The following is a 55457-nucleotide window of genomic DNA, read 5'->3' as shown; positions in this document are numbered from 1 at the left end:
GCGGTGCTCCACGCACCAATGCACCAACCGACGGAAGGCGGTGTAGAACGGGCTGTCGAACACCTCGTGCGGATCGTCGGCAATGCCCTGGCTGGCCTGCACCGCGAGCACATGGGGCGGCACCTTGAGCAGCAGCGTGCCCAGGTAGGGCACAAAGTACACCGACACGATCCAGCTGAGCACCAGCGCAATCACCGTGACGGCAAAGATGGCGAACGTGTACTCTCCGGTCATGGATTTGGCGATGCCGATGGGCAAAAACCCGGCCGCCGTGATCAGCGTACCCGTGAGCATGGGCATGGCGGTGAGCTCATAGGCAAACGTGGCGGCGCGCGCCTTGTCGTAGCCCTCTTCGAGCTTGAGCACCATCATCTCGACCGCAATGATGGCATCGTCCACCAGCAGACCGAGCGCAATGATGAGCGAACCCAGCGAAATCTTGTGCAAGCCGATATTCCAGTACCACATGGCCAGGAAAGTCATGGCCAGCACCATGGGGATGGTGATGCCCACCACCAGGCCGGGGCGCGGATCGATGTACCAGCGCTTCCACAGCGGCTGGTTGCCGGGGCGCTTGTGCAGCCCCAGGCTGACGAAGCTCACCACCAGCACGATGACCACGGCCTCGATCAGCACCTTGACGAACTCATTCACGGAGCTGGCCACCGCCTTGGGCTGGTCCTGCACGTTGACCAGCTTCACCCCCGCTGGCAACGTGGCACCAATGCGGTCGGTGGCTGCGTGCAGTGCCTTGCCCAGCGCAATGATGTCCCCGCCCTTGGCCATGGAAACGCCCAGCGCGATCACCTCCTGCCCCTGGTGGCGCACCTTCACGGTGGCCGGGTCCACATAGCCGCGTTGGACTTCGGCAATGTCCGACAGGCGCAGCTGCGCACCCGACGGCCCCCGGATCGGCATGGCACGCAGGTCTTCAATGGCATTGAACTGCCCGCCCACCCGCACCTGCACCTGGTCCTGGGGGGTCTGGAAGGCGCCGGCACTCTCCACCGCGTTTTGCTGCCCCAGCTGGGCCAGCACCTGGCTCATGTCCAGGCCCAGTTGGGCCAGGCGCTTTTGCGAGATCTCGATGAACAGCTTTTCGTCCTGCACGCCAAACAGCTCGACCTTGGCCACATCGGGCACGCGCAGCAGCTGCTGGCGCGCATCGTCGGCAAAGGTTTTCAGTTCGGCATAACTGAAGCCTTCGGATTCGAGCGCATAGATCACGCCATACACATCGCCAAAGTCGTCGTTGAAAAAAGGCCCCTGGATGCCACCCGGCAGGGTGTAGCGCATGTCGCCCACCTTCTTGCGCACGGTGTACCAGACGTTGGCCACCTCGCTGGCCTTGGACGAATCCTTGATCTGAAAGATGATCTGCGACTCGCCGGGCTTGGAATAGCTGCGGATCTTGTCGGCATAGGGCACCTCCTGCAGCGTGCGCTCGATCTTGTCGGTCACCTGCTCGGCCACCTGCTGCGCCGTGGCGCCCGGCCAGTAGGTGCGCACCACCATGGCCCGAAAGGTAAAGGGCGGGTCTTCGTCCTGCCCCAGCTGGAAATAGGCTGCGAAGCCCAGCAGCATCAGCACCACCATGAGGTAGCGGGTGAGCGCCGGGTGGTCGAGCGCCCATTTGGAGAGGTTGAACCCCTCTTGGGGTTGTCGTTGGGTCATGGCCTGCCTTACTTTGCGGAAGAGGCCGCAGCCGCCGCAGAGGCAGCAGGCACCGGAGGAATCGCTACTGAATTCGTAGCTGTTTGCGCTTTAGGCACAGGCGCAACAACCACTTTTGGCCGATAAACCATGACCTTCTGTCCCGGCGAGAGCACATGCACCCCCGTGGCCACCACCTGCATGCCCGGCGCAAGGCCCGACGCCACCACGGCGTCGTTGCCATCGGCCGTGGCAATCTGCACCACCTGCGACCGCACCGTGCTGGTGGCCGGGTCATACACCCACACCGCCGTGGCCTGCCCCTCCTGGCGCAGCGCGCTGGTGGGCAGCTTGATGGCCGCAACGCCCGCGTGGCTCAAGGCCTTGGGCGTGACATACACCGTGGCGCCCAGGGCCGGCACATCGCCGCCTTCCAGCGCCACCTTGACCTGGTAGGTGCGCGTGGCCGCATCGGCGCTGGCCGCCACCTCGCGCACGCGGCCCGTCAGCGGCGCGCCGCCCGACCAGCCGCGCACCGCCACATCCTGGCCGCGCGCGATGCGCGCCACCTTGTCTTCGGGCACCGCAAACACCACATCGCGTGCACCGTCCTGCGCAATGCGCACCACGGGCGTGCCCGCTGCCACCACCTGGCCCGGCTCGGCCTCGATGCCCGTAACCACGCCCGACACATCGGCCACCAGCGTGGTGTAACCGGTCTGATTGCCTTGCGAAGACAGCTGCGCGCGCGCCTGGTCCAGCGTGGCCTGTGCGGCCTTGAGGGTGGCCTCGCGCCGCTCCAGCTCGGCGCCGCTGATGAAGTTCTGCTCCTTCAGGGCCTGGTAGCGCCTGACGTCGGCCGCCGCCAGATCACGCTGCGTGGTCGCCGCTGCCAGTTGCGCGCGCGCGGCATCTGCCGCCAACTGGTAATCGCGTGGATCGAGCTGCGCCAGCACCTGCCCGGCCTTCACCCGCTGGCCCAGTTCGGCCTGGCGCTGCACGATCTTGCCCGCCACCCGAAAGCCCAGGCGCGATTCCACACGCGCGCGCACCTCGCCCGCATATTCCAGGCTGGACTGCAGCGCCCCCACGCCCACCGTGAGCAACTTCACCGCGCGCACGGGCTCCTCGGGCGGCGCCGGCCGGGAACAGGCCGCCAGCGAGGCGGCAGAGACAACAAGAAACAAAAACCGCAGCGAATGCCGCCAGGTGAAAGGTGTGCGCATGGGACATCCGGGGTAAGAACGGCAGGTGCCCCGCACCCATGCGGCGACGATCAAAGCGCCGCCCATGGGCTCCCATGTTTTCAGCGGGACAAGGCAACCAAACCGCAAAATTTTACTGACTGACTGGTTAGTAATCTAGAGGGACGCCCTGGCAATGTCAAGCGACAATCCCGCCTGTGAATCAACGCCCGCACGCTCCTGACCCTGCTACTGCCGCAGCACCACAGCCGACCGCGCCGGTGGTGGCCGCGCCCGTCACGCACTACGAGAACTTCCCGGTGGCCTCGCTGCTGTGCCCGCCCCACCTGCGCCAGCCCATTGCCGCCCTTTACGCCTTTGCCCGCACGGCAGACGACCTGGCCGACGAAGGCGACGCCACGCCCGCCCAGCGCCTGGCCGACCTGACCGCCTACCGGGCCGAACTGGCCCGCGTGGCCGCAGGCCAGCCCCCCGCGGCGCCCTGGGCCGCCGTGTTTGGCCCGCTGCAGGCCGTGCTGCGCCAGCACCAGCTGCCGGTGCCGCTGCTCGACGACCTGCTCAGCGCCTTCATCCAGGACGTGGAAAAAACCCGCGACGCCCAGGGCTACACTGACCGCGCCGAACTGCTCGACTATTGCCGCCGCTCCGCCAACCCCATCGGCCGCCTGCTGCTGCACCTGTATGGCGTGACCGGCGCACAGGCGCTGCAAGAAAGCGACGCCATCTGCACCGCCCTGCAGCTCATCAACTTCTGGCAAGACCTGAGCGTGGACATCCCCCGCGGCCGCCACTACCTACCCCACGCCGACTGCGCCCGCCACGGCGCCGGCCCTGCCGACCTGCAGGCGCTGCGCAGCACCCCCGACAATGCGCGCCTGGTTGCCGACTGCGCCCGCTGGGCCCGCACCAGCATGCAAAGCGGCGCCCCCCTGGTCCACCGCCTGCCCGGCCGCGCGGGCTGGGAGCTGCGCCTGGTGGTGCAAGGCGGCCTGCGCATCCTCGACAAGGTCGATGCCCTGCAAGGCGGCAGCCTGCACACGCGCCCCAAGCTCCACGCCTGGGACTGGTGCCTGATGCTGGGCCGCGCGCTGGCAATGTAAGAAAGATTCATGGGCGGCAAGGCGATCTGACACGGGGGCGTCTCGGTCAAAAGGCTTGAAACCAAAACAGCCGCAATGGCTTACCCCATAAGCATCAAATGCTATGAAATATGAAGCAATCAACCTACCAACCGCCATGGTTGCAGCGCAGGCGGTGCGTGGTGGGCAGGGATTGCGCGCATGCTGCAGCCCTGCCGTCCGATTAGCCTCGCCACCATGACCTCCTCCCCCTTCTCCGTCAGCGTTTTCGACCTCTTCAAGATCGGCATCGGCCCCTCCAGCTCGCACACCGTGGGGCCCATGATTGCCGCGCGGCAATTCGCCTGCTACCTGCAGGCCAGCGTGGGCCTGGCGGCGGTGCACGGCGTCGCGGTGGAATTGTTCGGCTCGCTCTCGGCCACCGGCGTGGGCCACGGCACCGACCGGGCCGTGCTGCTGGGCTTGGCCGGGCACGAGCCCGACCGGATCAATCCCGAGCAGATCGCGCCCGCCATTGCGCAGATCCGCAGCAGCGGCACGCTGGCCCTGCTGGGCACGCACACCGTGCCCTTCATCGAAAAAGAGCACCTGCTGTTTCGCCGCAAAAGCCTGCCGCTGCACCCCAACGGCATGTGCTTTCACGCCGTCAACGCGCAGGGCGAAGAGATCGCAACGCGCGAGTACTACTCGGTGGGCGGCGGTTTCGTGATCGATGCCACCGGCGAGCGCGTGCTCAACCTGGCCGCCGGCGCCGATGCCGATGCCGAGACAGCCGGCCACGGCCGTGGCCTGCCCTACCCGTTCCGCACCGGCGCCGAGCTGCTGGCCCAGTGCCAGGCCACCGGCCTCACCCCCGCCCAGCTCATGGCCGCCAACGAACAGCACTGGCGCAGCGATGGTGAAGTGCGCCGCCAGCTCTTGGCCATCTGGCAGACCATGGCCGGCGCCGTGCAGCGCGGCTGCGCCAGCACCGGCAATCTGCCCGGTCCCCTGCATGTGCGCCGCCGCGCCGCCGAACTGCACAAAAGCCTGAGCAGCCACCCCGAGGCCGCCCTGCGCGACCCGCTCGCCATGCTCGACTGGGTCAACCTGTACGCCATGGCCGTCAACGAGGAAAACGCCGCTGGCGGCCGCGTGGTCACCGCCCCCACCAACGGCGCGGCGGGCGTCATCCCCGCCGTGCTGCACTACTACGTCAACTTTCTGCTGGGTGCCGGCAAGGTCAACGAAGACGGCATCGCCACCTTTTTGCTCACTGCGGGCGCCATCGGCATCATCTACAAGGAGAACGCATCGCTCTCCGGTGCCGAGGTGGGCTGCCAGGGCGAGGTGGGCGTGGCCTGCTCCATGGCCGCCGGCGCCCTGGCCGCCGTGATGGGCGGCACGCCCGAGCAGATCGAGAACGCCGCCGAGATCGGCATGGAGCACAACCTGGGCATGACCTGCGACCCCGTGGGCGGCCTGGTGCAGATCCCCTGCATCGAACGCAACGCCATGGGTGCCATCAAGGCCATCAACGCCGCCCGCATGGCCCTGCGCGGCGACGGCCAGCATGTGGTCTCGCTCGATAAGGTCATCAAGACCATGATGCAGACCGGCGCCGACATGAAGGTGAAATACAAGGAAACCTCGCGCGGCGGGCTGGCCGTGAACGTGGTGGAGTGCTGAGGCGCTTCAAAACCAGTCACTCTCAAATCCATAGCTGCCAGCGCTTACCTATCAACCGCTAAAGACTAAAAATACTGCAAACCCGTGCACCCCGCCAGCCGTGGTGCGCCATGGGACAATTCCGCCCCATGACACCGCAGCAGTACGTTCAGCAAAAAGCCGTGGCCTCGGGCAGCAGCTTTTATTACGCCTTTCTCTTCTTGCCCGCGCCGCGCCGCGCGGCCATCACGGCGTTTTATGCGTTTTGCCGCGAGGTGGACGATGTGGTCGACGAGGTGTCCGACCCCGGCGTGGCCCGCACCAAGCTGGCCTGGTGGCAGGCCGAGGTGGCCAAGGCCTTTGCCGGCCAACCCACCCACCCGGTGATGCTGGCGCTGATGCCGCACACGGCGGTCTATGGCATTGAGCAGCGCCACCTGCAGGCGGTGATCGACGGCTGCCAGATGGACCTGGAGCAGACGCGCTACCTCGACTTTGCCGGCCTTTCGGGCTATTGCCACCTGGTGGCGGGCGTGGTGGGCGAGGTGGCGGCGCGCATCTTTGGCCAGACGGATGCGCGCACCACCGAATATGCCCACCGGCTGGGCCTGGCGTTCCAGCTCACCAACATCATCCGCGACGTGGGCGAGGACGCCATGCTGGGCCGCATCTACCTGCCGGTAAGCGAGCTGCAGCAGTTTGACGTGAAGGCGCACGAGATCTTGAAGCGCCAGTATTCCGACCGCTTCACCGCGCTGATGCGCTTTCAGGCCGAGCGCGCGCACCGCCTGTACGAAGAGGCCTTTGCCCTGCTGCCCGACGCCGACCGCCGCGCCCAAAAGCCCGGCCTGATGATGGCCAGCATCTACCGCACGCTGCTGCGCGAGATCGAACATGAGAACTTCCAGGTGCTGCACCAGCGCATTCGCCTCACGCCGCTGCGCAAGTTCTGGCTGGCGTGGAAGGTGCAGGCGCTCGGGCGCATGTCCTGATGGCGGCACGGGTCGCCGTGATCGGTGCCGGCTGGGCCGGCATGGCCGCCGCCATTGCGCACACGCAGGCGGGCCGCCAGGTCGCCGTTTTTGAAGCAGCGCGCACCGTGGGCGGCCGTGCGCGCGCCGTGCCGGGCACGCTGCCCGATGGCACCGCGGCCATGCTGGACAACGGCCAGCACATCCTGATTGGCGCCTACGCCGAGTGCCTGCGCCTGATGCGGCTGGTGGGGGTGGACCCCGACACTGCGCTGCTGCGCCTGCCGCTCACGCTGCAGTTCCCCGATGGCCAGGGGCTGCAGTTGCCCGATCTGCCGCCGCCGCTGGATGCTTTGGTGGGCATCGCCACCGCCCGGGGCTGGAACTGGCGCGACAAGCTGGCACTGTTGCGCACGGCCTCGGGCTGGCAGCGGCGGGGCTTTCGCTGCGCGCCCGAGGTTACGGTGGCCCAGCTGTGCGCCGGGCTCACGCCGCGCCTGATGGCCGAGTTCATCGATCCGCTGTGCGTGTCGGCCCTCAACACCCTGGCGCACGAAGCCAGCGGCCAGGTGTTTTTGCGCGTGCTGCAGGACAGCCTGTTCAGCGGCCGGGGTGGCTCCAACCTGCTGCTGCCATGCACCGACCTGGGGGTGTTGTTTCCTGAAGCGGCCGGGCGTTGGCTACAGGCCCAGGGCGGCGCGCTGCACACCGGCCACCGGGTGCAGCGCCTGGCGCGCAGTCCCGCAGTTGGTCCCCACGGCGGCGCAGGCTGGCGGGTGGACGACCTGCCGTTTGACGCAGTGGTGCTGGCCACCACCAGCACCGAGGCGGCCCGCCTGGCGCTGACGGCACACAGCACGTTGCCAGGCCCCGAGGCGGCCGCCCTGCACGCCTGGGCCGACAGCGCACAGGCGCTGCGCTTCACCGCCATCTCCACCGTGTATGTCCAGGCGCCGGCGCCAACGCAAGGCCACTTGCTCAGCCGGCCCATGCTGGCGCTGCACCCTGGCGCGGGCCGGCCCGCCCAGTTCGTGTTCGACCGGGGCCAGCTGGGCGGCCTGGCGGGTGTGCTGGCGTTTGTGGTCAGCGCCAGCGCGGGCGACCGCGCCACCCTGGAGCGCGCGGTGCTGCGGCAGGCGCACGAACAGCTGGGACTGCAGGGCCTGGGCATCGTCCAGACGGTGGTTGAAAAACGCGCCACCTTTGCCTGCACCCCCGGCCTGCAGCGGCCCACGCCGGCACTGGCGGACGGCCTGTGCGCCTGCGGCGACTACATCGAAGGCCGCTACCCGGCCACGCTGGAAGGCGCGGTGCTGAGCGGCACGGCAGCAGCAGCCCTGGTCTGAGGGGCGAAGGCGGATGGACTGGGAGGCCACAGCAACCGCCCCCGGGAAACTCCTTAGCCCACCGACAGCAGTTTGACAGCGTGGCAATGCACCATGGCCGCAGCCCATTTTTGACTGGAATTCCTGCCAAGGAGACTGCACCATGCCGCCCCACCCCTCTTCCGCCTTGTGCCCCACCCGCCGCCAGCTGCTGACCGCCAGCGGCACCATGGCCCTGGGTGGCCTGCTGCCCGCGACTTCGTGGGGCCAGGCCGCCTGGCCGAGCAAATCGGTGCGCTTCGTGGTGCCCTTTGCACCAGGTGGCAGCTCGGAAATCGTGGCCCGCTCCACCGCCGCCGAGCTCTCCAAGACGCTGGGCCAGAGTGTGTTCGTGGACAACAAGCCGGGCGCAGCGGGCAACATCGCCATGCAGGAAGTGGCGCGCGCCGAAGACCAGCACACGCTGATCCTGGGCCACATCGGTACCCTGGCGGTGAACCCCTTCATCTTCGACAAGCTGCCCTACGACGCCCACAAGGACTTCAAGCCCGTGAGCCTGCTGGCCAAGGTGCCCAGCCTGTACGTGGTGCACCCCGATGTGCCGGCCCGGAACCTCAGGGAATTCATTGCCTATGCCAAGAAGAACCCGGCCAAGCTCAGCTATGGCTCGGCGGGCAACGGCAGCGCGGGGCACCTGGCGTTTGAATACCTCAAGATGACGGCCGACATGTTCATGCTGCATGTGCCCTACCGCGGCACCGGCCCCATGATGACCGACCTGCTGTCGGGCCGGCTGGACGCCGCGGCCGTGGGCGCCGCCGCCATGCTGCCGTTCATCAAGTCGGGCAAGGTGCGCTGCATCGCCACCGGCTCGGCCCAGCGCCTGCCGCAGCTGCCCGACGTGCCCACCGTGGCCGAACAAGGCTTTCCCGGTTTCGAGATGACGCAGTGGTACGGCATGCTGGCCCCTGCCAGCCTTCCACAGGAGCACATCGACAAGCTCGCCGCCGAAACCATGAAGGCCGTCAAGGCACCGGAATCGCTCAGGCGCCTCCATGGCGACGCGGCCGAAGCCATTGGCGGCACGCCCGCGCAGTTTGCCCAGTTCATCGCAGCCGAGCAGGCGCGCTGGAAAAAGGTGCTGCTGCGCGCCAAGGTCAAGCCCGACTGAGCGGCGCGCCGGGCCCCGCAACTGGGGTCTGGGTCTGGGCCTGCTGCCGGGGAGCGCGTTAGCGATCGCCCCGGGCCACTGGCAGGCCGGGGGATCGCGTTATTTCTCCAGCCACCACTGGATGACCACCTTGGCCAGGAACCCCAGGAAGCCCACGCCCAGCCCCAGGAACAGCACAAAGGTGCCAAACCGGCCGGCCTTGGAAGCCCAGGCCAGTTGCCCGATGATGAAAACCATGTACAGGATGAAAGCCCCCACCCCGTAGGTGAGGAAGAAGCTCGAAATCTGCGCTTCGGTAAATCCAAAAATCACGAGCGCCCCCCTTGGGCAGGACCCTTGTACGATTCGCGCGGCGGCAGGCTGGAGGCGTCCACCAGGTCGCGGTAGGCATGCCAGCTGGCATGGCCCAGCATGGGCATGACGGCAACCATCCCCAGCAGCAGCGAACCCAGTCCCAGCAGCGTGAAACCCAGAATCAGCGCGGCCCACAGCGCCATCGGCACCGGGTTGGCCAGCACGGACTGCCAGCTCGTCAGGATGGCCTGGCGCAGGCTGGCGCGCCGGTCCAGCAGCAAGGGCATGGCCACCACGCTGGACAAGAAGATGGGCGCGGCCATCAGGCTGCCCAGCGCCAGCCACAGCTCGAACAGCCAGCCCTCGCGGGCCAGCACCACATGCAGCAGAAAGTCTCGCGGCGTCTCGATGGGCACGGGCGCCAGCAGGGTGATCAGGGCCGCCGAGGTCACCACCCAGCCGGTGGCGGCCAGCGCCAGCAGCACGCCGAACTGCACCATGCACCAATAGTCGTTGCCCCACTTGTTGACATGGCTGTTCTGCCAGTTGAGCCAGGTTTTCAGCACCACGGCGGCGTTGGCGGGCTCGCTGCGCTCCAGCGCCCGGCTCAGGGCATACAGGCTGGTGGCCAGCACCGGCGCCACCACCAGAAAGCCCGACAGCGCGCCCGCCAGCAGCCAGAAACGGTTGTAGGCCACGGCCATGATGACGGCACCCAGCAGCGTGATGGCCAGGCCGTGGGCAAAGCTGATCCAGCCGGCACGCGCCATGTCGCGCCAGCCCAGGGCCAGCCAGGCCAGCGGTTGCATCAGCCCGATGGTGCGGACGACGGGCAAGCGGGGCGGGGTAAAGCGCATCGGTTCTTCCGGCAAAAGCGGTTTAACGGGGTATCGCCGGGTCGTCCAGCAGACGGCACAGCGCGGTGAGGCTGGCCACGGTGGCATGGGGCGGTGTGTCGTGGGGCCAGTCCTTGCGCGCCGGGTTCAGCCACACGGCCTGCATGCCGGCGGTGACGGCCGCCAGCGCATCGAGCGTGGCGTCGTCGCCCACATGCAGCACCTCGTGGGGCTCGACTCCCAGGGTGCTGGCGGCGGCGTGAAAGATGCGCGGGTCGGGCTTGGGCACGCCAAATTCGTGTGCGCTGATGCTGGCTTGGAAGTAATGCCCGATGCCCACGCGGTGCACATCCGCGTTGCCATTGGACACGGCCACCACCGGGTAGCGTTCGGAAAGAAACGCCAGCGTGGTGTGTGCATCGTCAAACAGCTCCACCCGCTGGCGCTCGGCAAAGAACACCTCGAACGCGGGCTCGGCCAGTGCCGCTTCATCCCCGGCCTGGGTGAGGGCCAGGCGGATGGACTCGCGGCGCAAGGCACTCAGATCGTGCCGCAGGTCGGGGCGCAGGCTCCCCATCTGGTTGCGGATGGCGCGCAGCGCCGCGGTGTCGGAATACAGCGCCGCGGTGGCGGGGGCATGCACGGTCAGCCATTGCAGCAAGACCGCTTCGGCCCGGGTGATGGTGGGCCAGATGGGCCACAGGGTGTCGTCCAGGTCGAGGGTAACGGCCCGGATGCGGGAGATGTCGAGGGAGCAAGCGGACACAGTCGATGCAGGGAAAGCGGGGGGTTACGGGCATTGCCCTGGAAAGTCCAGCCAGAGAATACCCCACGCAGCCACCGAGAGTGAACCGACGAGGGAGCGGGAAATTTTTTGCTGGCGCTCTGCCCATAATAGAAGCAGGCGCAGCTGCCAGCACCTGAACGCACAAATCAACCCGAACGGAGAAAACCATGAACGCCACACTGACCACCGCCCAACGCGACGAACTCAAGGCCCTGCTGCTGGCGGCGCGCCACAGTCTTGAGTCCCAGATGCAGCAAAACCGCGAAAACCTCGCGCCGCCCGTCACCGACCAGGACGGCATCGAGCAAGGCAATGTGGTGCGAGAGGTGGACCAGGCACTCACCAACATCGACGCCGCTGACGTCAAGCGCATCGACCACGCCCTGGAGGCCATGGAAGACGGCAGCTATGGACTGTGCGCCGAATGCGGCTGCGCCATCCCGTTCGATCGCCTCAAGATCGAGCCGCAGACGCAGCACTGCGTGGCCTGCAAGTCGCGCTGGGAACAGGGCAAGGGCCACGCCAAGACGCACGCCTGAACCTGCAGCGCCGGAGCTGCCGCCGGGCCTGCGGCCAAAGCCCATGCCGGCGCACCGGCCCTGCCTTGCGTGAAAATGCGGCATGCCTTTTCAAACCGAACCACCCTTTCACCACGGCCAGGCCGAACGCACCGCCGTGCTGCTGTGCAACCTGGGAACCCCCGACGAGCCCACGGCCCCTGCCGTGCGGCGCTATCTGGCCGATTTCCTGGGTGACCAGCGCGTGGTCGAAATCCCCAAACTGGCCTGGTGGCCCATCCTGCACGGCATCATCCTGCGCACCCGGCCGGCCAGATCCGCCGCCAAATACGCCAGCGTCTGGACCCCCGAAGGCTCGCCCCTGGCGGTGTGGACCGCCAAACAGGCCACCCTGCTGCGCGGCTGGCTGGGTGAGGCCGGGCACAGCGTGCTGGTGCGCCATGCCATGCGCTACGGCACCCCCTCCATCGCCAGCCAGCTCGATGCCCTCAAGGCCGAGGGCGCCACCCGCATCCTGATCCTGCCGCTGTACCCGCAATACTCGGGCACCACCACGGCCAGCGTGTTCGACGCCGTCTATGGCTGGGCCGCCCGCACGCGCAGCGTGCCCGAGCTGCGCTTTGTGAACCGCTACCACGACCACCCCGGCTACATCGACGCGCTCGCCCGCACCATCGAAACCCACTGGAAGCACCACGGCCAGCCCGACCAGCTGGTGATGAGCTTTCATGGCGTGCCCGAGCGCACGCTGCACCTGGGCGACCCCTACCACTGCGAAAGCCTCAAGACCGGCCGCCTGCTGGCCGAACGCCTGGGCCTGCGCAAGGGCCACTACCAGATCACCTTCCAGTCGCGCTTTGGCAAGGCCAAGTGGCTCACGCCCTACACCCAGCCCACCGTCGAGGCCTTGGGCAAGGCAGGCACCCGGCGTGTGGACGTGGTGTGCCCCGGCTTCACCAGCGACTGCCTGGAGACGCTCGAAGAGATCAACATGGAAGTGCGCGAGGCCTTTTTGCACCACGGCGGCCAGGAGTTCCACTACATCCCCTGCCTGAACGACAGCACCCACTGGATCACCGCGCTGAGCCAGGTGGCCCAGCAGCACCTGGCCGGCTGGCCCACCAGCGTGCCCGATGCCGCTGCGCTGGCCGATGCGCGCGCCAAGGCGCTGGCAGGCGGTGCGCCTGCGGGGGCTTGCCCTGTGGCGCATTGACTATTTTTATCATAGCTACCAGCACCTCTCCATCAAGCGCTAGAGACTATTTGAGTCCAATATCCACGGCACCACCGCCATCTCCCATGCCCGCCATCGCCCTTGAACCCCATCAGCTGCGGCTGACCATCGCACCCGAATCGCTGGGCTTTGCCAGCACCGCCGAGCTGCAGGACCTGCCCCTGCCCTGGATCGGGCAGGAGCGCGCCCAGGCCGCCACCCAGTTTGGCTTGGGCCTGCAGCAGCCCGACTACCACCTGTTCGTGCTGGGTGAGGCGGGCAGCGGGCGCACTTCGCTGCTGCGCCAGGCCACGCAGGCCGCGGCGGCCCAGCGTGCCGTGCCACCGGACCTGTGCTATCTGCACAATTTCGACGCGCCCGAGCGCCCCCGCGCCCTGCGCCTGCCCGCGGGCCAGGGCCGCCAGCTGCGCGTGGCCCTGCTGGAGATGGCCAGGATGCTGCAGACCGACATCCCCAAGCGCCTGGCCAGCCCCGATTGCAAGGCCGAGGCCGAAGCCCTCCACAAAGCCTGGCAAAAGGAAGAAGCCAGTGCCTTTGCCACGCTCGATGCTTTCGCCGAGGCCCGCCACTTCCGGCTTTCGCGCGAAGGGGGCCAGCTGGTCTTCACCCTCACGGGCGACAAGGGCCACCCGCTGACCGAAAACGAGGCCCTGGCCCTGCCACGCGAACGCCGCGCCGAAATCGATGCCGCCGAGCAGGCCCTGCGCGCCGAGATTGCCCGCTTCCTGGACACCATGCGCCCGCTGGAGCGCGCCCGCGACGAGGCTTTGGCCACCTTGCGCCGCCAGGCCATCGAGCCGTTGCTCGAACATGCGGTGCAGGACATCCGCCAGGGCCTCAAAAAGCAGATCAAGGACGCCGCCAAGCTGGGCCAGTGGCTCGACCAGGTGGAGCGCGAGGTGCTGGCGCGGCTGGCGCTGTTCGAAGCCGGCGATGCCGACGACGATGCCGAGGACGAGCGCAAGGCGCATCTGGCCGAGCTGCTGGCCCGCTGCCAGGTGAACCTGGCGGTCGATAACGATGGCCGCGACGGCGCACCCGTGATCGTGGAGGACAACCCCCAGATACGCAGCCTGTTTGGCGCCATCGACCTGCAGACCGACACCGATCCGCCGCACGCTGATTTTTCCTGCATCCGCGCGGGCAGCCTGCTCAAGGCCCATGGCGGCTTCATCGTGCTGCACCTGCGCGACCTGGTGGAAGATGAAGGCCTGTGGCCCCGGCTGCGCCGGTTTCTGCGCAGCAGCCGCCTGCAGATCGACGAGGGCAGCGCCGCGGCGCACGGCCCCACGGCGCCGATTGCGCTGCAGCCCGAAGCGGTGGACGTGGATGTGAAGATCGTGCTGATCGGCTCGGTCGAGGAGTACTACGCCCTGCAAGAGGCCGACCCCGACACCGCGCGCCGTTTTCGCGTGAAGGTGGACTTTGCCGAGCGCTTTGCCGCCAGCCCCGCCACGCGCCACGCCACGGCCATCTTTGTGGCCCACAGCTGCAAGAAGCGCGGCTTGCCCCACTTTGCCCCCGATGCCGTGGCGCGCCTGCTCGAACAGACCCACCGCGAGGCCGACGACCAGAGCCGCCAGAGTGCGCTGTTTGCCAACACCGACGCCCTGGTGATCGAGAGCGCCGCCCTGTGCCAGGCACGCGGCGGCACGCTGGTGCAAGCCCCTGATGTGGACGCCGCGCTGCAGGCCCATGCCCTGCGCCACAACTACCCCGAAGAGCAGCTGCACGAGTCCATCACCGAGGGCGAGCGCCTGATCACGCTGCACGGCACCGTGGTGGGCCAGGTCAACGCCATGACGCAGATCGATCTGGGCGATTACCGCTTTGGTTTTCCGGTGCGCATCACGGCACGCACTTTTGCCGGGCACGAGGGCCTGCTCAACATCGAGCGCGAAGTCGATATGTCGGGCCCCATCCACGACAAGGGCGTGCTGATCCTGCACAGCTACCTGACCGCGCTGTTCAGCCATGTGGCGCCGCTGGCGCTCAACGCGTCCATCGTGTTCGAGCAGGAATACAGCGGCGTCGAGGGCGACTCGGCCTCATGCGCCGAGCTGTATGCGCTGCTGTCCAGCCTGTCTGGCCTGCCGCTGCGCCAGGGCATTGCCGTGACCGGCGCCCTCAACCAGCACGGCGAAGTGCTGCCCGTGGGCGGCATCAACGAAAAGATCGAGGGCTGGTTCCACGCCTGCGCAGCGGCCGGGCTCGATGGCACCCAGGGCGTGCTGATCCCCGCCCGCAACCTGCGCCACCTGATGCTGAGCCGCGCCATCGTGGATGCGGTGGAGCGCGGCCTGTTCCATGTCCATACCGTGGGCCATGTGAGCGAAGGCATTGCGCTGCTGACGGGCGAGGCCTCGGGCATGGTGCCGGGCGTGCCCCCAGAACGGGCCGCCGACGTGGAGGGCACCGTGCTCAGCCGGGCCGAACAAACCCTGCGCGCGTTCCGGCGTGCCTGCCAGAGCGCAGGGCACACCAGGCGGGGCCGGGTGAAGCGCGGCGCCATGCCCGGGCAGGGCCACTGAGCCACCACTCCGTTGGCACGAGAACGGGCCAGGGCCTGCCGGTCAAAACCGCCCCCCGCCGGAGCCTGTCGGCAGCACAGACCTTGAGGTTCGTGGATTCAGGCGCCCGACAAGAACCCGTCCACCAGGGCGAAGTGCGCCGGCACATTCAGCGCCGGCGCATGCCCGCAGCCGGGCACCTCCACCACGCGCACCAGGCCCCTGGCCCCCGGGCCACGCGTGAGCATTTCGGCGGTGGTCTCGGGAAGCACCAGGTCCGAATCGGCACCGCGCAGGCACAGCACCGGAATGTCGAGCGCATCGTAGTGTTCCCAGATCAGGTAGTCGTTGGCGTGGTGCGTGAACTGCTGCACCATGGCCGGGTCGTAGTGCGGCGTCACGCGGCCGTCGGGCAGGCGGCGCGTGCTGCTTTCGGTCAGCAGCCGCCATTGCGCGTCGCTGAGCCAGCCATAGGGCTGGTACACCTGCCGAAAAAATGCCTCCAGTTCCATCACGGTGTCAAACGCGGGCGGCTGGCCTGCGTAGGCCTTGATGCGCTCCAGCGCCGCATCGGCCAGGCGCGGCGCGTTGTCGTTGAGCAGCAGGCGGGTGATGCGGTCCTTGAGCTGCGGCTCGAACAGCCCCGACGCGCACACCGTGCCAATGGCCCCGCCCATGGAGGTGCCGATCCAGTGCGCCTGGCGAATGCCCAGCTGGTCGAACAGGTCGGCGGCAAGGCGAGCATAGAACGACAGGCGGTATTCGTCCTGCGGCGCACGCGCCCACTGGCTCAGTCCCCGGCCGATGGTATCGGGGCAGACCACCCGGTAGCGCGGCGCCAGGTGCCGCGCCAGTGCGTCCATGTCGCGCCCCGTGCGCGCCAGGCCATGCCATGCGATCACGGCGGGTGCGTCTGGCGCCCCCCATTCGGTGGCGTGGATTTCGTAACCGGCACAACGCAGGTAGCGCGAAGAGAACAGCATGGTGGTCAGCCTGGAGAAAAAACAGCAGGGCCGCGCGCCTACTTCATCTGACGGCCGTGGATGCCGATCACCGGGGACTCGACATAGCGCGAACCCACCCGGTGGGTGGGCGAATGGCGGATGCCCAGGCCGTGCGCGTTCTTCTGGCCGGCCCGCTGGACCAGCTCGGTGGGATCCACCGCCGAGATGTTGTACAGCTGCGCGCCTCCGCCTTGTTCGCGATAGCGCTGGATGAAGGCTGCAGCCGGCTTGTGGATGGCGATCATGGTCACGATGCTTCGGATTTCGTTGCGCAAGTAGTCGCGTGGCCGGTCAGGGGAAAAACCCGCCATGCCCCGTGCGGGTCGTGAAAATGCGTTCACGCTCCAGGGGCATGGCGGATGGCCTCGCAGGCGCTCAGTTGGGCACGCTCAGCGATGTGCCGGCAAACCCGATCTGGTTCGCCGCCACGGGCGCCGCCACAAAGGGTGGCACGTTGCTGGCCGTGATGGCCGGCGCTGCACCGGGAGTGCCACCGCGCGGCGTGGTGTGCACCACCTGGCTGGCGGGCAAGGCGGTGCCGGACTTCAGGTGCGCATACATCGCGTCCATGGCCTGGTTGAAGTAAGGGTGCAGCGGCACGAAGCGCGTATCAAACCCGGAAAACGGCAGGAAGGCGTCGAAATGCTGGCCGTTCGTCACCTCGATGTAGCGCAGCTTGCTGTCGGCACCTTCCACCACCTTGTTGTAGGCGGCATAGGCACGCGCGTTGTGGTTGACCGGCACCAGGGCGTCGCTGCGGCCGCTGACGATGATGGTGGGCTTGCCGCGCAGGTTGCCGTTGAGCACCACCTCGGCGATGCCGGCGCGCACGGCGTCGCTCTGCGCCTTGGTGGGCGTGGTGGCGGCCGTGAGCGCCGTGCCGCTGACCGGGTCGGTGCCCGTGACCAGCGCGCGCTGGCACAGGGCGTTATCCAGGCCGAAATCGGCCACGCCGGTCGAGGGCGAAATGGCGAATTGCCAGGCCTTGGCGCCGCCCACCGAGTCGTTGTAGACCACGGTGGCCGGTGTGCCATTGGCGGTGCCATTGGCCGTGGCAAAGCTCTGCGCCAGTGCCGTGGATGACACGGCCACCGGCACGCCCGTGGCGACATTCACGGCCGCAAAGCTGGTATTGCAGACATTGGCCTCGACAGGGAAGCGCCCGTAGCTCACCGGGTACATGGCCGACAGGATGGGGCCATTGCCCAGCGCATAGTGGGCGTTGTGCATGGGGTCGTTGTCGGGCGTCCAGCCAAAGGCACGCAGTTTGTTGAGCGCGTCCAGCGAACGGGTTGCCGTGTCGGCGCCACTGACCAGCCCCTTGGCCGCCAGACCGTCACAGCGTGCCGTGGCCCGCGCCGTCATGCCCACCAGCGGGATGTAGTTGAAGATGGACACCTCACTCATGGCCGCACCGGCCGCCAGCGCTGCGCAGGGCTGGTAGATGTTGCCGTAGGTCGTGTAATCGGCCAGCGTCTTGCCATAACCGGTCACGGCGGCACCGCCAAACTGGATGCCATAACCGCTGGCGGTGGGCATTTCGGTCACGGGCTCGGAAGCCACCACGCCGTCGATCAACCCCCCGCTGTCTTGCTCGGCCGCGCCCAGCGAGGCCGCACCGCCGTTGGATGCCGAGCCGGCGATCACGATCGTGTTCTCGGGCGTGAACGGCACCGGATTGTCGACCGTGCCATAGCGATCGTTCAGCACAAACAGCGCATAGCGGCCCGCCGCCAGCGTGTCGTTGCCCCAGTCTTTTTCCGGATTCTGCTGCGAGTGCACCTGCTTGAGGGCCAAGCGGTTCGGGAACAGGGCGTTGTAGGCGGTCCGGGCCGCATCGGTGATGTTGGCGGCAAAGAAATTGAGGGCGCCGGCCGCCGTGCGGGTGGCGCGCGTGCCATCGATCTTGTGCACGGTGTCGTCCATCAGGTTGTACAGGCCCACGCCCTTGCCGGCATCGGTCAACGCCACGGCACAACCCTTTTTGAGGCCCCATTCGCCGGCCGTGCCAATGGCGCCATACACCCCGCGCGAGCCCGACGATGCGCCCAGCACCACGCAGGGGCTGGCCTGGTTGAAGCTGTCGGGCACCTGCACCGCGATCACCGTGCGCTTGCGGCCCGAGCCGTCGTCGAGCACTGCCACGTATTCGCGGCCCGGAATCAGGCCTTCACTGGTGGTGACGGCACCGGCCGCGGTGACGTTGGGGCCGTACAGCGTGCCGTAGCCACCCCCCACCGAGGGGTCGAGGATGCCGCGGTAGTTGGAATACAGCGCATTGCGGCGCAGCTCGGCCGCCGTGGGATTGGCGGGATCGGCATAGGCCGGCGTGGCCCCGCCCAGGCCGGTCTTGCCGATACCGCCAGTCAGCAGATCCTGCGTGGCGGCGGTGGCGCCCGTGCCCACCGTGGTGGCCGGATAGACCGTGGCACTGACCTGCGTCACGCCCGTGGGGAGGTTGTTGGTCGGTGTGGATGATCCGCCACCGCACGCGGCCAGAACGGCCCCCGCCAACGCGGTCATGGCCACTTTCAGGGCGCGTTTGTCCTGCAGATGCACTTTCATGTTGTCTCCTTTTTACTGCCACAGAAAAGCGCGCTCAGGCCTGGGCGCGCAGGGATCGCAGGCGTCCCACAACGCCTGCGGGAAAGTAATAGACAGAAAGAACAAACAGCACGCCCAGCCACAGCAGCCAGCGGTCGGGCGAGAGCAGCGCCGACAACCAGGGCAGGCTGGCAGTGGCCTCGCTGCCTACACGCAGCAGATCCTGCAGGTAGCTTTGCGCAACCAGAAACAGCACGGCACCGATGACCGCGCCGTAGATGGTGCCCATGCCGCCGATCACCACGATGAGCAGGCAGTCCATCATGATTTCGAAGCTGAGCGAGGTGTCCGGCCCGTTGTAGCGCAGCCAGAGCGCCAGCATGGCACCAGCCAGGGTGGCAAACAGGGCCGACAGCACGCTCGACGTGGTGCGGTACACCACCACGCGGTAGCCAATGGCCTCGGCACGGAACTCGTTTTCGCGGATGGCCTGCAGCACGCGGCCGAAGGGTGAGTTGACGATGCGCAGCAGCGCCAGCACCAGGGCCACCGCCGTGACGAACAGCAGGTAGTAGCAGATCAGCCGCCCGTCGATGGTGACGCCCAGGAAGGGTTCCTCGAACGGCTCGAAGCTTGGCGAAAGGATCTCGGGCACCTTGAACGTCAGTCCATCCTCGCCACCCGTGATGTCCGAGAGCTGCGAGGCCAGTGTCTGGAACGCCGCCGCCACCGCCAGCGTGATCATGGCGAAGAAAATGGCGCGTACGCGCAGCGAGAACAGCCCCACGGCCAAGGACAGCAGCAGCGACAGCAGCAGCGCGCCGCCAATGCCCACGCCCAGCGCCGTCCACGTAGGCCCCAAACGCGTGGTGGCCACCGCGATGCCGTAGGCCCCGATGCCAAAGAACATGGTGTGCGCAAAACTCACGATGCCGGTGTAGCCCAGCAGCAGGTCGAAGCTGGCCACCAGCACCACGAAGACCAGCACCTTGGCGGCAACATTGAGCGCCTTGACACCCGGAAACAGGAAGGGCGCAAACGCCAGCCCCAGAAAAATGGCCACGAGCATGGCCGCCAGCAGCTGGCTGCGCGGGTAGTCGCCGGAGAGAAGTCGGTTCAGCATGTGTGGCGTTCCTCTTCAACGGTTGGCGACGGGATAAACACCCTGCGGGCGCCACAGCAGGATGGCCACCATCAGCGCGATGTTGGAGAACAGCGCCACCTTGGGCACCAGGAAGCCGGTGTAGTTGGCCATGAGTCCCACCAGCAGCGCGCCAATCAGCGCGCCGCCCGTGCTGCCCAGACCGCCGATGATGATGACGATGAAGATCAGCACATTGACCTGCGCGCCCATCTGCGGCACCACGCTTTGCTGGTACAGCCCCCACATCACGCCGCCCAGGCCGGCCAGCGCCGAACCCACCACGAACACGCCCACGAACAGGCGGCGGATGCGGTAGCCCAGCGCCTCGACCATCTCGCGGTCCTGCACGCCGGCGCGGATCAGCAAGCCCACCTTGGTGCGCGCCAGCACCCAGGCCAGCACGCCAAACACCAGCAGGCCCACAACCACGGCAATCAGGCGGTATTTTTCAATGGCGGCGTCACCGATCAGCAGCGCGCCACGCATGCCCTCGGGCAGCGGCAGGGGGATCTGCGCGGGACCCCAGATGACCTTGATGAGCTCTTCTCCAATGATCATGCCGCCCATGGTGATGAGGATCTGCTTGAGGTGCTGGCCGTACACGGGCCGCACGATGAAGCGCTCGAACGCCAGGCCCACGGCGCCGGCCACCGCCATGGCCACCAGCATGGCCGGCAGCACCGCCACGAGGTTGCGCCAGAGTTCGGCCGAGCCCGTCCAGTCGCCCATGGCACCCAGCACGCTGGTGGCCACGAAGGCGCCCAGCGCGATGAACACGCCATGGCCGAAGTTGAGCACGTCCATCAGGCCAAACACCAGTGTCAGGCCCGAGGCGATGATGAAGATGATCATGCCCATGGCCAGCCCCGCCACGGTGAGCGTGAGCCAGGTGCTGGGCGAGCCGATGAAGGGCAGCACCAGCAGGGCCAGCAGCGGCACCAGCGCCAGCGGCTTCCAGTCCAGCGGCCTGTTCATGCGCGGTCTCCCCTGGACATATCCGATGCTTCTTTTTTGACGGTTGATAGCACCTTGCCATCAATCGCTGCGGGCTGTTTTGGCGTGTAATTCACAGCGACAACCCCAGCAGCGTGCGCTGCAGCGCCTCGTCCTCGGCCAGCGCGGCCATGCTGCCCGCGTGCACCACCCGGCCGTTGTCCATCACCGCCACGGTGTCGCCCAGGCGTTGGGCGAAGTGGATGTTCTGTTCGACCAGCAAAAGGGTCACGCCGCTCTTCTTGAGCTGGTCGAAGGCCTCGATCATGTTGTGGATGATGGCCGGTGCCAGCCCCTTGCTGGGCTCGTCGATGATCAGCAGATCGCGCGGCTCGACCATGGCGCGCGCCACGGCCACCATCTGCTTTTGCCCGCCGCTGAGCTTGCCTGCCGGGTGGTTCCAGAACTTCTCCACGGCCGGGAAGAGCCGGAAGATCCACTGCAGGCGCGCCTGGTCCATCTGCGCGGCGTTGCCGGCCTTGCGCGCGGCCAGCAGCATGTTCTCCTTGACCGTGAGGTCGGCGAAGATGCCCATGTTCTCGGGCACATAGGCGATGTTCAGGTGCGCGATCTGCGGTGTGTGCATGCGCGTGATGTCGCGCCCGTCGAAAGCGATCTGGCCCTGCGAGGCCTGCCACAGGCCCATGATGGTGCGCAGCGTGGTGGTCTTGCCCGCGCCATTGCGGCCCAGCAGCATGGTGAGCTGGCCCCGGGGTACGGCCAGATCGACGCCGTGCAGGATGTGGTACGCGCCGATGTGGGTGTGCACGCCCCGCAGTTCGAGAAGGTTGGCCCTGCTCATGCGGCCTCCCTGTCGGCATTCTTGGTGATGCCCAGATACGCCTCTTGCACCACCGGCGAGGCAATCACTTCTGCGGGCGGGCCGTCGGCCACCAGCGTGCCGTTGGTCAGCACGATGATGCGGTCGGCCAGCTCGCGCACCACGTCCATCTTGTGCTCCACCAGCAGGATGGTCTTGGTCTTGTCCTGCTTCAGCGCGCGGATCAGGTTCAGGATGACGGGCGCCTCGTCGTGCCCCATGCCGGCCGTGGGCTCATCGAACATGTAGACCTGCGGCTCCAGTGCCATGAGCAGCGCCACTTCGAGCTTGCGCTGGTCACCGTGCGGCAGGCTGGCCACGGGGGTATCGCGCCGCTCCAGCATCGCCACGGACTGCAGGATGGCTTCAGCCCGCGCGGTGAGCTGGCGGTGGTCGCTCCAGATGCTCCAGAGATTCAGGCCCCGGCGGTGCTTGCCGGCCTGCGTGGCCTGCACGGCCAGGCGCACGTTCTCCAGCACGCTCAGGCCCGGGAACAGGTTGGTGAGCTGGAACGCCCGGCCGAGCCCCGCACGCGTGCGCGCCGAAGGCGCCAGGCCCGACAGATCCTGCCCGCCCAGCGTCACCCTGCCGCTGGTGGCCCGCAGCTGCCCCGAGATGAGGTTGAAGTACGTGGTCTTGCCTGCCCCGTTGGGGCCCACGATGGCGGTGAGCGTGCCCGGCTCGAACGCGCAGGTCACGGCGTTCACCGCCACATGGCCACCGAAGCGGATGGTCAGGTCATGGGTCGCCAGCATCGATGGTCGAGGCTCCACAGGAATTTAAAGAAAAGCAGCCCCGGCGCCTGACGAGAAAGCGCTTCAAGCGATCAAAGCAGGCGTATCAGGCCCGCCAGTGCGCGGCGGATCCTGGCCGTCAGCGCTTGTTCCGGATCGGAACCTGCATCTCTTCCGGCTTGATCTCGCGCACCAGTTCGGGCACGCCCCAGGCGAAGGCCGGGTCCACCTTGATCTTGAAGTGGTACATGCTCTGCAGCGCCTGGTGGTCTTCCTTGCGGAAGGTCATCTTGCCCTTGGGCGTATCGAAGCTCATGCCTTCCATGGTCTTGATGAGCTTGTTGGTGGTGGTGTCGCCCCCCGTGGCCTTGAGCGCCGTGACCAAGGCCATGGCCGAACTGAAGCCGCCGGCCGTGAAGAAATCGGGCGGGGCCTTGAACTGCTTGTAGTGCGCCGATACCAGCGCTTCATTGACCGGGTTCTTGGGGATGCCAAAGTAGTAGTAGGTGGCGCCTTCCATGCCCGGGAAGTTCTTGAAGCTGGCCATGGCCGGCAGGATGTTGCCGCCCGTGGCGATCTCGATGCCGTAGCGCTTGAGATCCATGTCGGCGATCTTGAACGGGTTGCCCGCGCCGGCCCAGACGATCCAGATGATCTTGCGGCCCGGCTGGTCCTTGAGCTTGTCGATCAGGCGCTGGGCGCCGGCGGTGAAATCGGTGGTGCTGGTGGGCAGGTATTCCTCGTGCACCAGCTTGGCGTTCTTGAGGGCGTCCTTGAAGGCTTTCACGCCGTCGCGGCCGAAGGCGTAGTCCTGCGCCAGCGTGGCGATGGTCACGCCCGGCTTGTCGATGGCCACGGCGTTCGAGATGGCGTCCTGGCTGCTATTGCGGCCGGTGCGAAAGATGTACTTGTTCCACTTGTCGCCGGTGATGGCATCGGCCACGGCGGGCTCGACCAGCAGGATCTTCTTGTATTCCTCGGCCACGGGCAGCAACGCCAGCGCCACGCCGGAGGACGTGGGCCCCACGGCGATGTCGGCCTTGTCATCCGAGTAGGCCGATGCCAGCAGGCTCTTGCCCAGGTCGGGCTTGCCCTGGTCGTCCTTCTCGATCACCACGATCTTCTTGCCGTTGATGGCCATGCTGCCGCCGGTGGCATAGTTCAGGCCCAGCAGCAGGCCGGTCTGCGTCTGCTTGCCATAGGCTTCCAGCGGACCCGTCTTGCTGTAGACATGGGCGATGCGGATCTCGCCCGACTGGCTGAACACCGGTGCCGAAAGAGTGGCGGCCAAGGCGGCCAGCGCGACCAGGATGCGTCGTTGCATGGGGACTGTCTCCTTTGGGTTTGCCTGAACACTGCACAGATCGTGCCAATCATCAAGGCGTTGATTTATAGGAACAAATGATGCACACACCATGAAAATGCCTGAATTTCAGACGCAGTGAATGCCTGAAATTCAGACATTTGGCTGTTTTTTATTCAGGGTTTTCCAGACGTGCATAGAGCGTGGCCCGCGATATACCCAGCTGCCTGGCCGTGGCCTGCTTGTTGCCGCCATGGGCCTTGAGCGCCGCGGCAATGGCGCGCCGCTCCAGCTCGGCCACCTGTTCGGCCAGCGGGCGCAGGCAGCACTCGTCGCCCAGTGCCCCGGGGTCGGCCACGGCAGCCGGCACGGGTGCCGCCGGTTCCACCCCTGCTTCGCGCAAGATGCGTTCGAGCTGGTAGGCATCGATGGACTGCGAATCGCTGCGCATGGCGGCCTGCTCCAGCACATTGCGCAGCTCGCGGATGTTGCCGCGCCAGGGCTGGCCCGCCAGCAATGCCATGGCGTCGGGCTGCAACTCGGGCGGCGCCGTGCCGTTGCGCAGCGCCAGGTCTTCGCCCAGCACCTCCACCAGCGCAGGGATGTCGCCGCGCCGCTCGCGCAGCGGCGGCACGCGCACCGGCAGCACATGCAGCCGGTAAAAAAGGTCTTCGCGAAAACGGCTGTCGCGCACCAGGGCGCCCAGATCCCGCGAGGTGGCAGCCACCACGCGCACATTGAACGGCACCAGCTTGTTCGAGCCCAGCGGTTCGATCTCGCCCTCCTGCAGCGCGCGCAGCAGCTTGGCCTGCAGGTTTTGCGGCATGTCGCCGATTTCATCGAGAAACAGCGTGCCACCGTCGGCCAGCTTGAACTTGCCATCGCGCCCCTTGCGGTCGGCGCCGGTGTAGGCGCCGGGCGCCACGCCGAAGAACTCGGCTTCGAGCAGCGTGTCGGGCACGGCGGCGATGTTGACGCTGACAAACGGGCCGCTGGCGCGGCTCGACGCCGCATGGATGGCATGGGCCAGCAGTTCCTTGCCCGTGCCGGTTTCACCCAGCAGCAGCACGGGGCTGGACGACTGCGCGGCACGGCGCGCCTGGCGTTTGACCTCGGCCGCCGCGGGGCTCGACCCGATGAAGCTGGCAAAGGTGTACTTGGCGCGCCGCTCGCCATCGCCCGACACGGCCAGCGAGCGGCTGCGCTGGCTGGCCAGCTCGCGCCGCGCGTCATCGAGATCGCGCTGCAACAAGGCAAACTTGCCGATCAGGGGTTGCAGCGTGGTCTCGGGATGGTCGAACAGCACGATGCCGATGGCACCAATCACGCGCTCGGCCTCGTCGCGCAAGGGAATGCGGCTGACCACAAAAGTGCCCGCCTTGTTGGTGAGCAGGTCGATCAGCACCGGCTGGCCGGTTTCGAGCACGCGGCGCATCTGCGTGTTGGGAATCACCTCCTCCACGGCGCGGCCCACGAACTGGTCCACCGACGAAAAGCCCAGGTCGGGCAGGAAGCGCTGGTAACCCTCGTTCACCCACACGACGCGCCCGCTGCGGTCCACCAGGAACATGCCCTGGCTGACGCTGGAGAAAAGCTGGAACATGGAGCGCGCCGCCAGTTCCAGAATGCCCTGGGCATCCAGCGGCAGGGGCGAAGCATCGGAGTGCAATGGCATAGGCCGATGGTACCCGGCGCATCACGGGCGTGGCATCGATCGGCGGTCCGCAAAAAAACCTTCCCCAGCGGCATCGCTTGTTCGCGAGCGTTCCGCACGAGGCAAAACGCCTGGCAGGGCCAGGCGCTTCAGTGGCTGGGAATGGACTGCCGGTCAGTCATCCAGCTGCCGCAGCCGTGCCAGCTTGCGCTGCGCCAGGTGCTTGAAAAGACGCGGCAGCACCAGCACCGCCAGCACGATGATGAGCAGCGTGAGCGACATCGGGCGCTGCACGAAGATGAGCCAGCTGCCCTCGCCAATCGACACCGCATTGCGCATCTGTGCCTCGGCCAGTGGCCCGAGGATCATGCCCACCACGACCGGCGCCGTAGGGAAGTCAAACCGCCGCATCAGCACCCCGAGCATGCCGATGCCATACAGCAGGAACAGATCGAAGGTGCTCTGGCGCATGCCGTAGGCCCCCACCGTGGCAAAGATCAGGATGCCGGCATACAGCTGCGGCTTCGGAATCTTCAGCAGCTTGACCCACAGGCCCACCATGGGCAGGTTGAGCACCAGCAGCATCACGTTGCCGATGTACAGCGACGCGATCAGCGCCCACACCAGCGTGGCCGAGGTGGTGAACAGCTGCGGGCCGGGGTTGATGCCGTAGTTCTGGAACGCGCCCAGCAGCACCGCCGTGGTGTTGGAGGTGGGAATGCCCAGCGTGAGCAGCGGAATCATGGCCGCCGTCACGGTGGCATTGTTGGCGGCCTCGGGGCCGGCCACGCCCTCGATGGCGCCCACGGTGCCGAACTCGCTCTTGTCGCCGCCCTTGGCCAGCTTCTTTTCGGTGGCGTAGCTCAGAAAGGTCGGGATCTCGGTGCCGCCCGCCGGGATGCAGCCAAACGGCGTGCCAATCAGCGTGCCGCGCAGCCAGGCGGGAATGGAGCGCTTCCAGTCGCGCCCGGTCATGTGCACGCGGCTCATGGTGTTGCGCGTCTCTTGCACGCGGCCCTCGTACATCGCCGCATACAGCACCTCGGCCACCGCGAACAGGCCCACGGCGACGAGCACGATGTCGATGCCGTCCAGCAGTTCGGGCTTGCCAGCGGTGTAGCGCGCCGCGCCCGAGATCTGGTCCATGCCGACGCAGCCGGCGGCCAGCCCGACGAACAGTGCGGTGATGCCGCGCACCGTGCTCTTGCCCAGCACCGCGCTCACGGTGGTGAAGGCCAGCACCATCAGCATGAAGTATTCGGGCGGGCCCAGCTTGACGGCAAAGTCGGCCACGTAGGGCGCGAACAGGGTCACGACCACGGTGGCAATGGTGCCCGCCACGAACGAGCCGATGGCCGATGTGGCCAGCGCCGCCCCGGCCCGGCCACTCTTGGCCATCTTGTTGCCTTCCATCGCCGTGACCATGCTGGCGGTCTCGCCCGGCGTGTTCAGCAGGATGGAGGTGGTGGAGCCGCCATACATCGCGCCGTAATAGATGCCGGCAAAGAAGATCATCGAGGCCGTGACCTCGACCTTGGCCGTGATCGGCAGCAGCATCGCCACCGCCACCGCGGGGCCGATGCCGGGCAGCACGCCGACGGCGGTGCCCAAAGCGCATCCCACCAGGGCCCACAGCAGGTTGGCGGGCGTGGCGGCGGTGGCAAAGCCCGCCATCAGTGCATCAAAGATTTCCATCACAACCACCCGGTTTGCGTGAGCCCTGGCAGGTTGATGGCCAGGAACTGCGTGAATGACCAATAGACAGGCGCCGAGATCAGCACGCCCGTCAACCCGTCCACCGCCCAGGTGCGCGCGGTGCCTGCGTTTTGCCCCGCAGCCCGGCGCAGCCCCTGCACGGCCAGCAGATAGCACAGCGTGCAGCTCAGAATGAAGCCCACCGTGGTGATGAGGGCAGCGTTCAGCAGCAGGCCGGTCGAAACCCACACCAATGCCGGCTTGTCCGCACGCGCGGCGCCGTTAGGCTCCTCCACGGCGCGGAACCCGCCGGTGCGGGCCTCCCACAGCAGCACGCAGCCGCACAGCGCCAGCACGGCCGCCACCAGCCACGGCAAAAAGTTGGGGCCCACGCCGCCATAGCCCGCGTTGGATGGAATATCCAGGGCGCCCAGCGCCAGTGCGAGGGCCGTCAGCAGCACGCCGGCGCCAACCACGGTCTGCATGCGCATGGCCGGCAGGTTGCTGGCAATGCCGGGCGTTGTGCCCGGATCAGAAGAAAGGGGAGTTGTCGGATCAGACATGCTGGGTTTTTCTCAAGCCCTCGAACACAGGTCCAAGGTACGCGCATCACGGCGCGCACCGCAATGGACACGCGCAAAAAAACCGTGCACCGCCTCCGGTGGCGGTCGCACGGTGCCGGGGCCGTGCTCAGACCATTCCGGCCTTGACCATGGTGGCGCGCAGACTGGCGAACTCATTGTCCACAAAGTTCGCGAACGCGTCGCCCGCCATCCAGGCCGGGGTCCAATCGTTCTTTTCCAGCGATTCGGCCCAACTCTTGCTCTTGACGGCCTTGGCCACCATCTCCGTCAGCGCCTTGCGCTGTTCGGCCGTGATGCCGGGGGCGGCATACACGCCGCGCCAGTTGCCAATCTCGACGTTGATGCCCTGCTCCTTGAGGGTGGGCACGGTCGAGTTCTTGAGGCGCTGGCCCGAGGTCACGGCAATGGGCGTCATCTTCTTGGTGGCGATGTACTCGGCCATCTCGCTGTAGCCGCCACCGCCAATCGTCACGTTGCCGCCCAGGATGGCCGCGATCGCCTCGCCGCCTCCCCGGAAGGCCACGTAGTTGATCCGGGCCGGGTCCACACCCACCTCACGCGCAATCATCGCGGCAGCGATGTGCTCGGTGGAACCGCGCGAGCCGCCACCCCACTTCACACTGCCGGGATCTTTCTTGAGCTGGGCGATCACCTCGGCCATGCTCTTGTAAGGCGAATTGGCGGGCAACACGAACACGTTGTATTCGCTGGTCAGGCGCGCAATGGGCGTGGCCTGCGACAGGCTCACTGGCGGTTTGCCGGTGATGATGCCGCCCAGCATCACGGCGCCCATCACCATCAGCGCGTTCGGGTCGCCCTTGCTGGAGTTGACGAACTGCGCCAGACCGATGGCGCCTGCGGCGCCGCCCTTGTTGTCATAGGTGACCGACGATGCCGCCCCCGATTCCAGCAATGCCTTGCCCAGGGCGCGCCCGGTGGAGTCCCAGCCACCGCCCGGGTTGGCAGGCAGCATCATCTTGACAGCGCTGGCGGCATGGGCCGACAGGGGCAAGGCTCCGGCAGCGGCCAGCGCAGCCAGGGATTTGAGAAAGGTGTCGCGACGCATCGATGTCTCCTTGTAGGGTTGGCGAACCGCCCGATGATGCGCGCGCAGCCTGTCAAACGGCTGTCCGCACACTCAGGGAAAACACCCATGCCGCAACCGCCTGTGGTCGGTGCTATGGTGCCGCGCATGCAATTGCTTCTCGTCGAAGACGACCCCACCATGCAGATCACGCTGCAGCGCGCATTGACACGCCGGGGCATGGAGGTCACTGCCGCGGGCGACGGCGCTGTGGCACTCAAACAGTGGGTGGCCCGGCCACCCGATGCGGTGGTGCTCGATCTCACCCTGCCCGGCCTGGATGGCTTGCAGGTGCTGCAGCAGGCCCGCGCGCGCGGGCTGCGCACACCGGTGCTGATCCTGACCGCACGCGGCACCGTGGGTGACCGGGTGCTGGGCCTGAACGCCGGCGCCGACGACTACCTGCCCAAACCCTTCGATCTGGACGAGCTGGAGGCCCGGCTGCGCGCCCTGCTGCGGCGCAGCACGGACGCCGCGCCTTCCGCGGGCCATTTCGTGCAGATCGGAGCGATCCGCTACGACAAGGACAGCGGCGCGCTGTACCGCAACGGCTCCGTCATGGAGCTCACGCCCCGCGAACTGGCACTGATGCATGCCCTGCTGGCACAGCCGGGCCATGCCGTCACCAAGGAACGTCTTTATGAACTGGTGTTTCCCGGGCAGCTGGACGTGCAGTACGAGGCCATCGAGGTGGTGGTGTATCGACTGCGCAAGAAACTGGCCGACACGGGTCTGACCCTCATGACGCTGCGCGGGCTGGGCTACCTGCTCAGGGCCGATACGTGACAAGGACGGCTGCCTGGCGTGCGCCGTCGCTGCGCAGGCGGTTGCTGCTGGGCATCCTGCTGCCCGTGGTGGCGTTCATCGGCTTCAACACGCTCAGCCTGTACCGGCAGACACTGACCTCCCTGAACACGGCCTACGACCGCACCTTGCTGGCATCGGCCAAGACCATCAGCGAACAGCTGGATGTGTCGGGCTACGACGATGCGGCGCAATTGCGCGCCATCGTGCCCTATGCCGCCCTGGAGGCCTTCGAGGCCGACAACCAGAGCCACATGTTCTACCGCATCTCCACCCTGCAGGGAGAAATGGTCTCGGGGTTTGCCGAACTTCCAGCATGGCAGGGGCGCATTCCGGATCGCCCTCCGTATGCGGCGCTGGTGGACTTTTATGACGACCAATTCCGCGGCGAACGCGTGCGCGTGGCCGTGCTGCTGCAACCCGTGGCCAGCGCCAGCGGCCGCGGCATGGCGGTCATCCAGGTGGCAGAGACCCTGGAAGTGCGGGAAACCCTGGCGCTGCAGATCCTGTGGAACACGCTGGCCCGGCAAGCGCTGCTGATTGCCGTGATCGCGCTCACCGTGGTCATCGTCGTGCAGCGGGCCACCCGCCCGGTGCGCCAGCTCAGCCAGCAATTGCAAGCGCGGCCCGATGGCGACCTCAGTCCGATTGCAGCCAGCTCTGCGCCCCGAGAACTGCAACCCCTGATCGACAGCACCAACCAGGTCATGCAACGGCTGCAGCATCTGCTGCGCCACCAGAAACGGTTTGTGCGCGACACCTCTCACCAGCTGCGCACACCGCTGGCCGTGCTCAAGACACAGGTGCAGTCCGCACTGCGCGGCGATGTGCCCCCGCACCAGGCCCTGCGGGAAATCAGCGACACCGTGGACCGCGCCACGCAACTGGCCAACCAGATGCTCGCCCTCGCCAAGGTCGAACAGTTGCGCCAGCAAAGCACGCCGCCACCGACCCGGTTTGATGACCTCCTGCGCGCGGTGGCACTGGATCTGTCACCCTTGATCGCGCAGCGCGACCTCGACTTTGGCATCCAGACCGAACCCGCAACGGTTAGGGCCCACGAGTGGATGCTGCGCGAACTGGCCCGCAATCTGCTGCACAACGCCATTCGCCATGCCCCGCAAGGCAGCGAGCTGGCGGTGGACCTGCGCTGCAACGATCACCAGGTGGTGCTCACCATCCGCGACCATGGCAGCGGCATCGACGATGAACTGGCCGCCCGCCTTTTCCAGCCCTTCTCGGCGGGCGACGTGCGCACCGGCAGCGGCCTGGGTCTGGCCATCTGCCATGAAATTGTGCAGGCGCTGGGCGGCAGCATTGCGCTGACCAACCGCATGGAATCGGGTCTTGTGGCGGGGCTGGATGCCGTCGTTCACCTGCCGCTGACCCCGCCCGCCACGGCCCTACCGACAGCCACCGCGTCACAATCCTCGCCATGAGTGCCCTCGAAACGATGCGACTGGACAAATGGCTGTGGTGTGCGCGGTTTTACAAAACCCGCAGCCTGGCCACCGAAGAAATCGGCAAAGGCCGCGTCACCGTCAACGGCCAACCGGCCAAGGCCGCCCGCGACCTGCGCTGCGGCGACACCGTCGCCTTGCGCCAGGGCGTGGTGGCACGCACAGTGCTCGTGCGGGGATTGAGTGGCGCACGCGGCCCCGCCCCTGTCGCACAACGGCTGTATGAGGAAACCGCCGACAGCATCGCCGCCCGTGAAAAAGCGGCCGAACAGCGCCGGCTGGCCCCCGAACCCGCCGCAACGCTGCAGGAAGGTCGCCCGACCAAAAGGGACCGGCGCAACATGGACCGCGCCCAGGACTGGGGCGACCGCTGGAGCGCATCCATCGACGAATGACGCCACCTGAGCGCTGCCTCTGCAAGCGCCGCGTGGCCGATGACCACCTCACACGCCAGATGCAAAAAACAAAAAAGCCCTGACATGCAGGGCTTTGTTGCTTGGCGGAAACGGAGGGATTCGAACCCTCGATGAGGCTCTACACCCCATACTCCCTTAGCAGGGGAGCACCTTCGGCCACTCGGTCACGTTTCCAATCCCGCTATTATGCCCCATTTTCGAGGCATTTCTGGCGGGTTCAGGCGGCTGGCTGATCCAGTTCGAAGGCCTTGTGCAAGGTGCGCACGGCCAGTTCCATGTATTTCTCGTCGATGACCACCGAGGTCTTGATCTCGGAAGTGGAAATCATCTGGATGTTGATGCCCTCTTCGCTCAGGGTGCGGAACATCTTGCTGGCCACGCCCACGTGGCTGCGCATGCCGATACCGACAATGCTCACCTTGCAGATCTTGGTGTCGCCCACCACTTCCTGCGCGCCGAGTTCGGGCAGCACTTGGTCCTTGAGCAGTTCGACCGTGCGGGCGTAGTCGTTGCGGTTGACGGTGAAGCTGAAGTCGGTCTTGCCGTCCTTGCTGACGTTCTGGATGATCACGTCCACTTCGATATTGGCGTCGGCTACTGCGCCCAGGATCTGGTAGGCGATGCCTGGCTTGTCGGGCACGCCCAGCACCGAGATCTTGGCTTCGTCGCGGTTGAAAGCGATGCCGGATACGACGGCTTGTTCCATTTTTTCGTCTTCCTCAAAAGTGATCAGCGTGCCGGACTTGGCTTCTTCGTTGATGTCGATGTCCCAGGGGGTGAAGCTGGAGAGCACGCGCATGGGCACCTTGTATTTGCCCGCGAACTCGACCGAGCGGATCTGCAACACCTTGGAGCCCAGGCTGGCCATTTCCAGCATTTCCTCGAAGCTCACCGTGTGCAGGCGACGTGCCTCGGGCACGACACGCGGGTCGGTGGTGTAGACGCCATCCACATCGGTGTAGATCAAGCACTCGTCGGCCTTCATGGCGGCCGCCACGGCCACGGCCGAGGTGTCCGAGCCACCACGGCCCAGCGTGGTGATGTTGCCTTCGTCGTCGATGCCCTGGAAACCGGTCACGATGACGACCTTGCCATTGTTCAGATCGGCGCGCACGCGCTGGTCGTCAATGGATTCGATGCGCGCCTTGGTGTAGCTGCTGTCGGTGCGGATGGGGACTTGCCATCCGGCATAGCTGACCGAGCCCATGCCTTCGGCCTGCAGCGCAATGGCCAGCAATGCAGACGAGGCCTGCTCGCCGGTGGCCGCCAGCATGTCGAGTTCGCGGTGGTACGCAGGGGTGGCGCGTGGGGGAGCCAGCTCTTTGGCCAGGGCGAGCAGGCGGTTGGTTTCGCCGCTCATGGCGCTGGGAACCACCACCATCTGGTGGCCGGCGCGCGCCCATTTGGCCACGCGCTTGGCGACGTTGCGAATGCGCTCCGGAGAGCCCATCGAGGTGCCGCCGTATTTGTGAACGATCAATGCCATGGGATATTGGGGGTGATGAAACTGGAGCCGCAGCGCGGGTTAAACACTGTTTTGGTGCGCCGCCGTTTTTCGTGCCGTTGTTAGACCAAAACCTCGGGATTGTACCAATCGAGCCGCGGCCCCGAGCGCACCACGAACCCCCGCCCCACCTTGATGTGAATGCGGTGGCCGCGCGTGGTGCAGGCCGCCAGCTGGTCCAGCAGCTCCCCCAGCTGCGCGGCGGAGGGGGTGGTGGCATGCGCCACGCGCAGCCAGTGGCGCAGGACGTTGGCCTGGCGCGCGCGGCTGAGCCCCTGCAATGGCCGAATCTCCGGGGGCGATCCCGTGAGGGCCAGGTCCTGCTGCGCCAGCTCGTCCAGCAACTCGGCGGCCTGGGCGGCATGGGACGCAGAGCGCGCAAACGTGTCGCGAAAGGCCGGAAAAGCCGCGTCCAGAGCGGGCAGCAGCTGCGCCCGGATGCGGTTGCGCGTGAAGCGCTCGTCGGTGTTGGTGGGGTCTTCCACCCAATCCTGCCCCTGCGCACGCAACCAGTCACGCACCTGCGCCCCCGCCACGCGCAGCAGGGGCCGGTGCCAGCGAACGCCGCCCCGCTCCCAGTCAGCGGGCATGGCGGCCAGCCCCGCCACGCCGGCGCCGCGCGACAAGGCCAGCAGCAGCGTCTCGGCCTGGTCATCCGCATGCTGGGCCAATGCTATTGAATGAATGGCATTTTTCGCTTTACTGGCGTGCGCCACAGCCTCAAAAGCCTTGTATCTTTCCCGGCGCGCAGCATCTTCGGGGCTTTCGCCCGGTGCGTGGCGTGCGTCGATGCGCTGCACGGTCAGCGGAACCTGCAGGCGCTTGCACAATGCGCGGCAATGCTGCTCGAAATCATCGGCTGCGGCCTGCAGGCCGTGGTGCACATGAATGGCCTGTACCTGCCCCGGCCATTTCTGTGCGCAGGCAAGCAGCAGCGCCGTCGAGTCGGCACCACCACTCAGCCCCACAGCCAATGGCAATGCGGGCGAAAAGGCCGCCATGGCGGCGTCAAACGGCAGCGTCACTGCGCGCCCTCCTTCACCCGTGGCGCAAAAGCGTCCGCACCAATGCAAAGGCCCCTTGCGGGGCCATGGCACGGGTGCGAGGTGAAGGCTACAGCCTTCTCCACCACGGATTCAGCGGCTGTCGGCCTTGGTGTCGGTGAAACGGCCATAGCTTTGCAGCCGGTCATAACGGCGGTCGAGCAGATCCTTGGTCTTGAGATCGGCCACCTGGCGGAAGGCATCGCCCAACGCACGCTTGAGGAAAGCCGCCATCTGCTTGGGATCGCGGTGGGCGCCCCCCACGGGCTCGCTCACGATCTTGTCCACCAGGCCCAGCGCCTTGAGGCGGTGCGCTGTGATGCCCAGGGCGTCGGCCGCTTCCTGCGCCTTGTCGCTGGTCTTCCAGAGGATGGAGGCGCAGCCCTCGGGGCTGATCACGGAATAGATCGCATATTGCAGCATCACCACCTGGTCGCCCACGCTGATGGCCAGCGCGCCGCCAGAGCCGCCTTCGCCGATGATGGTGGTGATGATGGGCACTTCGAGCTGCGCCATCTCGAAGATGTTGCGGCCGATGGCCTCGGACTGGCCGCGCTCCTCGGCATCGATGCCGGGGTAGGCGCCGGGGGTATCCACAAACGTGAACACGGGCAGCTTGAACTTTTCGGCCGTCTTCATGAGGCGCAGGGCTTTGCGGTAGCCCTCGGGCTTGCTCATGCCAAAGTTGCGCATGGCGCGCTCCTTGGTGTCGCGCCCCTTCTGGTGGCCCAGCACCATGCAGGCGTGGCCATTGAAACGCGCCAGGCCGCCCACGATGGACAGGTCGTCCGCGTAGTGGCGGTCGCCGTGCAGCTCGACGAAGTCGGTGAAGATGTCGCGCACATAGTCGAGCGTGTAAGGGCGCTCGGGGTGGCGGGCGATCTTGGTGATCTGCCAGGGGGTCAGCTCGCTGTAGATGTCCTTGGTGAGCTGCTGGCTCTTCTTGCTGAGCTGATCGATTTCTTCCGAGATATCGACCGCGCTTTCCGTCTGCACGTAGCGCAGTTCTTCAATTTTGGACTCCAGCTCGGCAATGGGCTGCTCGAAATCCAGAAAGGTCTTTTTCGCCAACGTTTTTCTCCTTGGGTCGCGCCCTGGGTGCCTCTGGTGCGAGGCCCGTGTTGCACAACCGGTTCATGACTGATGAAACGGGCCTCAATAGGCCACGGGCAACGGGTCGAGCGATCGCCAAATATACCAAGTCGCCACGCTGCACCATGGCTTCCAGGCCTCGGCCACCTCGCGGGCATCGCTGCGGCTGACAGGATCACCCGAAAAATAGTTCTGGCTGATGCCATTGATCAAGCCCACGTCGTCCAGGGGCAGGACGTTGGGCCGCATCAGATAAAAGATCAGAAACATCTCGGCCGTCCAGCGGCCGATGCCGCGGATGGCCACCAGCTCGGCGATGATGGCCTCGTCGTCCATCGCCGCCCAGTCCTTGACATGCAGCTTGCCACCCTCGAAGTGCAGGGCCAGGTCCACCAGATAGTCGACCTTGCGGGCCGACAGGCCGGCGGCCCGCATGTCGTCGATCTTGAGCTTGAGCACATGGCCGGGCTTCATGCTGCGCGGCAGTGCGGAAAAACGCTCCCACACGGTTTGCGCCGCCTTCACCGAAATCTGCTGCCCGACGATGGAACGCGCCAGCGTGGTGAACGCATCACCCCGCGTCTGCAGGGCCGCGTCGCCAAACTGGGGGATCAGGCGCTTCATCACCCGGTCTTTCTTCATCAGGTGCTTGCAGGCCTCGGCCCAGTAATCGGGCGTGGCCAGCGCCGGGCCAGACGAAGCGAGCACCTCGGTTGCTGCATTTTTAGAAGCTACCACTGCTCGCCCCGTATGCCCTGGGGGCGTATTTCATATTCAAAAAGATCACTGTGCGGCTTCCCAGGTCGTTCCAGCGGCCGAATCCTTGAGCACGATGCCCTGGGCCAGCAGGGCGTTGCGGATGCGATCAGCCTCCGCAAAATCCTTGCCCGCCTTGGCGGCAGCACGGGCGGCGATCTGCGCCTGGATGGCGGCCTCGTCAAAGCCCGCCCCAGCCTGCAGGAAGGCCTGCGGATCGCCTTGCAGCAACCCCAGGCAGCCTGCCAGCGCCTTGAGCAATCCTGCCAGTTCGGGCGAACGGGTCTTGTTGACCTCGCTGGCCAAGTCGAACAATACGGCAATCGCCTCGGGTGTGCCGAAGTCTTCGTCCATGGCCGCCTTGAAACGTGCGGCATGGGGCTCGTTCCAGTCGATGGACACCTGGGACGGGGCCACCAGGCTCAGCGCCGTGTACAGCCGCTTGAGGGACTGGCGCGCGTCGTCGAGGTGGGCGTCGCTGTAGTTGAGCGCACTGCGGTAATGGGCACGCACGATGAAGAAGCGCACCGTTTCGGCGTCGTAGCTCTGGAGCACATCGCGGATGGTGAAGAAGTTGCCCAGCGACTTGCTCATCTTCTCGTTGTCCACGCGCACGAAGCCGTTGTGCACCCAGAACCTGGCCAGCGGCTTGCCGGTGGCGCCTTCGCTCTGGGCGATCTCGTTCTCATGGTGCGGGAACTGCAGGTCGGCCCCGCCACCATGGATGTCGAAGGTCTCGCCCAGCGTGGCGCAGCTCATGGCCGAGCATTCGATGTGCCAGCCAGGGCGGCCCGTGCCGAAGGCGCTGTCCCACTTGGCCTCGGGCGGTTCGCCCTCCTTGGCGGACTTCCAGAGCACGAAGTCGAGCGGGTCCTCCTTGCCCTCCTGCACGGCCACGCGCTCGCCCGCGCGCAGCTCGTCGAGCGATTTGCCCGAGAGCTTGCCGTAGCCCGCAAACTTGCGCACCGCGTAGTTCACGTCGCCGTTGCTGGCGCGGTAGGCCAGGCCCTTGCCTTCGAGCTGGCCGATCAGCGACAGCATCTGGGGCACATATTCGGTGGCGCGCGGCTCCAGGGCCGGCGGCTCGATGCCCAGGGCGCCGATGTCCTGGTGCATGGCGACGATCATCTCGTCGGTGAGCTGGCGGATGGTGATGCCGCGCTCCAGCGCGCGCCGGATGATCTTGTCGTCGATGTCGGTGATGTTGCGCACATAGGTGACGCGGTAGCCGCTGCTTTTCAGCCAGCGCTGCACCACGTCGAACGCCATCATCATGCGGGCGTGGCCGATATGGCACAGGTCGTAAATGGTCATGCCGCACACATACATGCGCACATGGCCGGGTTCGAGCGGGGAAAAATCCTCCAATGCACGCGACAGCGTGTTGTAGATGCGCAAGCTCATGGGGTTTCTGTAACGGGAGACTGAATGGGAGACAGGTGAAGCCGGTTCACCCGGTAGCGAAAGGTACGGGCCCCGCAAGGGGATGCGCCCAGCCCTGGGCGCCCGGCAAAATCACCAGCGGCAACAGCGCACCGCCATGGCAACCCCCTCAGCTACAATCCGCCGAAGTATAAGCCCCGGCCGGCACCGGACGGTGCCCATCTCCTCCCTACCCGCCATGAAGCAAGTCCGCAGCACCCTTTCCCGACTTTTGCGCCTGCTGGCCCTGACCGCATGGCTGGGCGCAGGCATGGCCCATGCCAGCGACTACATCGAGATCACCCAGTTGCTCAAGACCGGCAAGGCCGCCGAAGCCCTGGGCAAGGCAGACCAGCGCCTGACGGCCGCCCCGCGCGATCCGCAGCTGCGCTTTCTGCGCGGCGTGGCGCAGACCGACCTCGGCCAGACCGATGCGGCCATCACCACCTTCACCCAGCTCACTCAGGAATACCCCGAGCTGCCCGAGCCCTACAACAACCTGGCGGTGATCTACGCCAGCCAGAACCAGCTGGACAAGGCCCGCACGGCGCTGGAGATGGCGGTGCGCAACAACCCCTCGTACGCGGCGGCGCACGAGAACCTGGGCGACATCTACGCCCGGCTGGCCTACCAGGCCTACGCCAAGGCGCAGCAGATGGAGGCCAACAACCCCACCGTCAAATTGAAGCAGGCCCAGCTGCGCGAGCTGTTCCAGCCCGCCGCTGCCCGCGCTGCGGCCAGGCCCGCGGCTTCACGCCCCTGACAACCGTTCGCGGGCAGGGGCTTGTGGCCATGCCACCGGCCCCGCTGGCGGGCCGGTGGTAACTTCAGCGCCATATTTTTCATCGCCGCAGCGGCCAGGCCCCCATGCTCTGCGGCTCTGATTCACTCAAGGAGTTCTGTATGATTTCCAAAAGAAAATCGACCATTGCGCTCACTGGCATTGTCTTATCAGCTATTTTTTCAATAGCAAACCCAGCGCAGGCACAAGACGCTCCCAAGGTCAAGCTGGCCGCCTCCCTGGGCGACATCGTGCTGCAGCTCGATCCCGCCAAGGCGCCCAAAACGGTCGAGAACTTCCTGGCGTATGTGAAGGACAAGCATTACGACGGCACGGTGTTCCACCGCGTCATCGACGGCTTCATGATCCAGGGCGGCGGCTTCACGGCCGACATGGTGCAAAAGCCCACCAAGGCCCCCATTGCGCTCGAAGCGGCCAACGGCCTCAAGAACGACACCTACACCATCGCCATGGCGCGCACCGCCAACCCCAATTCGGCCACCGCGCAGTTCTTCATCAACGTGAAGGCCAACGCCATGCTCAACGCCCCCCAGCCTGACGGCCATGGCTATGCCGTGTTCGGCAAGGTAGTGGAGGGCACGGCCGTGGTGGACAAGATCAAGGCCGTGGCCACTGGCAACAAGGGGGGCTACCAGAACGTGCCCACCACCCCCGTCACCATCCACTCCGCCACCGTGGTGAAGTAATTTTTTTGAAGAAAGCACTGCAATGAGCAATCCACAAGTTGAACTCCACGTCACCATCAACGTGGCTGAAACGGCCACCCAAGGCGTGATCACCATCGAACTGGACGCCGCGAAGGCCCCCAAGTCGGCCGAGAACTTCCTGAGCTACGTGAACAGCGGTTTCTACAACGGCACCGTGTTCCACCGCGTGATCAAGAACTTCATGGTCCAGGGCGGCGGCATGACGGCCGACATGAAGCAAAAGGAAACCCAGGCCCCGATCGAGAACGAAGCCCAGAACGGCCTGAAGAATGACAAATACACCGTGGCCATGGCGCGCACGGGCGACCCGCACTCGGCCACGGCACAGTTCTTCATCAACACGGTGGACAATGCCTTCCTGAACCACAGCTCTCCCACCCCCCAGGGCTGGGGCTATGCCGTGTTCGGCAAGGTCGTGAAGGGCCAGGACGTCGTGGACGCCATCAAGGCCGTCCGCACCACGCGCAAGGGCTTCCACGACGACGTGCCTTTTGACGCTGTGGTCATCGACAAGGCTGTGGCTATCTAAGTCCACGGCCTTGCTTTGGTCTTGACTGCCGACCAGTTGACGACCGTGCCCCGGTTCGAGGAGTTTGCCGCTCCCCCGCACTGGCGCACGGTCGATTTCATTTCCGACCTGCACCTGCAGGCCAGCGAGCCCGCCACCGTGGCCGCCTGGCAGCACTACCTGCAGACCACCCCGGCCGACGCCCTCTTCATCCTGGGTGACCTGTTCGAGGTATGGGTGGGCGACGATGCCCTCCTGGAGCCCGGCAGCTTCGAGGACCAAGGCTGCGCGGCCCTGCAGGCCGCAGCGCAGCGCCTGCCCGTGTACTTTATGCACGGCAACCGCGACTTTCTGGCGGGGCCGGCGTTTCTTGCGCATTGCGGCATCACCGGCCTGGCCGACCCCACCGTGCTGGTTTTCGACAACCAGCGCTTCGTGCTCAGCCATGGCGACCTGCTGTGCCTGGACGATGTCGATTACCAGCGCTTTCGGGTGCAGGCGCGCAGTGCCCAGTGGCAAGCGCAATTTCTGGCCCAGCCCCTGGCCACGCGCCGTGCGCAGGCACGCGGCATCCGCCAGGAAAGCGAGGCGCGCAAGCAATCGGGCGCCATCTACGCCGATGTGGACGGCCCCGCCGCCATCGAATGGCTCACAGCCGCCCAGGCGCACACCCTGATCCACGGCCACACCCACAAACCGGCGAACCACGCCCTGGCACCGGGCCTGCAGCGGGTGGTGCTGAGCGACTGGGACGCCGCCGCACAGCCCCCGCGCCTGGAAACACTGCGTTTGTCCAACGCGGGCCTGGAACGCGTGGCTTTGGCCCCCAGGTGCGAGTGATCCTGAATTGCGCGGGGCTCGACCTCCTGCAGCCCGATCGCCATGCCCCCCTTTCTTGACCGGCTCTGGAGCCGCGTTCGCGCCACCGTGGCGCCCGTGCCTGACATCTCGGCCGCGCTGTGGCTGCAAACCCTGCAGCGCTATCCGTTTCTGGCGGCCCTGCCGCTGCACGACCAGGCCAAGTTGCGCGCGCTCAGCGCCCTCTTTTTGCACCACAAGCAGTTCCATGGCGCCCATGGTCTGGTGGTGACCGATGCCATGGCCATCGACATCGCCGCGCAGGCCTGCCTGCCACTGCTGCACTGGGGCGATGCCGCCGCAGCCCTGGGCTGGTACGACGACTTCGTGGGCATCGTGGTGCACCCGGGCGAAGCGGTGGCGCGCCGCCAGACGGTGGACGATGCCGGCGTGGTGCACGAGCACACCGAAGTGCTGCTGGGCGAGGCCATGGAACGCGGCCCCATCATGCTCAGCTGGCAGCATGTGGCCGATGCCAGCCACAACACCGCACGCGGCACCAACGTGGTGGTGCACGAATTCGTGCACAAGCTCGACATGCGCAGCGGTGCCCCCAACGGCTGCCCGCCCCTGCCGGCGGGCTTCATGGGCACCCGCACGGCCCGTGCTGCCCACGAGGCCTGGTGGGCGGCATGGGAGCCAGCCTATGCGGATTTTCGCGAGCGCGTGATCATGGCCCACCGCTTTGGCGCCATGCAGCCCTGGCTCGATGCCTATGGCGCCACGGCACCAGCCGAGTTTTTTGCGGTGGCGTGCGAGGCGTATTTTGTGAACCGGGCGCAGTTTGCGCAGGAATTTCCGGCGCTGATGCCGGTCTTGGATGCGTTCTTCCGGCCGGGGCTGTCATTGCCAGAATGACCCAGCCCGGCCTGATATTCGCAAGAAATAACGGTTTCGCGCTTTACCAGAAAGCACCAAAAGCTATCAATGAAATAGCAAAAAATACCTCAATAGGGCACGGGCGTGGTCGAGAGCGACTCCAGCCACGCCACCGTGGCAGCCAGCTCGGACGGGCGGATCTCGTGCGCGCCCGGAAACTCGCGGTAGGTCACCGACACGGGCAGCGTTGCCATGTGGTGCGCAATGGCCTGGGCGTTGGCGAGTGGAATCACGTTGTCGTGCGTGCCGTGGCTCAGCCACAGCTTCTTGCCGTGCAATGCCTCGTGCGAAGCCTGCAGCGGCACCACCTCGGCCAGCAGGCGGCTGTGCCAGACCATGGCGGCATGCAGCAGCTCGGGCCGCGTCAGCAGCAGCGACAAGGCCATGATGCCGCCCTGGCTGAAGCCCCCTACCACCACGCGCTCGGGCGCAATGCCCAGCTGGGCCGATGCCGCCTCGACGGTCTGCGCCACCAGGGCACGGCTGTGGGCCTCTTGCGCCTCGTTGATACTGCGGGCACCACTGGGCTCCACCGAGAAATCAAACCAGGCGTGCGAGCCCGGGCCCATGCGGTGGGGTGCGCGCAGGCTCAGCACATGAAAGCGCTCGGGAATCTGCGAAGCCAGGCGGAACAGATCCTGCTCGTTGCTGCCCACGCCATGCATCAGCACCAGCAACCAGGGCTTGGGAATACCCGCAGTGGCAGGGCGCTGCAAAAAGGTGAGCGGTAGATCAAGCATAGTCATGCGCCAGAGGCGGTTTTAGTTAAAAAAATAGGGTGGATGGGCACGGTCATGCCACGGGCTGCAGCGCAAAGGCATCCATCGCCAGCATGCTGTACATCACTTCGCGGCTGAGATAGTTTGCGCGCCAGTCGTCGCCCGCGGCACCCAGTGCAAAGAATAGCGGCAGAAAGTGATCCTCCGTGGGGTGGGCGCGCTCGGCGTGCGGCGCCAGGCTGCGGTAGTTGAGCAAGGCCTTGAGGTCGCCCCGCTCCAGGGCCGATTCGATCCAGCGGCTGAACTCGATCACATAAGGCGCAGGCTCGCGCGCCCCGCCAAAAAATTCACCCAGGTTGTGTGTCATGCTGCCCGAACCCAGCACCAGCACGCCCTGGCTGCGCAGGCCGCGCAGCGCAGCGCCCATGGCATAGACCTCGGCGGGGCCTGCGCTCACGGGCAGCGCCACCTGCACCACGGGCAGGTCGGCCTCCGGGAACAGGTGCATCAGCGGCACCCAGGCGCCGTGGTCAAACGGGCGCTGCGCATCACCCTGGGCAGGCACGCCGGCCGCCTGCAGCAGGGCCAGCACCTCTTGCGCCAGAGCAGGTGCGCCGGGCGCGGGGTATTGCAACTGGTACAGCGCGGGCGGAAAGCCGCCAAAGTCGTGCCAGGTGGCAGGCTGCGGGCCCGTCATGACCTGCGGGGTCCGGGCCATCCAGTGCGGCGACATGACGACCACCCCGCGCAAGGCGGGAAACTGCGCACGCAACTCCTGCCCCCAGCGGGTGAGCGCAGGGCCGGTTTCGCCCGCATCCAGGGCAAACAGGGGCGCGCCATGCGACACAAAAAGCGCCGGAACGAGGGTGGTGCTGGAAACGTGACTAGCGGTGGATGCAGAAGTGGACATGGCAGTCTTTCAGTGAATACCCAGAATGTAGGAGCTATCAAACAACGATTCAATCCCTCTGCACTCAGACACATTGTTCCAGGATTCTTTCCAATAGCACTGCCACACCGTTCAGTCCCGCACCTTCCCGCGCAATGCCTTGGTTTCACCGCGCTGGGTTTTGGATTCCAATCGCCGCTGTTTGGAGCCATAGGTGGGTTTGGTGGCGCGGCGCGTGCGGGGTGGCTGCGCCACCGATTGCACCAGCGCGTTCAACCGCGCCAGCGCGTCGGCCCGGTTTTGCTCCTGGCTGCGGTATTGCTGGGCCTTGATGACGACCACACCGTCCTGCGTGATGCGGCTGTCGCGCAGGGCCAGCAGGCGCTCTTTCACCTCTTCAGGCAGCGAGGAGGCACCCACATCAAAGCGCAGGTGCACTGCGCTCGAAACCTTGTTGACGTTCTGGCCGCCGGCGCCCTGGGCGCGCATGGCCGTGAATTCCACCTCGGCTTCGGCCACCTGCAGCAAGGCGGCGCTCATGGAACACCGTGCGGCATCGCGCAGGCTTTCAGGCCAGCGCCGCCAGCAGCGCCGCATCAAACGCTTCGGGCTGCTCGAACTGCACCCAGTGACCGGCATTGGGCACCAGGTGCATGCCCCGAAAATCAGGGGCAGTCGCGGCAAAGGCGTCTTCGAGCTGGTGGATCCAGCTTTTGTACAGCGCATCGTGCTCGCCATAAATGGCATGCACCGGGCAAGCCACCTGCGGCAGCGAGCGCGCCAGGATGTCGGTGTGCGCCAGGCGGCGGCGGGGCATGCGATCGCGCAGCACGTTGGCCACATGGGTCTGCAGGGCCAGGCCGTCGATGAGGCGCGTGTCATGCAGCATCAGCGCGGCCAGGTTGTAGCGGTGGATGGCCAGCTGCTCGTCCAGATCGGTCAGGTGGCGCCAGGCTTTCAGCTCGAACTGCCGGTGGGGCACCACGCCCATGGCCGGCGCCCCCACCAGCACCAGCCGTTCGGCCAGCTCGGGGTGGGCGGCCAGCAGCAGGCCGGCCGTCAAGCCGCCAAACGAGAACCCCACCAGATCACAGGGTGCGTTGCCCAGCAAAGTGTGCAACCCTGCGCGCAACGGCGCCACCAGCGCATCGGCATCGCCGCCCGACAGCGGCGCGGCGGACTCACCAAAACCGGGCAGATCGGGCACCCATAGCTGGCGCCCGGCGGCCACCAGGGCATCGATGTTGCGCACCCAATGCGTCCAGCTGCCGCTGCCGCCATGCAGCAGCACCAGCGGGTGCGCCCCCGGGCGGGCTTCGCCCCAGACATGCCAGAGGATGTCGCCCTCGCCGCAGGGTGTGGTGTGGCGCTCGGCTTGCGCAGCCAGGCGCTGCACCTCGGAGGGAAGATACAAATCGTTCATGCGAAAAACCCGCTCCCTCACAGACCGGCCAGGCCGTCAATGGCCAGGCCATAGCCCTTGACGCCAAAACCGCACATCACCGCCTTGGCGGCAGCGGCAATGCAGGAGTGGTGGCGGAAGCTCTCGCGGGCGTGCACGTTGCTGATGTGCAGCTCGATCAGTGCAACGCCCGTGCCCTTGATGGCATCGAGCAGCGCCACGCTGGTGTGGGTGTAGGCCCCGGCATTGAGCACCACGCCCGCCAATTCGCTCGCGGCGTGCAGGCGGCCCGCCTCGTGGATCCAGTCCACCAGCGCGCCCTCGTGGTTGCTTTGGTGAAAGCGCAGCGCAAACCCGTGGCGAGCACAGGCAGTGGCGCACAGTTGCTCTACATCGGCCAGCGTCTGGGCGCCATACACGGCAGGTTCGCGCGTGCCCAGCAGGTTCAGATTGGGGCCATTCAGGACAAAAACGGTTTTCACAGGCATGCACTCCGGGCGATCCGCCTGCCACACCGGCAGGCCAGACGCCGGATTATGCGGTGCCCAACCAGGTGGTCGCAGTCAGCAGTGACCGTACCGCTGAAGCCGGATCAGCGATCCCAGCGGTCGCCCCAACCACCACGGTTGCGGTGCCCATGGCGGTGTCCGCGATCACGGTAGTAATAGCCCGGTGGCTGCGCATAGTAGGCCGGAGGGGCGTAATACACGGGCCGCGGCGGTGCGTAATAGACCGGAGGCGGTGGCTGGTAGTAAATGGGCCTTGGCGCCACGTACACCGGCGCGGGGGCCACGTAAACGGGATAGCCGCCATTGCTGACGCCCAACGCCACGCCTGGCGAATTCACGCCCACCGACCAATACACGTCGCGCGCCTGGGCGGTGCCAGCGCCCGCAAGCAGGGCCAGCGCCACACCGGCAGCAGCGGCCATGGCATAGATAGAACGGGTTTTCGTCATGGAAATCTCCTTGGGGAACAGAGGCCACCAACCCATTGGACAGGCCTCACTGGTACACAACGCACCACACCCCCCAAAGGATGTCATGAAACGCGCCCGATATTGTTTCTGGACGTACACCCCCCATCTGCGCCCACGCATCGCAGCCACAAGCCGCACCCTAAAATGACCGCATGAGCACCCCCACCCCTGCCAGCACCACGCCCGCAACCAACACCGCCGCCACCGAAGCCACCCGCCCCAGCAACTTTCTGCGCCAGATCATCGAGCACGATCTGGAAAAAGGCACCTACGCCACCCGCCGCTGGGCCGGCAACCCCGGCGACGCCGCCCACCACGCGGCCGGCCAGCCCGACCCCGCCAAGATCCGCACCCGCTTCCCGCCCGAGCCCAACGGCTACCTGCACGTAGGCCACGCCAAAAGCATCTGCATCAACTTCGGCCTGGCGCGCGACTACGGCGGTGTGTGCCACCTGCGCTTTGACGACACCAACCCCGAAAAAGAAGACACCGAATACGTCAACAGCATCATCGATGCGGTGAAATGGCTCGGTTTTGACTGGAGCCAGCCCGGCAACGACAAGCCCTACCAGGCCAGCGACTACTTCGACTTCATGTACCGCGCCGCCGAGTATTTGATCGAGGCAGGCCACGCCTATGTGGACGAGCAAACCGCCGAGCAGATGCGCGTGAACCGCGGCGACTTCGGCAAGCCCGGCGTGGACAGCCCCTTCCGCAGCCGCACCCCGGCCGAGAACCTGCGCATCTTCCGCGAGATGCGCGACGGCAAGCACGAGGATGGCAGCATGGTGCTGCGCGCCAAGATCGACATGGCCAGCCCCAACATCAACATGCGCGACCCGGCCATCTACCGCATCCGCCGCGCCACGCACCACAACACGGGCGACACCTGGTGCATCTACCCCATGTACACCTACGCGCACCCCATCGAGGACGCGCTGGAGCAGATCACCCACAGCCTGTGCACGCTGGAGTTTGAAGACCAGCGCCCGTTTTATGACTGGCTGCTGGAGCGCCTGACAGAAACGTCGAAACTCCCCGACGGGCGGGTCGTGGGCGGTCTGCTCACCGCCCCGCCCCCCCGCCAGTACGAATTTGCGCGCCTGAACCTCACCTACGTCATCACCAGCAAGCGCAAGCTCGCCCAACTGGTGTACGACCACAAGGTCAGCGGCTGGGACGACCCGCGCATGCCAACAATAGTCGGCCTGCGCCGCCGTGGCTACACGCCCGCCGCCATCCAAACCTTTGCCGAACGCATCGGCGTGACCAAATCCGACAGCTGGATCGACTACAGCACCCTCGAAGGCTGCCTGCGCGAAGACCTGGAGCTGAAAGCCCACCGTGGCATGGCCGTGCTCAACCCCGTCAAGCTGGTGCTGACCAACTGGGACGAAGTCATGGGCGCCGGCCACCTGGAGCCCTGCAGCCTGCCCGCCCTGCCCCACCCCCCAGAGGGAACAGAGTCGCCCCTGCGCCACTTCACCATCGGCAAGGAAGTTTGGATCGAACGCGAAGATTTTGAAGAAGTGCCCCCCAAGGGCTACAAGCGGTTATTCCCTGGCAACAAGGTGCGCCTGAAGGGCGGCTACGTCATCGAATGCACCGGCTGCACCAAAGACTCTGACGGCAACATCACCGAAGTGCTGGCCACCGTGGTGCCCGACACCAAGAGCGGCACCCCCGGCGCCGACAGCGTGAAGGTCAAAGCCGCCATCACCTGGGTGGGCGTGGCCGACGGCGTGAACGCCGAAGTGCGCATGTACGACCGCCTGTTCCTGGATGCCCACCCCGACGCGGGCGGCAAAGACTTCATCGAAAGCCTGAACCCGAACAGCCTGAAGGTGGTGACCGCCATCGTGGAGCCATCATTGGCCAACGCCAAGCCGGACGACAAGTTTCAGTTTGAACGCCACGGGTACTTTGTGGCGGACCGGGTGGACCACCGGGCGGAGAAGCCGGTGTTTAACTTGGCGGTGGGGTTGAAGGATTCTTGGGGGAAATGATTTACCCCTGAATGGAGAAAAGGCCAGCAAACCTCGTTGGTTTGCTGGCCTTTTCTTTTGGGCTGTTGGCCGCTTACGACCCATTGCAGTCTTTTGGCTGTCTTTTATGAAAAGCAAAAAAAGCTTATCGTTAGTTCGTACCGTTCTTCCTCGCTGAGGTGGATATTCCAAACCACACCCATCCAAAAATTTTCAGGGCAATCAGACCAATAAGAGGTAATACTAGGAGGGCCGTTGTGAACCAAACGAAACTTACGGCTTCCGTTTCGTTTTTCTGCTTTTCAAGAAGTTTAGTTGTTGACGTCGATCTATCCGGATCATAAATGTTATGCTCTTGACCTTTTTCCCTTGCCCGTTCTAACCAGAACTCAGCATCTTTTTGATAGTAGTCAGCTCTTTTGTATGCATCCCATGCCTCATAGGCTGTCCAGCAGGCCATTGGTAAAGCAATTACCAGCCACAGTCGAAGAAAACGTGCTTTCCAAGTTCGGTTGAGCATAATAGGTAATCTCTGTATTTACGTCGGCCAACGACGTGTGCTAATCGTTGGACTACACTTGATCGAAAGAAGCTTCTGCAGCAACCACTGAGAAGTAGTTCGCAGAAGCGAGAAATAGTCATTAATGCTGATGGACCAGTGTCGGGAGCTATCAGTTCCGCAGTGAAGCATGGCGGATTCAAAAGTGAAGTGCAACACCCTGGGTTTCAATGAACGAGGGTGGAGTGCTGCGGGCTGTTGATCAGCAACTCGCGGTATACGGCCAGTGGTGATCGTACCCCCAGTCCTTTTCTGGGGCGGTTGTTGATTTCATCGGCAATCGCATCGAGCTGCTCCTGGCTGTAGATGCTCAGGTCCGTCCCCTTGGGCAGGTACTGGCGCACCAGGCCATTCATGTTTTCGTTGGAGCCCCGCTGCCAGGGGCTGTGTGGATCGCAGAAGTACACCGCTATGCCCGTCTGCTCGCTGAGCTTCTTGTGCATGGCCATCTCCCTGCCCTGGTCGTACGTCATGCTCAGACGCATCGGTTGGGCAATGCCCAGCAACTTGTCCGTGAAGCCCTGCAAGACGTTGGCAGCACTGGCCGGCTTGAGTTCAGGGAGCTTGACCAGCATGACCAGCCGGCTGGTGCGCTCCACCAACGTCCCCACTGCACTGGCATTGCCTTCGCCCTTGATCAGGTCACCTTCCCAGTGCCCGGGGAACTGACGGTCTTCGATCTCTGGGGGGCGCACATGGATGCTCAGCATGTCCGGGATCTGGCCTCGGCGGTCTTTGCCTTTGCTTCGCGGCAGCCGCTTGTTGTGGGCGTGGCGCAGGGTGGCGATCAGCTCCTTGCGCAACTCGCCCACGGGCATGGCATAAATGCAGTTGTAGATGGTCTCGTGTGACACGCGGTACTCATGGCCGGGGGGATACAAGCGTGCCAGTGTCAGGGCAATCTGCTCGGGTGACCAGCGAAGCCGCAGCAGATGGACAACCAGAGCCCACAGGATCGAATCGGGGTGCAGTTTGACCGCAGGCCTGGCGCCGCACCTGCGCTGCAGGCTCAGGCACTGGGCTTGGGCGCTGCCATAGCCAGATGAAGAGGCGTTGCGCTTCAGTTCCCGGCTGATGGTGGCGGGCGAGCGTTGCAATTGCCGTGCAATCGCACGTACGCCGTGGTTCTGTTGCTTCAGGCTGGCGATGGTGGTGCGGTCTTCAGGCTGGAGCTGGCGGTACTGCGAAGGGGCGGCGTGCATCTGCTGACCTTACTGGTTGGCAGGTGTTGCACTTCACTTTTGAATCCGCCCATCCTTAGTCATTCACCAACCTCCGCCCATATCGGAGATCCAGGACCGGTGCCCCCTGGAAACTGCCAGCCCATTACCGCCACTGAATCGATGACGTCGCAACTAATCGTCACGACGTGATTCTGAACTTTCTTGAGCCAAGCAACGTCGATGGGCGTATCGAATTTTTCCATCTTGTTATTAAAGTAGCTCAGCGGTGACTTTCCTGAAGGTTCGGGTGCCTGCCAGAGGCCGTGACAAAGAGCATTACGTATGTCTGCCGCCTGCTTAATGTTGTCGACGAGATCGCTGACGTTCTTGACGTCTGCATCATGATGATCTCTGACAACCTGGCCATAAATCTTAGCCAATCGGTGCAGGGTTTCGATCATTGCATTTTCAAGAACTGAGGGCCATTTTTCCAGCACTTTTTGCGCCTCCACTTCGGAGTACTTTGTCGTAGCGGTAAACGCGAAAATAGCTTTCGCCAGCGTGTCTTCAAGGAATCCAAACGTGGCTATTGTCCGGCCAAGCTGCTCCCAAAAATCCGCGGTGTGCAGGTGCGTTGGGAACAGCGGATGAATCGCCTCTCGATCAATGATAGCTGGGGTCATTCGAAGAATCTTAATGTAGTGCAGCGTTTTTCTCGCAGCTTGGCGTGAATGGCAGCGTCAAGACCTGAATTGTTAAGACTGCTTCTGGCCGTAAACAGACTTCGATCGATTCCCAATAAGCCCCCCTGTGGCCTACAGCACGCCGTCGTTCATGACAGGGCCCGGGGTCCGCATGGCATTGGGCGGCGGGCACCGGGCTTTTGAGATACAAACATTGCTATGCCACTGACCCAGCCCCTGACGCCTACCTTCACCCCCACCTTCGCCCATGTGCCGCCCGGCCCGCTGGCGGGCCCCTTGCAGTTGTTGCCCGTCAACGCCGGTGTGGTGGCGGTGCATACGGCCGATGGCGCGCATGTGGGCTCGCTCAAGCTGGTCGGCGGGGTCTGGAAGTTCAAGGCCATGGGCTACGACGCTGCCGGCGGCATGGAGCCCGGCCACGGCCCGCTGACGGACCAGCACAACATGCAGTTCGCCACGCCCGATGCCGCCGAGGTGAGCGCCCGGCTGCTGGCAACGCTGGGGAGCGCGCCGTAAGAGCGACTCCAGGCCCCCGGCTCGATCCCAGGGGAACGCAGCACAACAGATCGTCTGCGCCGCAGCCCGGTTCATTGGGGGCCATGGTGACCAGCGTGAGCCTCCGCTCTACGCCGGATGGGCCGGCGTTGTGAGTGCGCTGAGCACTTCGGGCTGATCGGTCCTTGCGCCTCACTATATTTTTCGTAGCTGCTGGCGCTGACTCCACTTGCCGTAGCACCATTTTTTGCCTACAACCACACCATGCGCCGCCGCAAGCCCCACCACCACGTCTACGTGGTCGAACTCTCCAAAGACGTGCTGCTGGAACCCCGCTTTCGCAAGAACAACCCCGGCTACATCGACGGCAAGCCCTGCGTGTATGTGGGCATGACGGGCCTGGACCCGGATGTGCGGTTTGACACGCACAAGGCGGGCATCCAGGCCAACCGGTTTGTCACGCCATACGGCCTGCGGCTGCTGCCCGATCTGTACGCTGGCTTCAACCCCATGGGCTACGAAGAGGCGGCGGACCGGGAGATCGAGATCGGCATCGATCTGCGCTCGGCGGGGTTGGGGGTGTGGCAGGCGCAAGAGGCTGGCCCCCATTGCACAGGCGACAGAAAGTACAATAAAACTCCTGTTTTCATAGCTGCTGGCGCTTATAAATCAGACGCTAGAAGCCATATTCATCAGAGCTTCCTTCAATACCTCCATGAACTTCGCAGACCGCCTGAAACAACTCCCCTCCGCCAGCCACCTCGCCGCCCTGCACTTGCAGGGTACCGACGGACAGGTGCTGGCCACCATCGAGAACAAGCCGGGCCAGACCGGCTCGCTGGTGGTGTATGCCGCGCTGGCGGCGCTGTATGGCGGCAGCATCACGCCTGCGGCGGCCGGCCTGGGATTGGAGTGGTATGCAGAGCATGTGGCGGATGCGCGGGCGTTTCCGGGCAAGCACCCCAATATCGACCGGCTGCTGGCCTGGGCCGAGGGCAGCGAGAGCTACCGCGCCCAGCCCGTCGCTGCGTAATGGTTCAGCGACGGAGGTTGCTGTTTCGTTGCACGGCGTCTGAGGCCACGGGCCACTCTTCGTAAAAAAGAGGCAGGTGGGTGCCGTCCGTGCCCATGGGTTGCAACTTCGGCGCGCGCAGCGGGGGCAACACCCGCTGCCGCATGGCGCGGGCGTGGCGTGGCGGGGCTGGCAGGCCGGGCCATGCATCCACACCCCATTGGACGGGCCTTCAAACGCTCTCTTTTTGATAGCTTATGGCGCATACTCCTGCTGCGCCAAACACCCGTTTGTCACCAAATTGGGTTACCCTCGCCGCCTTATCCTCCAAGGAAACCGCCATGAAAAAACTCAATGTCACCATCCAGCTTGAAATGTCCGTGCCGGACGACTGGGAACTGGTGGGCACGTCCGAAGGCACGCCGGTGCTCAAGCTGCCCAATGGCGTGTTCATGGACGTGGCCATCGAGCCGCTGTTTGCCAGCAACCCCGAGGAAACCTGGAGCAGCACCGATGACGACGATGTGCTCAACGACATCCTGGACATGGTGGAGAGCGAGGCGGTGACTTACGAGTTTGTGACGCACTGAGCCCCTGCCACCAAGGGGTCTGCGCAAGGCGGGCTGCCGCACAGGCATAGGTGCGCCGCACCAGTGCCGTTTTTTGCTTCACCGACTGTACGGAGATGCCATGCTGATTTGCAACCGTGCCAAACGGCTCGACCTGCATGCCGGCTATGAGCAAAAACAAACTGCGTATGCCAGCTTGTTGGAGAAACTGAAACCAGCTACCGCAGCCGACAAGACTGCGTTGACCAAGGGATGGGAACACGCCCTGGAAAGCGGGCCGCAGGCGATGGCGGCATTCCATGCCGCACGCCAAGAAAGCATTGAGCGCAACCGAAAGTAAAGACAAGGGAGCGGAGCCATGTTCAAACCAGCCATTCTTCTCACGGCCGTGATGCTGTCTGCCACCCCGGCCTGGGCCATCAACAAGTGCACAGGACCGGATGGCAAGGTGGTGTTTCAGGATGCGCCTTGTGCCGATGGCAAGGGCGAGAAGCTCAACATTCGATCAACGTCCGCACCTGCGGCCAGTGTCGGTGCCACCGGGGATGCACAAGCCCGCCTTGAAAAAATGAAACGCGACAACGAGATGGCCGAGGCCATTCGTACGCGCAAGCCACTGGTGGGAATGACGTTGGCTCAGCTTCAGGAGGCGATGGGACTGGCAACCAAAGTCAACGCCAATAACTACAACGGCACCCAGTCTGAGCAGGTGATCTATGAGCGCCCGCAGGAAACCTGGTTGGTGTACACGCGCAATGGTGTGGTTGATTCGATCCAGTACAGGCCAGGCTCGCCAATTGGTGCAGCGCCAGCCCGTGCCACTGGCCGTTGCCCAACACAGCACGAGATCAACAACGCGATCACATCCGCATCCAGCATGACGGTGTCCGATGCTGAGCGGGCCGAGCGTTGGAAGACGATTCGGGTGATGCAAGCCTGCGGGAAGTGAAACTTCGTTTTCAACATTGAGGGGGCCTTAAATGACGGCCTTGCTAGTGGCGGTGTGGGTGGGTGCCATGGGCGCAGTCCACCGTGGACCGCTACTCGGAAGACGGCAACCGCCGCTTGCTGAACCGCTACGGCGACATCCTCACCAGCCTGAACCACCAGGCCGACACCACCAGTGCGCGCGTTGGCTTCGGCCAGCCCTACGCGGCATTCCACGAGTGGGGCACCAAGCACATGCCACGGCGCAGGTTGCTGTTTGCTGTTTGCTGTTTGCTGTTTGCTGTTTGCTGTTTGCTGTTTGCTGTTTGCTGTTTGCCGATCCTGGACGATGAGGCGGCGGTGCTGGACATCCTTGGCGTATGGTTGAACGACCTGGGGAACTAGCTGCGGCAAAATGCAAAAAGCGCCCAAAACGGCGCTTTTTCTACTTTGGCGCTGGTTTTCATGTTCGGAAAGAGATTTTCAAGACCCCATCCCACTCAATCCCGCGATAGCCCCGAAAATCCCGATTTATCGCGCCGCCCACTCTCTCTTTATCTCAACTCCCCTCAACCAATATCTGCCACCGCCGTGTCCGCTCCTGTCTTTCACCCCACCATCCCCCACCTGCTCACCCGCCGCGCTGCCCTGCTGGGCGCGGGCGGCCTGCTTGCGCTGCCCGCCCTGGGCCGCGATGCCAGGCCGCAGCCCACGCCCCCCAGCGTGTGGCCACAGGCGCTGCAGGTGCCCGGTGGCGTGGCGCGCCTGTCGCTGGGTCCGGCGGCCACGCGGCCGGTGGCGCAGGTGCGCCAGGGCGATGCCGATGTGCCGGTGCTGGTGGTGGGCGATGCCATCGAGTGGACGGCCCTGGTGGGCATACCACTGGCGGCAGCGCCGGGTGATGCGCACATCAGCGTCGTGCAGACCGATGGCGGCAATGCGCGGAAGGTGCGGCAGGTGCCCTACACCGTGGCGCCCAAGCGGTACCAGGAGCAGCACCTCAAGGTACCACCGCGCACGGTGGACCTGTCGCCCCAGGACCAGGCCCGCTACGAGCGCGAGCGCGACCACCAGGCGCAGGTGATGGCGACCTGGAGTGCGCCGGCGGACGGCAATCTGCCCTCGCTGCGCATGCAGGTGCCGGTGCCGGGGCGGCGGTCCAGTTCGTTCGGGCTGCGGCGCGTGTTCAACGGCCAGCCGCGCAATCCGCACAGCGGCATGGACATTGCCGCCGCCACAGGCACACCCGTCGTGGCGCCGCTGCCCGCGCGGGTGATTGATGTGGGCGATTATTTCTTCAACGGCGGTACGGTGTGGCTGGACCACGGCCAGGGCCTGCTCAGCATGTACTGCCACCTGAGCAGCATGGACGCACGTGTGGGCGATGTGCTGCAGGCGGGCGCGGCGTTTTGCAAGGTGGGCGCCACCGGCCGCGTGACCGGCCCGCACCTGCACTGGGGCGTGATGCTCAACCGCACCATGGTGGACCCATCACTGTTTTTATAGGTGGCCCCCTGTGTCACCTGCGGCGCCTTCGCCGCGGGGCGGCCCTTGGCTTGGCGTCCCTCGCCCAGGCCCCGTCCGTTTCACGGTGATGGGTGGCGCGCAGCGCCTCGACGGGCTACTTCAAGTAATTCATGAAGCCGGTGATGATCACCGCGTTGAAGAAGTCGATGAACAGCGAGCCCACCAGCGGGATCACAAAAAACGCCTTCACCGACGGGCCATTGACTGCGGTGAACGCCTGCATGTTGGCCATGGCATTGGGTGTGGCGCCCATGCCAAAGCCGCAGTGGCCAGCGGCGATGACGGCAGCGTCGTAGTCGCCCCCCGCCACGCGGAAGGTGACGCAATAGGCGTACGCAAACATCAGCACGGTCTGCGCCAGCAGGATCACCAGCAGTGGCCCGGCCACCTCGGCCAGCTCCCACAGCTTCATCGACATGAGCGCCATGGCCAGAAAGAACGCCAGCGAGACATTGCCCACCACCTCGAACTGGCGCAGTGGCAGTTCTGCGTCGCGCCAGTCGATGATGTTGCGCACCACGGCGGCCACCAGCATGGGCCCCAGGTACGAGGGCAGCGTGATGCCCATGCCCTTGAGCCAGTTGACCAGCAACGTACCCGCGCCGATGCACACGGTGATCAGGATGCTGGCGTACATCACCGTATCGCCGGTGGGGGCGGAGGCGGGTGTTGGCAGGATGGACACCGTCGGTGTTGCGCCCGCGGTGGATCCGGTGGGGTGCAGACCATTGCGGCGCATGAGCAGGGTGCCCAGCGGGCCACCAATCACACAGCCAGATACCAGGCCATAGGTGGCTGCCGCAATGGCGGCAGGCAGCGCGCCAGCGGCGCCGGCCTGCTCCAGCAGCGGGCCAAACGCGGCGGACGTGCCATGCCCGCCCGTGAGTGAGATGGACCCCGCCGCCACACCAAGCAGCGGATGCACGCCCAGCGCTGCAGCCAGCCCGGCGCCCAGCAGGTTCTGCAGCACCACCAGCCCTACCGCTGCCGCAAGAAACAGCGCCACACCCACGCCACCTTTTTTGAGCAGCTCAAAGCTGGCTGAAAAGCCGATGGTGGTGAAAAACACCAGCAGCAAAAACGCGCGCATGTTGTCGTAAAACTCGAAGGCGAACAGGCCTGTCTCGTGCCCGATCAACGCAATGACCGAGAACACCAGCCCGCCGATGATGGGGCCGGGGATGAAGTAGCGCGAGAGCACGTCCACGCGCTTTTTGACGAACTCGCCGACCACCAGCAACACTGCGGCGATGCCGATGGTCTGGGCGATATCGAGCTGAATGGTGATCATGGCGGTGCCTCCTGGATTCCTTGATGGGGGGTCAGGCAACACTTGCCCAGATGGTTTTGCTACTGATTAAATAGCAAATGGCGCAAACAACAGTAGCGCCACCCGGCGATTTTACCCTTCAAGAATCAGCCCTTCCATCCGACCAGACGCTGACGAATCCACCCGCCTGCGGCTTGCGGGCCTAGTGGCGCCAGCA

Annotated in this window: 55 protein-coding genes, 1 tRNA gene and 2 pseudogenes (1 of these 58 cut by a window edge); 25 read left to right on the top strand and 33 right to left on the bottom strand. The window is 65.5% G+C overall.

Annotation, left to right across the window (positions count from 1 at the left end; all coding sequences use genetic code 11):
• Together AC1Q5S_RS12070 and AC1Q5S_RS12065 are read right to left on the bottom strand one after the other, a co-directional pair.
• Positions 1–1674 carry the 5' portion of an efflux RND transporter permease subunit gene (locus AC1Q5S_RS12070; protein WP_303833604.1) on the bottom strand. 1500 nt of this gene lie to the left of the window's left edge, so only the first 1674 of its 3174 coding nucleotides appear in the window; it begins with the start codon at positions 1672–1674; its stop codon lies off the left edge, out of view.
• A gap of 8 nt (positions 1675–1682) precedes the next feature.
• Complete coding sequence (locus tag AC1Q5S_RS12065; protein WP_303833603.1) at positions 1683–2879, bottom strand: efflux RND transporter periplasmic adaptor subunit; 1197 nt, start codon at positions 2877–2879, stop codon at positions 1683–1685.
• Between the two features lie 176 nt (positions 2880–3055).
• Between AC1Q5S_RS12065 and hpnC the strand changes: the two genes are divergently transcribed.
• The 5 genes from hpnC to AC1Q5S_RS12040 all read left to right on the top strand — a co-directional run bounded on the left by hpnC (position 3056) and on the right by AC1Q5S_RS12040 (position 9051).
• Positions 3056–3958: a squalene synthase HpnC gene (hpnC, locus tag AC1Q5S_RS12060; RefSeq protein ID WP_422202768.1), complete on the top strand. Its 903-nt coding sequence runs from the start codon at positions 3056–3058 to the stop codon at positions 3956–3958.
• Positions 3959–4174: 216 nt separating this feature from the next.
• Positions 4175–5605, top strand: coding sequence for an L-serine ammonia-lyase (locus AC1Q5S_RS12055; RefSeq protein WP_492238939.1), 1431 nt, complete (start codon positions 4175–4177; stop codon positions 5603–5605).
• A gap of 128 nt (positions 5606–5733) precedes the next feature.
• Positions 5734–6576 carry a presqualene diphosphate synthase HpnD gene (gene hpnD, locus AC1Q5S_RS12050; RefSeq protein ID WP_422203347.1) on the top strand — a complete coding sequence of 281 codons (843 nt, stop codon included), beginning with the start codon at positions 5734–5736 and terminating at the stop codon, positions 6574–6576.
• Entirely contained in the window at positions 6576–7901 is a 1326-nt protein-coding gene (hpnE, locus tag AC1Q5S_RS12045; protein WP_422203345.1) for a hydroxysqualene dehydroxylase HpnE, read from the top strand. Before hpnD ends, hpnE begins: the two co-directional genes overlap by 1 nt.
• 142 nt (positions 7902–8043) lie before the next feature.
• Complete coding sequence (locus AC1Q5S_RS12040; protein WP_422203343.1) at positions 8044–9051, top strand: Bug family tripartite tricarboxylate transporter substrate binding protein; 1008 nt, start codon at positions 8044–8046, stop codon at positions 9049–9051.
• A gap of 99 nt (positions 9052–9150) precedes the next feature.
• On the opposite strand, the gene AC1Q5S_RS12035 is transcribed toward AC1Q5S_RS12040, so the two are convergent.
• Genes AC1Q5S_RS12035 through AC1Q5S_RS12025 form a run of 3 tightly spaced genes read right to left on the bottom strand, consistent with a single transcriptional unit; the run spans position 9151 to position 10947 of the window.
• On the bottom strand, positions 9151–9363 hold the full coding sequence (locus tag AC1Q5S_RS12035) for a DUF2788 domain-containing protein (protein WP_026435941.1): 213 nt from the start codon (positions 9361–9363) through the stop codon (positions 9151–9153).
• Positions 9360–10202: a DUF2189 domain-containing protein gene (locus AC1Q5S_RS12030; RefSeq protein ID WP_422203340.1), complete on the bottom strand. Its 843-nt coding sequence runs from the start codon at positions 10200–10202 to the stop codon at positions 9360–9362. The genes AC1Q5S_RS12035 and AC1Q5S_RS12030 overlap by 4 nt, the downstream gene beginning before the upstream one ends.
• A gap of 22 nt (positions 10203–10224) precedes the next feature.
• Entirely contained in the window at positions 10225–10947 is a 723-nt protein-coding gene (locus AC1Q5S_RS12025) for an HAD family hydrolase (RefSeq protein WP_422203338.1), read from the bottom strand.
• Between the two features lie 188 nt (positions 10948–11135).
• Between AC1Q5S_RS12025 and AC1Q5S_RS12020 the strand changes: the two genes are divergently transcribed.
• The 3 genes from AC1Q5S_RS12020 to AC1Q5S_RS12010 all read left to right on the top strand — a co-directional run bounded on the left by AC1Q5S_RS12020 (position 11136) and on the right by AC1Q5S_RS12010 (position 15251).
• Positions 11136–11507, top strand: coding sequence for a TraR/DksA family transcriptional regulator (locus tag AC1Q5S_RS12020; RefSeq protein ID WP_303833597.1), 372 nt, complete (start codon positions 11136–11138; stop codon positions 11505–11507).
• An 82-nt stretch (positions 11508–11589) separates the two neighbouring features.
• Positions 11590–12699 carry a ferrochelatase gene (gene hemH, locus AC1Q5S_RS12015; protein ID WP_422203336.1) on the top strand — a complete coding sequence of 370 codons (1110 nt, stop codon included), beginning with the start codon at positions 11590–11592 and terminating at the stop codon, positions 12697–12699.
• A gap of 86 nt (positions 12700–12785) precedes the next feature.
• A complete protein-coding gene (locus tag AC1Q5S_RS12010) occupies positions 12786–15251 on the top strand; it encodes a Lon protease family protein (protein ID WP_422203334.1) in 2466 nt (821 codons plus the stop codon).
• 98 nt (positions 15252–15349) lie between these two features.
• On the opposite strand, the gene AC1Q5S_RS12005 is transcribed toward AC1Q5S_RS12010, so the two are convergent.
• The 12 genes and pseudogenes from AC1Q5S_RS12005 to AC1Q5S_RS11950 all read right to left on the bottom strand — a co-directional run bounded on the left by AC1Q5S_RS12005 (position 15350) and on the right by AC1Q5S_RS11950 (position 28771).
• Positions 15350–16213, bottom strand: coding sequence for an alpha/beta fold hydrolase (locus AC1Q5S_RS12005; RefSeq protein ID WP_422203332.1), 864 nt, complete (start codon positions 16211–16213; stop codon positions 15350–15352).
• A 119-nt stretch (positions 16214–16332) separates the two neighbouring features.
• A pseudogene (locus tag AC1Q5S_RS12000) lies at positions 16333–16485 on the bottom strand (ABC transporter substrate-binding protein); the annotation flags it as partial.
• A gap of 124 nt (positions 16486–16609) precedes the next feature.
• Positions 16610–18799, bottom strand: a complete 2190-nt coding sequence (locus AC1Q5S_RS11995) for a 3-hydroxybutyrate oligomer hydrolase family protein (RefSeq protein ID WP_422203330.1) — start codon at positions 18797–18799, stop codon at positions 16610–16612.
• A gap of 34 nt (positions 18800–18833) precedes the next feature.
• The gene (locus AC1Q5S_RS11990; RefSeq protein ID WP_303833592.1) at positions 18834–19901 is read right to left on the bottom strand and encodes a branched-chain amino acid ABC transporter permease; all 1068 of its coding nucleotides are present in this window, start codon (positions 19899–19901) and stop codon (positions 18834–18836) included.
• Between the two features lie 15 nt (positions 19902–19916).
• The gene (locus tag AC1Q5S_RS11985; protein WP_303833591.1) at positions 19917–20897 is read right to left on the bottom strand and encodes a branched-chain amino acid ABC transporter permease; all 981 of its coding nucleotides are present in this window, start codon (positions 20895–20897) and stop codon (positions 19917–19919) included.
• Positions 20898–20988: 91 nt separating this feature from the next.
• Positions 20989–21717: an ABC transporter ATP-binding protein gene (locus AC1Q5S_RS11980; RefSeq protein ID WP_303833590.1), complete on the bottom strand. Its 729-nt coding sequence runs from the start codon at positions 21715–21717 to the stop codon at positions 20989–20991.
• Positions 21714–22490, bottom strand: a complete 777-nt coding sequence (locus AC1Q5S_RS11975) for an ABC transporter ATP-binding protein (protein WP_422203327.1) — start codon at positions 22488–22490, stop codon at positions 21714–21716. The genes AC1Q5S_RS11980 and AC1Q5S_RS11975 overlap by 4 nt, the downstream gene beginning before the upstream one ends.
• Positions 22491–22608: 118 nt before the next feature.
• A complete protein-coding gene (locus AC1Q5S_RS11970) occupies positions 22609–23793 on the bottom strand; it encodes a substrate-binding domain-containing protein (RefSeq protein WP_422203325.1) in 1185 nt (394 codons plus the stop codon).
• 151 nt (positions 23794–23944) lie between these two features.
• The gene (locus AC1Q5S_RS11965) at positions 23945–25447 is read right to left on the bottom strand and encodes a sigma-54 interaction domain-containing protein (RefSeq protein WP_303836517.1); all 1503 of its coding nucleotides are present in this window, start codon (positions 25445–25447) and stop codon (positions 23945–23947) included.
• 153 nt (positions 25448–25600) lie between these two features.
• A complete protein-coding gene (locus tag AC1Q5S_RS11960; RefSeq protein WP_303836515.1) occupies positions 25601–27121 on the bottom strand; it encodes a tripartite tricarboxylate transporter permease in 1521 nt (506 codons plus the stop codon).
• Complete coding sequence (locus AC1Q5S_RS11955) at positions 27121–27684, bottom strand: tripartite tricarboxylate transporter TctB family protein (RefSeq protein ID WP_422203322.1); 564 nt, start codon at positions 27682–27684, stop codon at positions 27121–27123. The genes AC1Q5S_RS11960 and AC1Q5S_RS11955 overlap by 1 nt, the downstream gene beginning before the upstream one ends.
• Before the next feature lie 127 nt (positions 27685–27811).
• On the bottom strand, positions 27812–28771 hold the full coding sequence (locus tag AC1Q5S_RS11950) for a Bug family tripartite tricarboxylate transporter substrate binding protein (protein ID WP_303836511.1): 960 nt from the start codon (positions 28769–28771) through the stop codon (positions 27812–27814).
• 126 nt (positions 28772–28897) lie between these two features.
• On the opposite strand from AC1Q5S_RS11950, the gene AC1Q5S_RS11945 reads away from it, so the two are divergent.
• From AC1Q5S_RS11945 to AC1Q5S_RS11935, 3 genes are read left to right on the top strand one after another with little or no spacing between them, the layout of a single operon-like run.
• Complete coding sequence (locus AC1Q5S_RS11945; protein WP_303836509.1) at positions 28898–29575, top strand: response regulator transcription factor; 678 nt, start codon at positions 28898–28900, stop codon at positions 29573–29575.
• A complete protein-coding gene (locus AC1Q5S_RS11940) occupies positions 29572–31032 on the top strand; it encodes a sensor histidine kinase (RefSeq protein WP_422203319.1) in 1461 nt (486 codons plus the stop codon). Before AC1Q5S_RS11945 ends, AC1Q5S_RS11940 begins: the two co-directional genes overlap by 4 nt.
• Positions 31029–31448, top strand: a complete 420-nt coding sequence (locus AC1Q5S_RS11935) for an RNA-binding S4 domain-containing protein (RefSeq protein WP_303836505.1) — start codon at positions 31029–31031, stop codon at positions 31446–31448. Before AC1Q5S_RS11940 ends, AC1Q5S_RS11935 begins: the two co-directional genes overlap by 4 nt.
• A gap of 102 nt (positions 31449–31550) precedes the next feature.
• Here the strand turns inward: AC1Q5S_RS11935 and AC1Q5S_RS11930 are convergent.
• The 6 genes from AC1Q5S_RS11930 to cysS form a co-directional block, all read right to left on the bottom strand.
• A tRNA-Ser gene (locus tag AC1Q5S_RS11930) sits at positions 31551–31643 on the bottom strand.
• Between the two features lie 43 nt (positions 31644–31686).
• Positions 31687–32955 (bottom strand): aspartate kinase, encoded by a 1269-nt coding sequence (locus AC1Q5S_RS11925; protein ID WP_303836503.1) that lies wholly within the window; start codon positions 32953–32955, stop codon positions 31687–31689.
• Positions 32956–33035: 80 nt separating this feature from the next.
• Positions 33036–33998, bottom strand: coding sequence for a tRNA lysidine(34) synthetase TilS (tilS, locus tag AC1Q5S_RS11920; protein WP_422203316.1), 963 nt, complete (start codon positions 33996–33998; stop codon positions 33036–33038).
• A gap of 111 nt (positions 33999–34109) precedes the next feature.
• The gene (locus AC1Q5S_RS11915) at positions 34110–35087 is read right to left on the bottom strand and encodes an acetyl-CoA carboxylase carboxyltransferase subunit alpha (RefSeq protein WP_303836498.1); all 978 of its coding nucleotides are present in this window, start codon (positions 35085–35087) and stop codon (positions 34110–34112) included.
• Between the two features lie 84 nt (positions 35088–35171).
• Positions 35172–35816 carry a DNA-3-methyladenine glycosylase family protein gene (locus AC1Q5S_RS11910; RefSeq protein WP_303836496.1) on the bottom strand — a complete coding sequence of 215 codons (645 nt, stop codon included), beginning with the start codon at positions 35814–35816 and terminating at the stop codon, positions 35172–35174.
• Between the two features lie 75 nt (positions 35817–35891).
• The gene (gene cysS, locus AC1Q5S_RS11905; protein WP_422203313.1) at positions 35892–37268 is read right to left on the bottom strand and encodes a cysteine--tRNA ligase; all 1377 of its coding nucleotides are present in this window, start codon (positions 37266–37268) and stop codon (positions 35892–35894) included.
• A gap of 217 nt (positions 37269–37485) precedes the next feature.
• Between cysS and AC1Q5S_RS11900 the strand changes: the two genes are divergently transcribed.
• From AC1Q5S_RS11900 to AC1Q5S_RS11880, 5 genes are all read left to right on the top strand, one after another.
• Positions 37486–38049 carry a tetratricopeptide repeat protein gene (locus AC1Q5S_RS11900; RefSeq protein WP_303836492.1) on the top strand — a complete coding sequence of 188 codons (564 nt, stop codon included), beginning with the start codon at positions 37486–37488 and terminating at the stop codon, positions 38047–38049.
• Positions 38050–38189: 140 nt separating this feature from the next.
• A complete protein-coding gene (locus AC1Q5S_RS11895; RefSeq protein WP_492238931.1) occupies positions 38190–38774 on the top strand; it encodes a peptidylprolyl isomerase in 585 nt (194 codons plus the stop codon).
• A gap of 22 nt (positions 38775–38796) precedes the next feature.
• Positions 38797–39324 (top strand): peptidylprolyl isomerase, encoded by a 528-nt coding sequence (locus tag AC1Q5S_RS11890; RefSeq protein WP_303836488.1) that lies wholly within the window; start codon positions 38797–38799, stop codon positions 39322–39324.
• Positions 39325–39360: 36 nt separating this feature from the next.
• On the top strand, positions 39361–40143 hold the full coding sequence (locus AC1Q5S_RS11885; protein WP_303836521.1) for a UDP-2,3-diacylglucosamine diphosphatase: 783 nt from the start codon (positions 39361–39363) through the stop codon (positions 40141–40143).
• A gap of 42 nt (positions 40144–40185) precedes the next feature.
• Positions 40186–41019, top strand: coding sequence for a M90 family metallopeptidase (locus tag AC1Q5S_RS11880; RefSeq protein ID WP_492238929.1), 834 nt, complete (start codon positions 40186–40188; stop codon positions 41017–41019).
• 89 nt (positions 41020–41108) lie between these two features.
• Here the strand turns inward: AC1Q5S_RS11880 and AC1Q5S_RS11875 are convergent, their stop codons facing one another.
• From AC1Q5S_RS11875 to AC1Q5S_RS11850, 6 genes are all read right to left on the bottom strand, one after another.
• A complete protein-coding gene (locus AC1Q5S_RS11875; RefSeq protein WP_422203351.1) occupies positions 41109–41780 on the bottom strand; it encodes an alpha/beta hydrolase in 672 nt (223 codons plus the stop codon).
• A 52-nt stretch (positions 41781–41832) separates the two neighbouring features.
• Positions 41833–42669 (bottom strand): DODA-type extradiol aromatic ring-opening family dioxygenase, encoded by an 837-nt coding sequence (locus AC1Q5S_RS11870; protein WP_422203307.1) that lies wholly within the window; start codon positions 42667–42669, stop codon positions 41833–41835.
• A gap of 111 nt (positions 42670–42780) precedes the next feature.
• The gene (gene arfB / locus AC1Q5S_RS11865) at positions 42781–43188 is read right to left on the bottom strand and encodes an alternative ribosome rescue aminoacyl-tRNA hydrolase ArfB (protein ID WP_303836480.1); all 408 of its coding nucleotides are present in this window, start codon (positions 43186–43188) and stop codon (positions 42781–42783) included.
• Between the two features lie 28 nt (positions 43189–43216).
• Positions 43217–44071 (bottom strand): alpha/beta fold hydrolase, encoded by an 855-nt coding sequence (locus tag AC1Q5S_RS11860; RefSeq protein WP_422203304.1) that lies wholly within the window; start codon positions 44069–44071, stop codon positions 43217–43219.
• Positions 44072–44088: 17 nt separating this feature from the next.
• Entirely contained in the window at positions 44089–44538 is a 450-nt protein-coding gene (gene aroQ, locus AC1Q5S_RS11855; RefSeq protein ID WP_422203302.1) for a type II 3-dehydroquinate dehydratase, read from the bottom strand.
• 104 nt (positions 44539–44642) lie between these two features.
• Complete coding sequence (locus tag AC1Q5S_RS11850) at positions 44643–45008, bottom strand: hypothetical protein (protein ID WP_422203300.1); 366 nt, start codon at positions 45006–45008, stop codon at positions 44643–44645.
• Positions 45009–45181: 173 nt separating this feature from the next.
• On the opposite strand from AC1Q5S_RS11850, the gene AC1Q5S_RS11845 reads away from it, so the two are divergent.
• Positions 45182–47035 (top strand): glutamine--tRNA ligase/YqeY domain fusion protein, encoded by a 1854-nt coding sequence (locus AC1Q5S_RS11845; RefSeq protein WP_422203298.1) that lies wholly within the window; start codon positions 45182–45184, stop codon positions 47033–47035.
• 130 nt (positions 47036–47165) lie between these two features.
• Here the strand turns inward: AC1Q5S_RS11845 and AC1Q5S_RS11840 are convergent, their stop codons facing one another.
• From AC1Q5S_RS11840 to AC1Q5S_RS11830, 3 genes are all read right to left on the bottom strand, one after another.
• A complete protein-coding gene (locus AC1Q5S_RS11840) occupies positions 47166–47534 on the bottom strand; it encodes a hypothetical protein (RefSeq protein ID WP_303837467.1) in 369 nt (122 codons plus the stop codon).
• A gap of 206 nt (positions 47535–47740) precedes the next feature.
• A complete protein-coding gene (locus tag AC1Q5S_RS11835; RefSeq protein WP_422289579.1) occupies positions 47741–48775 on the bottom strand; it encodes an IS30 family transposase in 1035 nt (344 codons plus the stop codon).
• A 59-nt stretch (positions 48776–48834) separates the two neighbouring features.
• Complete coding sequence (locus tag AC1Q5S_RS11830) at positions 48835–49419, bottom strand: hypothetical protein (RefSeq protein ID WP_303837468.1); 585 nt, start codon at positions 49417–49419, stop codon at positions 48835–48837.
• A gap of 219 nt (positions 49420–49638) precedes the next feature.
• On the opposite strand from AC1Q5S_RS11830, the gene AC1Q5S_RS11825 reads away from it, so the two are divergent.
• The 8 genes and pseudogenes from AC1Q5S_RS11825 (at position 49639) to AC1Q5S_RS11790 (ending at position 53949) form a co-directional block, all read left to right on the top strand.
• Positions 49639–49956: a hypothetical protein gene (locus AC1Q5S_RS11825; RefSeq protein WP_303837470.1), complete on the top strand. Its 318-nt coding sequence runs from the start codon at positions 49639–49641 to the stop codon at positions 49954–49956.
• A gap of 243 nt (positions 49957–50199) precedes the next feature.
• Positions 50200–50526, top strand: a pseudogene (locus tag AC1Q5S_RS11820) (hypothetical protein); the annotation flags it as partial.
• A gap of 124 nt (positions 50527–50650) precedes the next feature.
• Positions 50651–50968 (top strand): DUF2322 family protein, encoded by a 318-nt coding sequence (locus AC1Q5S_RS11815; protein WP_303837471.1) that lies wholly within the window; start codon positions 50651–50653, stop codon positions 50966–50968.
• A 320-nt stretch (positions 50969–51288) separates the two neighbouring features.
• Positions 51289–51537 (top strand): hypothetical protein, encoded by a 249-nt coding sequence (locus AC1Q5S_RS11810; protein WP_087746685.1) that lies wholly within the window; start codon positions 51289–51291, stop codon positions 51535–51537.
• 100 nt (positions 51538–51637) lie between these two features.
• Positions 51638–51856, top strand: a complete 219-nt coding sequence (locus tag AC1Q5S_RS11805) for a hypothetical protein (protein ID WP_303837476.1) — start codon at positions 51638–51640, stop codon at positions 51854–51856.
• Between the two features lie 18 nt (positions 51857–51874).
• Positions 51875–52465, top strand: a complete 591-nt coding sequence (locus tag AC1Q5S_RS11800; RefSeq protein WP_303837478.1) for a DUF4124 domain-containing protein — start codon at positions 51875–51877, stop codon at positions 52463–52465.
• A 116-nt stretch (positions 52466–52581) separates the two neighbouring features.
• Complete coding sequence (locus tag AC1Q5S_RS11795) at positions 52582–52848, top strand: phage virion morphogenesis protein (protein WP_492238925.1); 267 nt, start codon at positions 52582–52584, stop codon at positions 52846–52848.
• A gap of 186 nt (positions 52849–53034) precedes the next feature.
• Positions 53035–53949, top strand: coding sequence for a peptidoglycan DD-metalloendopeptidase family protein (locus tag AC1Q5S_RS11790; protein ID WP_492238923.1), 915 nt, complete (start codon positions 53035–53037; stop codon positions 53947–53949).
• A 115-nt stretch (positions 53950–54064) separates the two neighbouring features.
• Here AC1Q5S_RS11790 and gltS read toward each other — a convergent pair whose 3' ends face one another.
• The gene (gltS, locus tag AC1Q5S_RS11785; protein WP_303837483.1) at positions 54065–55261 is read right to left on the bottom strand and encodes a sodium/glutamate symporter; all 1197 of its coding nucleotides are present in this window, start codon (positions 55259–55261) and stop codon (positions 54065–54067) included.
• Positions 55262–55457 lie beyond the last annotated feature (196 nt).

The organism is Acidovorax sp. GW835-FHT14B10, assembly GCF_058793725.1.
The sequence above is the reverse complement of the archived record's forward strand: the minus strand, read 5'-3'. Positions and strand labels throughout refer to the sequence as shown.

What these genes read in the sequence shown, in the direction of transcription:
- AC1Q5S_RS12065 (WP_303833603.1), bottom strand. Translation starts at nt 2,879, where the DNA reads ATGCGCACACCTTTCACCTGGCGGCATTCGCTGCGGTTTTTGTTTCTT.
- AC1Q5S_RS12055 (WP_492238939.1), top strand. Translation starts at nt 4,175, where the DNA reads ATGACCTCCTCCCCCTTCTCCGTCAGCGTTTTCGACCTCTTCAAGATC.
- hpnD (WP_422203347.1), top strand. Translation starts at nt 5,734, where the DNA reads ATGACACCGCAGCAGTACGTTCAGCAAAAAGCCGTGGCCTCGGGCAGC.
- hpnE (WP_422203345.1), top strand. Translation starts at nt 6,576, where the DNA reads ATGGCGGCACGGGTCGCCGTGATCGGTGCCGGCTGGGCCGGCATGGCC.
- AC1Q5S_RS12040 (WP_422203343.1), top strand. Translation starts at nt 8,044, where the DNA reads ATGCCGCCCCACCCCTCTTCCGCCTTGTGCCCCACCCGCCGCCAGCTG.
- AC1Q5S_RS12030 (WP_422203340.1), bottom strand. Translation starts at nt 10,202, where the DNA reads ATGCGCTTTACCCCGCCCCGCTTGCCCGTCGTCCGCACCATCGGGCTG.
- AC1Q5S_RS12020 (WP_303833597.1), top strand. Translation starts at nt 11,136, where the DNA reads ATGAACGCCACACTGACCACCGCCCAACGCGACGAACTCAAGGCCCTG.
- hemH (WP_422203336.1), top strand. Translation starts at nt 11,590, where the DNA reads ATGCCTTTTCAAACCGAACCACCCTTTCACCACGGCCAGGCCGAACGC.
- AC1Q5S_RS12010 (WP_422203334.1), top strand. Translation starts at nt 12,786, where the DNA reads ATGCCCGCCATCGCCCTTGAACCCCATCAGCTGCGGCTGACCATCGCA.
- AC1Q5S_RS12005 (WP_422203332.1), bottom strand. Translation starts at nt 16,213, where the DNA reads ATGCTGTTCTCTTCGCGCTACCTGCGTTGTGCCGGTTACGAAATCCAC.
- AC1Q5S_RS11995 (WP_422203330.1), bottom strand. Translation starts at nt 18,799, where the DNA reads ATGAAAGTGCATCTGCAGGACAAACGCGCCCTGAAAGTGGCCATGACC.
- AC1Q5S_RS11990 (WP_303833592.1), bottom strand. Translation starts at nt 19,901, where the DNA reads ATGCTGAACCGACTTCTCTCCGGCGACTACCCGCGCAGCCAGCTGCTG.
- AC1Q5S_RS11985 (WP_303833591.1), bottom strand. Translation starts at nt 20,897, where the DNA reads ATGAACAGGCCGCTGGACTGGAAGCCGCTGGCGCTGGTGCCGCTGCTG.
- AC1Q5S_RS11980 (WP_303833590.1), bottom strand. Translation starts at nt 21,717, where the DNA reads ATGAGCAGGGCCAACCTTCTCGAACTGCGGGGCGTGCACACCCACATC.
- AC1Q5S_RS11975 (WP_422203327.1), bottom strand. Translation starts at nt 22,490, where the DNA reads ATGCTGGCGACCCATGACCTGACCATCCGCTTCGGTGGCCATGTGGCG.
- AC1Q5S_RS11970 (WP_422203325.1), bottom strand. Translation starts at nt 23,793, where the DNA reads ATGCAACGACGCATCCTGGTCGCGCTGGCCGCCTTGGCCGCCACTCTT.
- AC1Q5S_RS11965 (WP_303836517.1), bottom strand. Translation starts at nt 25,447, where the DNA reads ATGCCATTGCACTCCGATGCTTCGCCCCTGCCGCTGGATGCCCAGGGC.
- AC1Q5S_RS11960 (WP_303836515.1), bottom strand. Translation starts at nt 27,121, where the DNA reads ATGGAAATCTTTGATGCACTGATGGCGGGCTTTGCCACCGCCGCCACG.
- AC1Q5S_RS11955 (WP_422203322.1), bottom strand. Translation starts at nt 27,684, where the DNA reads ATGTCTGATCCGACAACTCCCCTTTCTTCTGATCCGGGCACAACGCCC.
- AC1Q5S_RS11950 (WP_303836511.1), bottom strand. Translation starts at nt 28,771, where the DNA reads ATGCGTCGCGACACCTTTCTCAAATCCCTGGCTGCGCTGGCCGCTGCC.
- AC1Q5S_RS11945 (WP_303836509.1), top strand. Translation starts at nt 28,898, where the DNA reads ATGCAATTGCTTCTCGTCGAAGACGACCCCACCATGCAGATCACGCTG.
- AC1Q5S_RS11935 (WP_303836505.1), top strand. Translation starts at nt 31,029, where the DNA reads ATGAGTGCCCTCGAAACGATGCGACTGGACAAATGGCTGTGGTGTGCG.
- AC1Q5S_RS11925 (WP_303836503.1), bottom strand. Translation starts at nt 32,955, where the DNA reads ATGGCATTGATCGTTCACAAATACGGCGGCACCTCGATGGGCTCTCCG.
- cysS (WP_422203313.1), bottom strand. Translation starts at nt 37,268, where the DNA reads ATGAGCTTGCGCATCTACAACACGCTGTCGCGTGCATTGGAGGATTTT.
- AC1Q5S_RS11900 (WP_303836492.1), top strand. Translation starts at nt 37,486, where the DNA reads ATGAAGCAAGTCCGCAGCACCCTTTCCCGACTTTTGCGCCTGCTGGCC.
- AC1Q5S_RS11895 (WP_492238931.1), top strand. Translation starts at nt 38,190, where the DNA reads ATGATTTCCAAAAGAAAATCGACCATTGCGCTCACTGGCATTGTCTTA.
- AC1Q5S_RS11890 (WP_303836488.1), top strand. Translation starts at nt 38,797, where the DNA reads ATGAGCAATCCACAAGTTGAACTCCACGTCACCATCAACGTGGCTGAA.
- AC1Q5S_RS11880 (WP_492238929.1), top strand. Translation starts at nt 40,186, where the DNA reads ATGCCCCCCTTTCTTGACCGGCTCTGGAGCCGCGTTCGCGCCACCGTG.
- AC1Q5S_RS11875 (WP_422203351.1), bottom strand. Translation starts at nt 41,780, where the DNA reads ATGCTTGATCTACCGCTCACCTTTTTGCAGCGCCCTGCCACTGCGGGT.
- AC1Q5S_RS11870 (WP_422203307.1), bottom strand. Translation starts at nt 42,669, where the DNA reads ATGTCCACTTCTGCATCCACCGCTAGTCACGTTTCCAGCACCACCCTC.
- arfB (WP_303836480.1), bottom strand. Translation starts at nt 43,188, where the DNA reads ATGAGCGCCGCCTTGCTGCAGGTGGCCGAAGCCGAGGTGGAATTCACG.
- AC1Q5S_RS11860 (WP_422203304.1), bottom strand. Translation starts at nt 44,071, where the DNA reads ATGAACGATTTGTATCTTCCCTCCGAGGTGCAGCGCCTGGCTGCGCAA.
- aroQ (WP_422203302.1), bottom strand. Translation starts at nt 44,538, where the DNA reads ATGCCTGTGAAAACCGTTTTTGTCCTGAATGGCCCCAATCTGAACCTG.
- AC1Q5S_RS11850 (WP_422203300.1), bottom strand. Translation starts at nt 45,008, where the DNA reads ATGACGAAAACCCGTTCTATCTATGCCATGGCCGCTGCTGCCGGTGTG.
- AC1Q5S_RS11845 (WP_422203298.1), top strand. Translation starts at nt 45,182, where the DNA reads ATGAGCACCCCCACCCCTGCCAGCACCACGCCCGCAACCAACACCGCC.
- AC1Q5S_RS11840 (WP_303837467.1), bottom strand. Translation starts at nt 47,534, where the DNA reads ATGCTCAACCGAACTTGGAAAGCACGTTTTCTTCGACTGTGGCTGGTA.
- AC1Q5S_RS11835 (WP_422289579.1), bottom strand. Translation starts at nt 48,775, where the DNA reads ATGCACGCCGCCCCTTCGCAGTACCGCCAGCTCCAGCCTGAAGACCGC.
- AC1Q5S_RS11830 (WP_303837468.1), bottom strand. Translation starts at nt 49,419, where the DNA reads ATGACCCCAGCTATCATTGATCGAGAGGCGATTCATCCGCTGTTCCCA.
- AC1Q5S_RS11825 (WP_303837470.1), top strand. Translation starts at nt 49,639, where the DNA reads ATGCCACTGACCCAGCCCCTGACGCCTACCTTCACCCCCACCTTCGCC.
- AC1Q5S_RS11815 (WP_303837471.1), top strand. Translation starts at nt 50,651, where the DNA reads ATGAACTTCGCAGACCGCCTGAAACAACTCCCCTCCGCCAGCCACCTC.
- AC1Q5S_RS11810 (WP_087746685.1), top strand. Translation starts at nt 51,289, where the DNA reads ATGAAAAAACTCAATGTCACCATCCAGCTTGAAATGTCCGTGCCGGAC.
- AC1Q5S_RS11805 (WP_303837476.1), top strand. Translation starts at nt 51,638, where the DNA reads ATGCTGATTTGCAACCGTGCCAAACGGCTCGACCTGCATGCCGGCTAT.
- AC1Q5S_RS11800 (WP_303837478.1), top strand. Translation starts at nt 51,875, where the DNA reads ATGTTCAAACCAGCCATTCTTCTCACGGCCGTGATGCTGTCTGCCACC.
- gltS (WP_303837483.1), bottom strand. Translation starts at nt 55,261, where the DNA reads ATGATCACCATTCAGCTCGATATCGCCCAGACCATCGGCATCGCCGCA.